The organism is Nocardia asiatica NBRC 100129 (assembly GCF_000308415.1).
Taxonomy (GTDB): Bacteria; Actinomycetota; Actinomycetes; order Mycobacteriales; family Mycobacteriaceae; genus Nocardia; species Nocardia asiatica.
This window is the reverse complement of the sequence record NZ_BAFS01000286.1, coordinates 1-45,349: the sequence shown is the minus strand read 5'-3', so window position 1 is coordinate 45,349 and position 45,349 is coordinate 1. Positions and strand designations below refer to the sequence as shown.

39 protein-coding genes are annotated in these 45,349 nt (G+C 69.9%); 21 read left to right on the top strand and 18 right to left on the bottom strand.

Annotated features, from left to right (window positions below; all coding sequences use genetic code 11):
* Positions 1-144: 144 nt before the first annotated feature.
* Positions 145-951 carry an ArsR/SmtB family transcription factor gene (locus ON27_RS28080; protein ID WP_043734180.1) on the top strand — a complete coding sequence of 269 codons (807 nt, stop codon included), beginning with the start codon at positions 145-147 and terminating at the stop codon, positions 949-951.
* A gap of 144 nt (positions 952-1,095) precedes the next feature.
* Positions 1,096-1,542: a nitroreductase family deazaflavin-dependent oxidoreductase gene (locus tag ON27_RS28075; protein WP_051047055.1), complete on the top strand. Its 447-nt coding sequence runs from the start codon at positions 1,096-1,098 to the stop codon at positions 1,540-1,542.
* A gap of 2 nt (positions 1,543-1,544) precedes the next feature.
* Here ON27_RS28075 and aroQ read toward each other — a convergent pair whose 3' ends face one another.
* Together aroQ and abmR are read right to left on the bottom strand one after the other, a co-directional pair.
* Positions 1,545-1,994 carry a type II 3-dehydroquinate dehydratase gene (aroQ, locus tag ON27_RS28070; protein ID WP_043734179.1) on the bottom strand — a complete coding sequence of 150 codons (450 nt, stop codon included), beginning with the start codon at positions 1,992-1,994 and terminating at the stop codon, positions 1,545-1,547.
* A gap of 40 nt (positions 1,995-2,034) precedes the next feature.
* A complete protein-coding gene (gene abmR, locus ON27_RS28065) occupies positions 2,035-2,631 on the bottom strand; it encodes an ATP-binding transcription factor AbmR (protein ID WP_043734178.1) in 597 nt (198 codons plus the stop codon).
* Positions 2,632-3,049: 418 nt separating this feature from the next.
* Here abmR and ON27_RS28060 point away from each other — a divergent pair, with 418 nt between their 5' ends.
* Positions 3,050-4,687, top strand: a complete 1,638-nt coding sequence (locus ON27_RS28060; RefSeq protein WP_043734176.1) for an NTF2-like N-terminal transpeptidase domain-containing protein — start codon at positions 3,050-3,052, stop codon at positions 4,685-4,687.
* On the opposite strand, the gene ON27_RS28055 is transcribed toward ON27_RS28060, so the two are convergent.
* The 3 genes from ON27_RS28055 to ON27_RS28045 are packed head-to-tail and all read right to left on the bottom strand — an operon-like array spanning position 4,688 to position 7,708.
* Positions 4,688-5,059, bottom strand: coding sequence for a DUF3054 domain-containing protein (locus ON27_RS28055; protein WP_043734201.1), 372 nt, complete (start codon positions 5,057-5,059; stop codon positions 4,688-4,690).
* 35 nt (positions 5,060-5,094) lie between these two features.
* Entirely contained in the window at positions 5,095-6,183 is a 1,089-nt protein-coding gene (locus ON27_RS28050; RefSeq protein WP_043734175.1) for a lysylphosphatidylglycerol synthase transmembrane domain-containing protein, read from the bottom strand.
* Positions 6,184-6,187: 4 nt separating this feature from the next.
* Positions 6,188-7,708 carry an adenylate/guanylate cyclase domain-containing protein gene (locus tag ON27_RS28045; RefSeq protein WP_174377891.1) on the bottom strand — a complete coding sequence of 507 codons (1,521 nt, stop codon included), beginning with the start codon at positions 7,706-7,708 and terminating at the stop codon, positions 6,188-6,190.
* Between the two features lie 206 nt (positions 7,709-7,914).
* On the opposite strand from ON27_RS28045, the gene ON27_RS28040 reads away from it, so the two are divergent.
* The 5 genes from ON27_RS28040 to ON27_RS28020 all read left to right on the top strand — a co-directional run bounded on the left by ON27_RS28040 (position 7,915) and on the right by ON27_RS28020 (position 12,287).
* Positions 7,915-9,132: an AI-2E family transporter gene (locus tag ON27_RS28040; RefSeq protein ID WP_043734199.1), complete on the top strand. Its 1,218-nt coding sequence runs from the start codon at positions 7,915-7,917 to the stop codon at positions 9,130-9,132.
* Positions 9,092-10,285, top strand: a complete 1,194-nt coding sequence (gene macS, locus ON27_RS28035; RefSeq protein ID WP_051047054.1) for a MacS family sensor histidine kinase — start codon at positions 9,092-9,094, stop codon at positions 10,283-10,285. The genes ON27_RS28040 and macS overlap by 41 nt, the downstream gene beginning before the upstream one ends.
* Positions 10,286-10,304: 19 nt before the next feature.
* On the top strand, positions 10,305-10,970 hold the full coding sequence (locus ON27_RS28030) for a response regulator (protein ID WP_043734174.1): 666 nt from the start codon (positions 10,305-10,307) through the stop codon (positions 10,968-10,970).
* 120 nt (positions 10,971-11,090) lie between these two features.
* On the top strand, positions 11,091-11,735 hold the full coding sequence (locus tag ON27_RS28025; protein ID WP_043734195.1) for a DUF1707 SHOCT-like domain-containing protein: 645 nt from the start codon (positions 11,091-11,093) through the stop codon (positions 11,733-11,735).
* A 183-nt stretch (positions 11,736-11,918) separates the two neighbouring features.
* Positions 11,919-12,287, top strand: coding sequence for a MerR family transcriptional regulator (locus tag ON27_RS28020; RefSeq protein WP_043734172.1), 369 nt, complete (start codon positions 11,919-11,921; stop codon positions 12,285-12,287).
* Here the strand turns inward: ON27_RS28020 and ON27_RS28015 are convergent.
* Positions 12,284-13,474 (bottom strand): helix-turn-helix domain-containing protein, encoded by a 1,191-nt coding sequence (locus ON27_RS28015; RefSeq protein WP_043734171.1) that lies wholly within the window; start codon positions 13,472-13,474, stop codon positions 12,284-12,286. The genes ON27_RS28020 and ON27_RS28015 overlap by 4 nt on opposite strands.
* 354 nt (positions 13,475-13,828) lie before the next feature.
* Between ON27_RS28015 and ON27_RS28010 the strand changes: the two genes are divergently transcribed.
* Entirely contained in the window at positions 13,829-14,296 is a 468-nt protein-coding gene (locus ON27_RS28010) for a hypothetical protein (protein ID WP_245560232.1), read from the top strand.
* Between the two features lie 140 nt (positions 14,297-14,436).
* On the top strand, positions 14,437-16,833 hold the full coding sequence (locus ON27_RS28005) for a DUF2339 domain-containing protein (RefSeq protein WP_245560230.1): 2,397 nt from the start codon (positions 14,437-14,439) through the stop codon (positions 16,831-16,833).
* 37 nt (positions 16,834-16,870) lie between these two features.
* Here the strand turns inward: ON27_RS28005 and ON27_RS28000 are convergent, their stop codons facing one another.
* Entirely contained in the window at positions 16,871-18,406 is a 1,536-nt protein-coding gene (locus ON27_RS28000; protein ID WP_043734169.1) for an FAD/NAD(P)-binding protein, read from the bottom strand.
* A 206-nt stretch (positions 18,407-18,612) separates the two neighbouring features.
* Between ON27_RS28000 and ON27_RS27995 the strand changes: the two genes are divergently transcribed.
* Positions 18,613-19,731, top strand: coding sequence for a LuxR C-terminal-related transcriptional regulator (locus ON27_RS27995; RefSeq protein ID WP_043734190.1), 1,119 nt, complete (start codon positions 18,613-18,615; stop codon positions 19,729-19,731).
* Between the two features lie 32 nt (positions 19,732-19,763).
* On the opposite strand, the gene ON27_RS27990 is transcribed toward ON27_RS27995, so the two are convergent.
* Genes ON27_RS27990 through ON27_RS27975 form a run of 4 tightly spaced genes read right to left on the bottom strand, consistent with a single transcriptional unit; the run spans position 19,764 to position 25,691 of the window.
* The gene (locus ON27_RS27990) at positions 19,764-22,748 is read right to left on the bottom strand and encodes an MMPL family transporter (protein WP_043734167.1); all 2,985 of its coding nucleotides are present in this window, start codon (positions 22,746-22,748) and stop codon (positions 19,764-19,766) included.
* On the bottom strand, positions 22,748-23,476 hold the full coding sequence (locus tag ON27_RS27985) for an NYN domain-containing protein (RefSeq protein WP_043734166.1): 729 nt from the start codon (positions 23,474-23,476) through the stop codon (positions 22,748-22,750). Before ON27_RS27985 ends, ON27_RS27990 begins: the two co-directional genes overlap by 1 nt.
* Entirely contained in the window at positions 23,473-24,285 is an 813-nt protein-coding gene (trmB, locus tag ON27_RS27980; protein ID WP_043734164.1) for a tRNA (guanosine(46)-N7)-methyltransferase TrmB, read from the bottom strand. Before trmB ends, ON27_RS27985 begins: the two co-directional genes overlap by 4 nt.
* Before the next feature lie 59 nt (positions 24,286-24,344).
* Positions 24,345-25,691 (bottom strand): lipase family protein, encoded by a 1,347-nt coding sequence (locus ON27_RS27975; RefSeq protein ID WP_051047057.1) that lies wholly within the window; start codon positions 25,689-25,691, stop codon positions 24,345-24,347.
* A 152-nt stretch (positions 25,692-25,843) separates the two neighbouring features.
* Here ON27_RS27975 and ON27_RS27970 point away from each other — a divergent pair, with 152 nt between their 5' ends.
* The 4 genes from ON27_RS27970 (at position 25,844) to ON27_RS27955 (ending at position 31,482) form a co-directional block, all read left to right on the top strand.
* The gene (locus ON27_RS27970) at positions 25,844-26,626 is read left to right on the top strand and encodes an SDR family oxidoreductase (protein WP_043734163.1); all 783 of its coding nucleotides are present in this window, start codon (positions 25,844-25,846) and stop codon (positions 26,624-26,626) included.
* Between the two features lie 66 nt (positions 26,627-26,692).
* Positions 26,693-27,826 carry an ERA-like protein 1 gene (locus ON27_RS27965; protein WP_043734162.1) on the top strand — a complete coding sequence of 378 codons (1,134 nt, stop codon included), beginning with the start codon at positions 26,693-26,695 and terminating at the stop codon, positions 27,824-27,826.
* Positions 27,813-29,432: a hypothetical protein gene (locus tag ON27_RS27960; protein WP_245560228.1), complete on the top strand. Its 1,620-nt coding sequence runs from the start codon at positions 27,813-27,815 to the stop codon at positions 29,430-29,432. Before ON27_RS27965 ends, ON27_RS27960 begins: the two co-directional genes overlap by 14 nt.
* A gap of 217 nt (positions 29,433-29,649) precedes the next feature.
* Positions 29,650-31,482, top strand: a complete 1,833-nt coding sequence (locus ON27_RS27955) for a phosphoenolpyruvate carboxykinase (GTP) (protein WP_043734161.1) — start codon at positions 29,650-29,652, stop codon at positions 31,480-31,482.
* 102 nt (positions 31,483-31,584) lie between these two features.
* Here ON27_RS27955 and ON27_RS27950 read toward each other — a convergent pair whose 3' ends face one another.
* Positions 31,585-32,337, bottom strand: a complete 753-nt coding sequence (locus ON27_RS27950; protein ID WP_043734159.1) for an HD domain-containing protein — start codon at positions 32,335-32,337, stop codon at positions 31,585-31,587.
* A 200-nt stretch (positions 32,338-32,537) separates the two neighbouring features.
* On the opposite strand from ON27_RS27950, the gene ON27_RS27945 reads away from it, so the two are divergent.
* Both ON27_RS27945 and ON27_RS27940 read left to right on the top strand, forming a co-directional pair.
* On the top strand, positions 32,538-33,488 hold the full coding sequence (locus tag ON27_RS27945) for a GlxA family transcriptional regulator (protein WP_043734157.1): 951 nt from the start codon (positions 32,538-32,540) through the stop codon (positions 33,486-33,488).
* A gap of 341 nt (positions 33,489-33,829) precedes the next feature.
* Positions 33,830-34,033, top strand: coding sequence for a hypothetical protein (locus ON27_RS27940; protein WP_043734156.1), 204 nt, complete (start codon positions 33,830-33,832; stop codon positions 34,031-34,033).
* Here the strand turns inward: ON27_RS27940 and ON27_RS27935 are convergent, their stop codons facing one another.
* A complete protein-coding gene (locus tag ON27_RS27935) occupies positions 34,034-35,479 on the bottom strand; it encodes an aldehyde dehydrogenase (protein WP_043734155.1) in 1,446 nt (481 codons plus the stop codon).
* 209 nt (positions 35,480-35,688) lie between these two features.
* Between ON27_RS27935 and ON27_RS27930 the strand changes: the two genes are divergently transcribed.
* Complete coding sequence (locus ON27_RS27930; protein WP_043734152.1) at positions 35,689-35,991, top strand: hypothetical protein; 303 nt, start codon at positions 35,689-35,691, stop codon at positions 35,989-35,991.
* 5 nt (positions 35,992-35,996) lie between these two features.
* Here ON27_RS27930 and ON27_RS27925 read toward each other — a convergent pair whose 3' ends face one another.
* Positions 35,997-36,782, bottom strand: coding sequence for a class I SAM-dependent methyltransferase (locus tag ON27_RS27925; RefSeq protein ID WP_051047052.1), 786 nt, complete (start codon positions 36,780-36,782; stop codon positions 35,997-35,999).
* Positions 36,783-36,898: 116 nt separating this feature from the next.
* Here ON27_RS27925 and ON27_RS27920 point away from each other — a divergent pair, with 116 nt between their 5' ends.
* Complete coding sequence (locus ON27_RS27920) at positions 36,899-38,071, top strand: glycosyltransferase family 4 protein (RefSeq protein ID WP_043734149.1); 1,173 nt, start codon at positions 36,899-36,901, stop codon at positions 38,069-38,071.
* A gap of 19 nt (positions 38,072-38,090) precedes the next feature.
* Here ON27_RS27920 and ON27_RS27915 read toward each other — a convergent pair whose 3' ends face one another.
* The gene (locus ON27_RS27915) at positions 38,091-39,995 is read right to left on the bottom strand and encodes an MmpA family trehalose lipid delivery protein (RefSeq protein ID WP_051047051.1); all 1,905 of its coding nucleotides are present in this window, start codon (positions 39,993-39,995) and stop codon (positions 38,091-38,093) included.
* Between the two features lie 398 nt (positions 39,996-40,393).
* Between ON27_RS27915 and ON27_RS27910 the strand changes: the two genes are divergently transcribed.
* Positions 40,394-41,566, top strand: a complete 1,173-nt coding sequence (locus tag ON27_RS27910) for a polysaccharide biosynthesis protein (protein WP_174377890.1) — start codon at positions 40,394-40,396, stop codon at positions 41,564-41,566.
* Between the two features lie 363 nt (positions 41,567-41,929).
* On the opposite strand, the gene pgfA is transcribed toward ON27_RS27910, so the two are convergent.
* Positions 41,930-43,090, bottom strand: coding sequence for a cell envelope lipid trafficking protein PgfA (pgfA, locus tag ON27_RS27905; protein ID WP_043734148.1), 1,161 nt, complete (start codon positions 43,088-43,090; stop codon positions 41,930-41,932).
* Between the two features lie 204 nt (positions 43,091-43,294).
* On the opposite strand from pgfA, the gene ON27_RS27900 reads away from it, so the two are divergent.
* Positions 43,295-44,479 carry an acyltransferase family protein gene (locus ON27_RS27900; protein WP_043734147.1) on the top strand — a complete coding sequence of 395 codons (1,185 nt, stop codon included), beginning with the start codon at positions 43,295-43,297 and terminating at the stop codon, positions 44,477-44,479.
* Positions 44,480-44,487: 8 nt separating this feature from the next.
* Here ON27_RS27900 and ON27_RS27895 read toward each other — a convergent pair whose 3' ends face one another.
* Complete coding sequence (locus tag ON27_RS27895; RefSeq protein ID WP_174377889.1) at positions 44,488-44,988, bottom strand: DinB family protein; 501 nt, start codon at positions 44,986-44,988, stop codon at positions 44,488-44,490.
* Between the two features lie 105 nt (positions 44,989-45,093).
* Positions 45,094-45,349, bottom strand: a 256-nt coding sequence (locus ON27_RS27890) for a hypothetical protein (protein WP_043734146.1), incomplete at its 5' end; no start/stop codon positions are given.

Genomic DNA, 45,349 nt, shown 5'->3' with positions numbered 1-45,349 from the left:
CCCCTGACCTCTGTTCCCTACCTCCGACCTCGCAAAGCAGCCGCTTTGCGAGGTCGTTTCGTTTTCCGGGCTTGATATGCAGCCACAAGGCTGCATATCCTTGAGAAAGGCAGCCGGAAGGCTGCGTGTTTCGAAAGGCGGGCGATGGACGAGGTGTTCCGAGCACTGGCTGACCCGAACAGGCGGCGGCTGCTGGACAGCCTGAATGTTCACAACGGGCAGACGCTGCGCGAGTTGTGCGCCGGACTGGCGATGGCTCGCCAGTCGGTGAGCAAGCATCTCGCGGTGCTGGAGGCGGCCAACCTCATCACCACGCGGCGCAGCGGCCGGCAAAAACTGCACTACCTCAATGCCGAGCCCATCAACGCCATCGCCGACCGCTGGATCAACCGGTACGACCGTGCGCGGGTGAACGCACTCGCCGACCTGAAGAGAGCGCTGGAGGAACAACCGATGGGCGACACCACTTTCGTCTACAAGACCTACATCAGGACCACCGCCGAGAAGCTGTGGCAGGCGCTGACCGATCCGGCGTTCACCAACCGCTACTGGGGTGCGAGCTTCGACACCGACTGGCGTCCGGGTTCGGAGATGATCTGGCGCCAGCAGGACTGGACCAGCAAGGACCCCGAACAGGTCGTGCTCGAGGCCGAGCCCTACTGCCGGCTCTCCTACACCTGGCACACCTTCGACCCTGCCTTCGCCGCCACCTTCGAGATGGACCCCGCAGACGTCGCGGCCTGGTCGCGCGAGCCGCGGTCGAAGGTGACCTTCGAGATCGAGCCGCACGGCGAGGTCGTCGAGTTGACGGTCGTGCACGACGGCTTCCAGCCCGGCAGCCGCGTGCTGGACGCGATCAGCGGCGGCTGGCCGAGCATCCTGTCCAACCTCAAGACGCTGTTGGAGACCGGCGAGACATTGCCCGACCAGGACGCTGCCGTGCAGTCGTGATCGACGGCGGAGAAGGGCGTCGACGGGGCTTCGGCCGCCGTGGCCACAGAGGCCGGTCGATAGAGAGCAGTGCTCTTGACTTGACCGCGCACTTCGTGGAACACTTCTCTCTATAGAGAGCAGTGCTCACAACAAGGAGTGGTCATGGACCTCAGCACCCGCTACATCGGCCCCGCTGGATTCGACGCGATCTTCAACCGGTTCGCCAATCTGCTGCCCAAGCTGGGCGTCAGCGTGATGGGGTCGCGACTGCTCGCGGTGCGCGGGCGCAAGAGCGGGGAATGGCGCACCACGATGGTCAACCTGATGGTGCGCGAGGATGGTGAGCGTTTCCTCGTCGCGCCGCGTGGCCACACGCAGTGGGTGCGCAACCTCCGCGCCGCCGGCGGTGGCGAGCTGCGGCTCGGACGCAAGGTGGAAGCGTTCACCGCCACCGAGGTGCCCGATGCGGACAAGGTGCCTCTGCTGCGCCTCTACCTGCGGAAATGGGGCTGGGAGGTCGGCAGGTTCTTCGAGGGCGTGACCAAGGACGCCACCGACGAGGAACTCGCCGCCATCGCGCCGGGTTTCCCGGTCTTCCAGCTGAAGTGAGGTCAGGCCGGGCGGGCCAGGAACTCGACGGCGGCGGCATAACCCTGAATGCCCATTCCCGCGACCACCGCCGTGGCGATCGAGGAGATGTAGGAATGGCGCCGGAACTCCTCACGCGCGTGCACATTGCTGATGTGCACCTCGACAATGGGGATTTCCGGGATCACCAGCGCGTCCCGTAGCGCCACCGAGGTATGGGTGAGTCCGCCGGGATTTATCACGATGCCCGACTCGGCGCCGCGCGCCTGGTGGATGCGATCGATGAGCGCACCCTCGGAATTGGACTGGAAGGCGACGACCTCCCGGCCGAACTTCGCCGCGGTCCGCTCGCACAACGCCACGACGTCGTCCAGCGTCGCCGGCCCGTACACCTCCGGCTGCCTGGTGCCGAGCATGTTGAGGTTCGGGCCGTTCAGAACCAGGATCGGGCCCGGCGTCGCGGTCGCAGCCATGCACAACAAATTACCGCGCCGCCGGACCGGGCCTGACCGCCTACAGTCCTTGCGGACCTTCCGAGCGCAGGTCGTCGACCTTGCGCATGGCCTCGCGCAGTTCCTCCAGCCACGTCTCGGCGTGCTTGCCCGCCAGCTTCACCGTCCATGCCAGGGCGTCGGCGCGGGAACGGGCGACGCCGGCGTCGACCAACGTGTCGAGAACCTTGCGTTCGGGCTGACGCAGACGGGTCATGACGGGGACGGCCAGGTGGGTGAACAGGATCTGTTCGCCGTCCACGGAGACGCCCCAGGCCACATTGCGCCGGTAGCGGTGCTGTGCTTCGTTCGCGATCTGCATCCGGGCGGGACGGGTGGACTCGCGGAATCGGGCCACCGCGCCCTCCTTGGTGGCGCGCGGCACTTCCTCGGTGGGGGCCTCCGCGTCGTCGGTGGCCGCCTTCTCCGGTTGCGGAATCGGCAACTCGCCGATGACGACGATCTCGTCGCGGTCCACCTCGATCACCGGCGGACCGGTGAACCAGTCATCCGGCAATCTTCCGGCGAACCAGTCGGGCACGTCCGAGGGGTCCGGCAGGTCGGCTTGCTGCCAGCCGCCGGTCCGGCCGAAGCCCCGGCCGCGGTGCGCGTTTCTCATGGCGAGTCACCTACTTACTGTGATGCGTTGCTTTCATTGATTACAAGATTACTTCGCAATATCGGTATGGTGGTTCCGCTCTGTGCGAACAGGGACCCGATTGCTTCGATCCGCGCCGTCCGGGGTATTTATTGATCTGAAACGTCTAGTGCGGTGGTAACCGCGCGGCTTTTCCTGAAGGCCGGTACGGTAGCGGCGCCGGTTGCCGCCGACCGGCTGGACGATGATCATGAAAGGCCACCCGAGATGCGAGATCTCGGGGCACAATTGGGATGCTGAGCATGGGTAACGTCCTCGCTACGGAGGCATCGCGGTCTGGTCTTAATCGGGTACGGTGGTCTTGTTACTGGAGTGACAAGAGTGAAGAGTGGGCGACATGGACGTGTGGGGATCCCGCCGCTTTCGTGTTCGCGGCGCAATGGCACTCATGGGGGTGGCGGCGCTCGCGCTCGGGATCGGGTCGTGCGGGATACACGAGAAGCAGAACGAAGCCGAAGCGGTCGTGGAGCGCTTCACGGATCTGCTCGATGATCAGGACTCTACGAAAGCGGCAGACCTGACGTCGTACCCCAGCGCGGCCTCGGCAACTCTCAAGCAAATGTTCAGCGGCCTGCAGGGCGGCAAGGTCGACTATCGCAAGACGCAGTTCATCGGCCTGGACGCGCAGTCGGCGATCTTCAGCATGGACGTCGAATGGAGCTTCGGCGAGAAGAAGAACTGGAACTACAGCGTGCAGGGCAATGTGCGCAAGCTGGCCATCGGCTGGCGGATCTCCTGGGAGCCCGCGGTCGTGATGCCGCAGCTCGCGCACAACCGGACGGTGCGCCTGGTGCGCACGTATCCGACGCCGGCGCCGCGGGTCAACGACATCGCCGGTGCGCCGTTGATGACCGAGCAGGTGATCAACGTGATCAAGCTCGACCCCGCCAAGATGCCCGATCCGGTCGCGTCGACCGACGCGCTGGCCAAGGCCATCGAGCCGGTCGCGCCGCTGATCACCGGGCCCGCCCTGATGCAGCAACTGGCCACCTCGCAGGGCAAGCCGATCGTCGCGGTGAATCTGCGCGAGGGCGACTTCGCGATCCTGGAACCGCGGATGGCGCCGATTCCCGGCGTGGTGATGGAGAAGCAGCCGCGGCTGATCTCCGCCGACCGCCGGGTCTGGTCGCCGATGCTGGACGCGCTGCGCAAGGTGCAGCAGGAGAGCCAGGAGGCGCATTCCGGATGGGGCGTCCAGTTGTTCGAGCAGGACGGCCGGTTCATCACCCAGCTCGCCGGTCAGCAAGGGCCGCCGGGACCGGACATCGCGGGCACGATGGACCAGCGCTTGCAGCGGGCCGCGGAGGACGCGGTGGTCAGCGTCGCCACGCAGGCCTCGATCGTGGCGATCCAGCCCTCCACCGGGGCAGTGGTCGCCACCGCGCAGAACAGTCAAGCCAGCGAGCACGGTTCGGTGGCGTTCACCGGGCTGTACCCGGTGGGCGGCACCATGGAGCTGTTCCGCGCCGTCGCGGCGTCGGCGAAAGGCAAGGCGCCGCAGGACGTCTCCGTGCAGGACGTGGCCGAGGCGGCGACCGCGCTCGGCGTCGGCATCGACTTCAAGGTGCCCGGCCTGGACGAGGTGACCGGCCGCCTGGCCACCGCGGGGCGCAGCGCCGAGCAGGTGCTCCAGGGCGGCGGCTCGGACGCCGTGCTGGCCAGCCCGTTCGGCATGGCCATCGCCGCGGCGACGATCGTGCGCGGTGCGGTGCCGCCGCCGATGATCGAGGCCGGACGCCCGAGCGCCACCGACGCCGAACTCGCCCCGCTGCCACCGCAGACCGCCGACCGGCTGCGCGGCATGCTGCGCGAAGCCACGAACGCCCCGGAGCTGGCGAGCGTGCGCCGCTACCGCGATGTCGACGCGTTCGCCGCGACGGCGGGCCCGGACGGGTGGCTGATCGGGTCGATGGGCGATCTGGTCTTCGCGATCCACATCAACGACGTGGACAGCAAGGACGCGACGGCGCGGATGGCGGCCAGGATGCTGCAGGCGCTGGCGACTCCGGACCCGTGATCACCGCACGGCTTTGTACACCGCGCGCCAGCCGAGCAGGAACAGGGCCAGTACCACCCCGGCGACCAGCACGAAGCTGACCGCTGTGCCCTGACCGCCGACCACGCGCAGCAGCATGCCCCCGACCAGGGTGCAGGCCCAGATCACGACCCCGGCGGGCCACAGGGCGGTGCTGTCGAACCGCGCGTCGCCCGCGGCGGCGCGCCGCCGGAGCGCCACGACGACGAGCCAGCCCAGTGCCAATCCGGTCGCGAACGGCCACACGGTGCGCAGCAGTCCGGCGAGCACCGCCTCGTCGTGACTGCGCCTGCCGATCGCGCAGAACACGACGACCAGCAGCGCATCGAGCAGCAACGGCAGCGGTTTCCTCACGCGGGCCAGCGTAACCGGGCCCGGAGGCGGCGGCGTCACAGCCGCCGCTGCTCGAACTCCTTCTCGAACTCCGCGTCGTCGGCCTGCGGTGTGCGGAACAGGAACAGGAACAGGATCCAGCCGACGATCGCCACCAGGATGAAGCTCACCATCCGATAGACGAACGCCGCGGCGACCGCCTGCGCGGCGGGCAGGCCCGCGGCGGCGGTGAGACCGTAGATCAGCGTCGCGTCGACGTAGACGATGCCGCCCGGCGCGAAGGGGATCGATCCGACCGCCTTGCCGACGGCGAACGCCAGCAGCAGGCCCGCGATGCGTGGATCGGCGCCGACCGCGTAACACGCCGCGCCGAGACAGGCCACGTCGGCGAAACGGTGCACCAGCGCCCACAGCGTGACCAGGACGCCGTCGCGCTTGCCGAGTTCCACCGACTCCAGTTGGGCGAGCACGTCGGCGATCTTGTTCACAGCGTGGTCGGGCGGGCGTTTGCGCAGCCGGTTGGCCAGCGCGAGCAGTTTGCGCAGTAACGCCTCGAGCGAACCGGGATTGCGCGAGACGTGATTGCCCGCCCACACCAGGGCGACGACGGCGGCCAGCGACAGGACCAGCTTCAGCGGGCCGATTCGCCCGCCCGCCAGCAGTGTGCCTCCGACGCCGAGCAGGGCCAGGCCCGCCGCGGCGACCACGCCGGAGAACACCAGCTGCCAGGAGGCGACGATGGGACTGGCGCCCCAGCGCCTGGTCTGCCGATAGGTGAACGCGGTGGAGAACACCTGGCCCGCGGGCAACGTCACCGACATCGCCGTCGCGCCGTAGACCACCGCGACGGACCTGCGCTGACTCACCGCGACGCCGCCCGCGCTGAGCAGTTGTTTCTGCACCCTGGCGAAGCCGCTCATCGACACCGCCTGCAGCCAGATCGCGCCCGCGAGCCAGCCCCAGTGGATCTCGGTGAGTTCGCGCCAGGATTCGTGCAGGCGCGGCCACAGATACACGCCCTCGGCGATCAGCACGGCCAGCAGGGCCGCGCCCAGCACCCATTTCAGCCAACGGAATCTGCCACGGCGGGAACCCGCCGTGGGCGGCGGCGCAGGATCTCCTGCCAATTCCCCGTCGGCCGTCACGCCGTCAGCCTAACGAACGCGCCGTTTCGACATCGGTATCGTCGGCCGCGTCGGCCCGTTCTCGTGGCCAGGCCAGCAGCGTTTTCCTGCGTCTGCCGCGCAGTTGCACCTCGTCGCCGGTCTCCCACTGCTCCTGCTCGCTTTCCTCGGCGAAATACAGCGCGCTGCCCGAGGCAAGCGTCCGTCCGGGACGTTCTTTGGCCAGTTCGGTGAGCCGGGACGCCTCGTTGACCGGATCTCCGATCACCGTGTACTCGAAGCGGTTGGCGGCGCCGATGTTTCCCGCGACGGCCAAGCCGGCGGAGACGCCGATGCCGATATCGAGGCCGGGCACCTCCCGGAGGGTCTCGCGCAGTTCGCGCGCGGCGGCGAGCGCGGCGGTCGGCGCGTCCGGCCGGTCCAGCGGGGCGCCGAAGATGGCCAGCGCCGCATCGCCGACGAACTTGTTCACGAAGCCGTGGTGCCGGTCGATCACGTCCACCACGATGCGGAAGAACTCGTTGAGCAGGCTCACCACCTCGGTGGGCGGCCGCTCCGCGGCGGTGGCGGTGGAGCCGACCATGTCGACGAACAGCACCGCGACGAAGCGGGTCTCACCGCCGAGTTCGGTGCCGTAGTCCAGCGCCCGCTGCGCGACCTCCTCGCCGACGTGCTGGCCGAACAACTCCTGCAGCTGGCGGCGCTTGGCCGCCTCCTCCATCATCCGGTTGAAGCCGACCTGCAGCAGGCCGATCTCGCTGCCGTCGAAGACCTCGACCTGCACGTCGCGCGCCCCGGCCTGCACCCGGTCGATGGCTTGACTGAGCTGGCGCACCGGGTCGGAGATGCTCGAGCCGGTGAGCATGGACAGCGCGAGCGCCTGCATGATCACCACGCCGCACAGCAGCAGGATGGAGATGGCCAGCGACTGCGCGGAGAATTTCACGTCCGAGGAGATCTGGGTGACGCACAGCAGCACGATGGCGATGGTGGGGGCGAAGGTGCCCATGCCCCAGGTCATCGCCATCCTGGTGCCGACGCCAGGGGTGAGGGTGTGGTCGAAGGTGCCCTCGGTGAGCGCCTGGGCCGCGACCGGCCGCAGGATGCGTTCGCCCAGCATGTAGGTGAAACCGAACACGATCGTCGCGGCCATGCATTCGGTGACGATGACCGCGCCGGCCAGCGCGGGCGTGTCCCTGATGATCAGCGCGGCCAGCACGGCACCGCCGATCAGCCACAGCGCCAGATGCAGGATCGCCTGGCGCAGCGGTGCGTGCAGCGCGGCCATCTGCTCCTGGCGGCTCGGCGGTCCGCCGCGCATCTGCCAGCGCATCACCGGGCGCAGCATCAGCGCGGACGCGGCCATGCTGAGCAAGCCGCCCGCCACGAACACCACGGCCGGGATCAGCAGGCCGGTGCGCCTGGCACCGGAGGGCTCGCCCTCGGGGACGGGTAGCCCGTACTGGATGAAGGCCCACACCAGAACCGCGCCGAAAGCGTTCGCCAGCAGCATCGATGTCAGGTACAGCGGCCAGCGCGTTCGCATGGTCTGTTTGACCGCTTCCAGAGGCGCCGACACGGGGTCCAATCTAGCGTTTCGATCATGTCGGCATGTCCGCGGCGCTGGCCGCCGGTCGCGCCGACGCTGATCGCGGACAGGGTTCGGCCGAGCCGGATAGGCTCACCGAGGTGACCGACCCGAAGTCAAGTCCAGAGCGGAGAATCACGCTGGCCCGGCCCGCCGCGGAGACGGTGCACCCGGTCGTCCGGGTGTCGGCGGAGTGGGGCTGGCGGCTGCTCGTGCTGTTCGCGCTGGCGATCGCGATCACCGCGATCGTGCAGAAGCTGGCGACCGTGGTCATTCCGCTCGCCATCGCGCTGCTGGCGGCGGCGCTGCTCGCACCGCTGGTGGATTGGATGCAGCGCTTGGGCGTGCCGCGCGCGGTGGGTGTCTTCGTGGCGCTGGTCGGGTCGATCGGCGTGGTCGCGGGCATCATGACGTTCGTCGTCGAACAGTTCGTCGCCGGTGTGCCGCAGTTGTCGAACAAGTTCACCGACAGCATCCATCAGATCCAGGACTGGCTGATCAACGGCAGGCTGCATCTGAGCAACGAGCAGATCCGCAATGCGGGCGATGCCATCGTCAAGGCGATCCAGTCCAATCAGGAGGGCTTGACCAGTGGAGCGCTCACCACGGCCACGGTGATCGGCGAACTGCTCACCGGCGCGTTCCTGACGCTGTTCATCCTGATCTTCTTCCTCTACGGCGGTGACCAGATCTGGGAGTTCGTCACCAGGATCGTGCCCACCGACCACCGGGAGCGGGTGCGCACCGCCGGGCGACTCGGGTTCGGCACGCTGGTCGGATTCGTCCGCGCGACCGTCGTGGTCGCCGCGGTGGACGCCATCGGCATCGGCGCCGGACTGGCCATTCTCGGGGTGCCCTTGGCGCTTCCGCTGGCTTCGCTGGTGTTCATCGGCGCGTTCATCCCGATCATCGGCGCCTTTCTCGCCGGGTTCATCGCGGTGTTCATCGCGCTGGTGACCAAAGGGCTGGTCACCGCGCTGATCGTGCTCGGCATCATCATCGCGGTCATGCAGCTCGAGGGCCACGTGCTGCAACCGCTGCTGCTCGGCCGGGCGGTGAGCATCCATCCGCTCGCCGTGGTGCTGGCCATCACGGCGGGCATCGTGATCGGCGGGATCGCGGGCGGTCTGCTCGCGGTGCCGTTCGTCGCGGTGATGAACACGGCGATCAGATCGCTGCTGGAGGCTCCGGAGGAGCTGTACGAAGAACTGCGGACCGGCGAGGAGCATCACGGGCTGTACGCGGCCGAACCCGATCGACCCGATCCCGGCCGGTTCGACGTGGCCGCGACCCTGATGGAGGCGACGCGGAAACGGGCGGCGCAGAAGAAGGCGGAACTCGATGACGAGGCGCGAGCCGACGACGGCACCGCGAAGGACTGAGCTGCGCGCGGCCGACGTGGCGACCACCCCGCTGTGGCGGGCCGCGCAGGCGCTGCGGCTGGTCACGCTGTTGTACGCGGTAGGTCAGCAGATCGCCTCGGTGCCGTACTACACGAACCAGCGGTTGAGCTGGGTGCTCATCGCGCTGATGGCGGTGTGGTCGGGCGCTTCGGCGATCATGCTGTCGCAGTGGCGTCTGCCCGAGGTGGCCCGGCTGCGCACCTGGGTGGTGATCGGCGACCACGTGGTCGTGATCGGGCTGATGGCCGCCACCCGGCTGGTCGCCGATTACGGCTGGTACCACGGCCATCAGACGCTGCCGACCACGCTGTGGGCCACCAACGCCGTGATCGGGGCGGCGATCCTGCGCGGACCGTTCGCGGGCGTGCTGTCCGGGGCGTTGATCGCCGCGGTGTCGTTGACCGTGCGCGATCAGTGGGGCGAGGACGTGTGGGCGGACGCGACGGTGCCGGTGCTCGTCTCGGTGGGCCTGGCGCTCGGGTTGGCCGCCAACACCGCTCGCCGCGCCCAGGACCAGCTCGAGCAAGCGGTGCGCCTGACCGCGGCGGCCGAAGAACGCGAACGGCTTTCCCGCGAGGTGCACGACGGGGTGTTGCAGGTGCTCAGCTACATCAAACGCCGTGGCAGCGAGATCGGCGGCCCCACCGAGGAACTGGCCCTGCGCGCCGGTGAGCAGGAGGTGGCGCTGCGCGTGCTGATCACCGAGCAGGCCGATCACCGGGACGCGGGCGGAGCCGAGGTCGATCTGCGGCCGCTGCTGACCGCGCAGTCCACTCCCACGGTGTCGGTGTCCACGCCGGGCGATCCGGTGCGCGTCGGCCGCTGGGTGGCCAACGAGATCGCCTCGGCCGTGGCCACGGCGCTGTCCAATGTGGCGCTGCACGCCGGGCCGGATGCGCGAGCATATGTGTTGTTGGAGGACACCGGCGACGAACTGGTGATCAGTGTGCGCGACGACGGCGTCGGCATCCCGCCGGGCCGGTTGGCCGAGGCGGAGGCCGAAGGACGGATGGGGGTATCCCGGTCCATCGTCGGGCGGATCGCGGCCCTGGGCGGCAGCGCGGACCTGCTCACCGAGATCGACGGCGGGGTCGGGTTCGGCACCGAATGGGAATTCCGGGTGCCGAGATGAGCGCAGACGGGAGGTGCGAATGACGGACAGAGCGGCCGAGTCCATTTCGGTGATGGTGGTGGACGACCACCCGATGTGGCGGGACGGCGTCTCCCGCGATCTCGCCGAGGCCGGATTCCAGGTGACGGCCACAGCCGACGGCGTCGGCTCGGCGGCCAGGCGCGCGGCGGCGGTGCGCCCGGACGTGGTGCTGATGGACATGCAACTGCCCGACGGCAACGGGGCCCAGGCCACCGCCGAGGTGCTGCGGGTGTCACCGCGGAGCCGGGTGCTGGTGCTGTCGGCGTCGGCCGAACGCGACGACGTGCTCGACGCGATCAAGGCGGGCGCCTCCGGATACCTGGTCAAGAGCGCGTCGGCGGCCGAGCTGATCGATGCCGTGCGCGCCACCGCCGCCGGTCAAGCCGTGTTCACGCCGGGGCTGGCGGGCTTGGTGCTCGGCGAGTACCGGCGGATGGCGACCGCGCCCGCGCGACCGGATGAGCCGCATCGGCCCGCGCTCACCGAGCGGGAGACGGAGGTTCTGCGGATGGTGGCGAAAGGGTTGTCGGCGAAACAGATCGCGGCGCGGCTGGGCCTGAGCCATCGCACGGTGGAGAACCATGTGCAGGCGACGCTGCGCAAATTGCAGCTGGCGAACCGGGTCGAATTGACCCGCTACGCCATCGAACAGGGGCTGGAGTAGCCCGCGCGAACACCCGCGAATCAGGGATCGCCCTGATGCGGCCGCGGTCGCGCGCTCGGTAACCTCGATCGTATGGGCGGCCCCGAATCGGTATCCAATGCGGTCGGCTCCGGCGGCGCGGTGGGCGACCGGGAACTGCGCGTGTCCGACGCGGAGCGCGAACACGTCGGTCAGCTGTTGCAGCGCGCGGTCGGCCTCGGCATGCTCTCGCTCGGCGAGTTCACCGAGCGGATGGACACCGCGCTGGCCGCCAAGACGCGGGGCGAACTGAACGCCGTGCTCATCGATCTGCCCGGCGTCCGCCTGGTCGGGCAGCCCGCCGCACCGCGGTCGGCGTTCGTGAACTCCGCGCCCACTTTCCCCGCGCGGCCCCATCCGGTTGCCGGTCCGAATCCCGCGGGCAACGTGATCCGTTCGCGCATGTCCGGGGTGAACCGCCGCGGGCCGTGGCAGGTGCCGCCCAGGCTGTATCTGAACAACTGGATGTCCGGGGTCACCCTGGACTTCACCGAGGCGATCATGTCGACCCAGGTGGTGGAGATCCGCGTCGACGACTTCTGCGGTTCGCTCACCCTCATCGTGCCCGCCGAGGCCACGGTGGACCTGAACGGGCTGGAGCTGATCGGCGCCGGCGTGAACAACAAGGTCCGCACCGGGCCACCGCTCGGCCCGCTGCACCTGGTGGTGCACGGCCGCATGCGATTCGGCTCGGTCACCGCCAAGCATCCGTTCATCGCGCAGTGGCGGCGCTTGATCGGGCGCTGAGCCGACGGCGTCGGTCCGCCGCGGCGAGCGTCGGTCACCGTACGTCGGCCCGCGACGGGCGCGTGGTGGTGGATGCGGCTAGGTCCGACCGGCCGGTTCGGCGTCTGCTCGGCGATGATCGGGCCGGTGCTCGCGCGCTGCGCGTAGTACGTTCGAGCCCGGACGGGAAAGGCCAGGTGGCACATGAGGATCGGAGAACTCGCCGAGCGCACCGGCGTGAGCGAGCGGTCGCTGCGCTACTACGAGCAGCAAGGCATGCTGGCCTCCGATCGCACACCCGGCGGTCATCGCGAGTATCCGGAGCGGGCGGTGGACCGGGTCATCCACATCCAGGAGCTGCTGGCGGCGGGGCTCACCAGCAAGAAGATCGCGCGGATCCTGCCCTGCATGCGGGACGCGGACGGCGGTCCCAACGAGTACGCCACCCCCGCCCTGGTCGATGAACTGCGGACCGAGCGGGAGCGGATCACCCGCACCATCGACGATCTCGTGCGCTCGCGCGACGTGCTGGACGAGGTGATCGAACGAGCAGGCGAACGGCGAGCGACCTAAGTGTTGACCCCGATCCGGCGGGCGAACGCGCGCAACGGAACCTTCCGGTCGTGGTCGAGCAGCTCGGTGACGATATGACGGGGCAGCGTCTGGTATTTCAGCCAGTCCGCGCCGCCCACCCGTTCCGCGGTCAGCAACGCGTCCAGCGCGCGCTGGTGGCGGCCGGTGCGGGTGAGCGCGACCGCCGTGTCGGCCAGGTGGCGTGCCCGCGAGGCTTGCGGGAGGCTGCCGTTGGCCGGCATTTCCTTGGCGGCGGCCAGCGCCTCCGGGTAGCGCTCGGAGGACACGTTGACGTCCACCGTCTGCATCACGACCTGGGAAGGGCCGAAATAGGTCTCGTAGTCCTGCCGATCCGTGCCGATCCGCAGCGCGACCTCGCTCGCCGTCTCGACCAGCGACATCGCGTCGTGCACGTCCTGTGCGCGGCCCGCCGCGGTCGCGCCTTGCAGCACCAGCGAGCCGTAGGCGGACAGGTGCGAGGGCGTGACGTCGCCGGTGGGCTCCAGGTTCGCGGCCGCGTTCAGCGCGACGCCGCGCGACTCGTCGTAGCGGCCCTGCACCAGCAACTGCCAGGCGACCGAGCCGCGGATGGTGGCCAGCAGTAGCGGGTCGTTGCCCAGCTCGGCGGCGGCGAGTGCCTCGCGGATCGCCAGGAACGCCGGGTCGGTCTGGCCGAGATGCACCAGCGTGCATCCGGTGACCCAGTACATCCTGGCCAGCAACTCGTTGGCGGGCGCGACCGAGCCGTTGCGCGCGGCGTGCACGGTGGCGCGCAGCTGCGTCAAGCCGGGTGGAAGGATCGAGGTCAGCAGTTCGTAGCGGCCCGACCAGTAGGCGCCCCAGGCGTATTCGACCGCGCGGCGACCGTCGTCGAGACTGACCGCTTCCTCTTCCTTGGTCTCGCCGAGCAGGTCGTCGACCGGCGTGAGGGCGCGGCGGATGGCCACGATGCCCGCGTCCGGATTGGCGGACGGCACGCCGTGGCGCTTGCCGATCAGATCGGCGATGTCCACGTCCAGGGCCCGCGCGATCTTCTGCAAGCTGGCGATGGAGGCGGTCTGACGGCCGCCCTGCTCGAGTTTGCGCACCAGATCCACACTGACCCCGGCTTGGTCGGCGAGCTGGCGCTGAGTCAGCGCCTTGCCGCGGAACTGGCGGATGCGCACTCCGATCGACGATTCGTCCATACCCAAGTCCTTTTGTTAAATCTGGGTTTCAGAGTACGACGCTATGTTATCCGGTACGAACGAAGTGGGACATTGCGTACGACTAGTTCGCTGCTGGTTGGAATACCGTTGCCTTTCTGCAACTTTGACTGCAAAGGGCGGCGGCGATGAAAATCATGCCGAATACCACCGTGCAGGCCCGGCGCGCCGATCGCGCGCGGCGGCCCGGCGCACAGAGCACGCGACCGGCGCGCCACAGCGCTCCTCGATCGCTACGCCAGGTCAGCGCTTTCCCCGCAAACACCAGAACACGGATGCGCGACCAGCGCGGGTTGCTACGCCGAAAGCTCGTTTCGACCGAATTCGGCTTCTGTGATGCGGGGTGACACGATGTTCGAGGGCTGTCACACTCCCCATGAAATAGCGCATCTACTGCGGCATACCTACGGGCTGCCGGTCCAGCTTCTCGCCGGACGCCCGAGCGTCACCACCGGTTCGATCATCGGGGCGATCGTCATGCCGCCGGAATTGGGCCGGAAGGTCCTGACCCACTTGGACCGCAACCACACCGCACCCGTGATCGCCGACCCCGGCGAACGCACGTGGACGTTTCTCGTCACACCCCCGAGTCCCGCTCGGCCGGTCGAGGTCGCGGTCCGGCGCTGCCTCGCGGCGCACGAGGTCACTGTGGTCCCCGGCGGTCGCATCGTCCTGCTGCCGAGCTCCGATTCGGCGCTCGGCTGGCACTGGGCGGGCGAGCCCGCGCCGGGCGTCCTGCGCATGCCGCCTCGTTCCGCGGTGATCGAGGCCGTCCACGAGGTCATCGGTTTGCGCGCCTACTGACCACCTGGCGCGACCGGCCCGCATCCGACTGCCCGGGTGCGGGTCGGTCGGGCGAGTCACCCGCACGCCGGGTAGAACTCGGCTGTCTACCGGGGGTAACTACTCATGCCCGCGCGGGTCGCGGAAATCAGCATGAAGTCATGACTACCTCCATCGATCCGGTGCTGCTCGCGCGGATCTCGGGCGAGTTCACCACCTTGGGGACGCAGCTGGGCGTGCTCGGGCGGGATCTGGAGCTGCTGCGCGAGCAGGTGGCCGCGGGTTCAACCGAAATACAGCGCGATCCCGGCCTCTCCGTTACTCGGGGTGCGCCCCTGCCCGGGGCAGGGCGCGCGTCCGGCGAACCGAGTGCTCCGGTTTCTGCGAGTCCGGTGCCCGGCGGCCAGCCGTTCGGTGCTCCGGGTGCTCCGGTGTCCGGGAGTTCGGTGTCGGAAGGGACCGGCGGCCGGTCGTCCGGTGTGCCAGGTGCTGACGTGCCGGGGAGTTCGGTGCCCAGTGGGACTGATGAGCAGCCACTCGGCGGGCCGAGTGCTCCGGAGCCGGGACGTTCGGTGCCCGGCGGCCAGACGTCCGGCGCACCAGGGGAGACCGGGTCCGGCACCAGCGGCGGTCCCGTCGCGGGGCCGTCCTCGGAGGCGACCGGTTCCTCCATGAGCGGCGGGTCGCGTTTCGAGCCCGCACCCTCCGGCGCGGTACCACCGGTGCCGCCTTGGCCCGGACATACGCCGACGGCCGGTATGCCGGTTCCCCCTCCGCAGCCCGTCTATGCTCCGCGTTTCACCCAGCCGCCGGGCGGCGCATGGGGAGGGGGAGCGCCGTGGCCGCAGAACGCGCAGGCACCGATGCGGGGCGCGGTGCCGCCTCGTCCGCCGGTCCCCCCGCGCGTGCGGCCACCCGTGCCGCACACCCCGTGGTGGCAGCGCGACGGGGTGATCAGCCGGATTCTGGCGCTCGCCGGTGTCGCGGTGACGCTGATCGGCGTCGCGATGCTGCTGGTATTGGCCGCGCAGGCGGGATTCTTCGGGCCGGTGCCGAGAGTGGTTGCCGGGGCGATCTTCTCGGTGGCGCTGGTGGGTGCGGGCGTGCGGGTCTTCGGCCGGACCGGTGGGCGGGTCGGCGGTATCGCATTGGCGGTTACCGGCATCGCTGGCGCTTATCTCGATGTGGTCGCGGTGACCGCCATATACCAATGGCTGCATCCGGTGCTGGGGCTCGCCGTCGCGTTCGGTGTGGCGGCCGCCGGTGTCGGGTTGGCGACGCAGTGGCGCTCCCAGCCGTTCGCTGTGCTGGTGGTGCTCGCCGCGGCGGCGTTGTCTCCGGTGCTGACCACGCGGCTGGTGCTGCTGGCGTTCTTGATCGTCCTGCAATTTGCCTGCGTGTCGGTGCAATTGACCCGGAACTGGCCGTATCTGCACGTGGCGCGGACCTTGCCCGCCGTGCTGGCGACGTTCGCGTTCGCCGCGGGGGCGATCCTCGGCACTCCCACGGCTCAGGAGCGCAGCTGGGTGCTGGTGGCCGCCGCGGCGGTCGCGGTGGTCGGAATCGCCGGGACCATCGTCGTCGTCCGGCGCCGGGCCGACGATGTCACCGCCTCCTTGACGATGGCGGCGGCGCTCGTGCCCATTCTCGTGGCTCCGGGGATGTACGAGCAACGGCTGGTCACGGTGTCGGTCGCGGCGGTCGCCGCCGCGGTGCTCCTGCTGGTGGCCGCGGTGAGCACAGTGCCGAAACTGAATGCCGCCGTGCGGGTGCCAGGCCACACCGCCCTCGTGGCCGCCGTCGCGGGCGCGATCGCCTTGTTGGAGGTGTGCGTCGGCGCGACCGAGACCCGGACGCTGCCCGCCGCCCTGTTCCTGGTCGCGATAGCCTTCCTCGGCGTGGCGGGCCAGCGGACCTCCCGTGCGGCGGCGGGCATCGGCGTCGCGTTCGCTGTGCTCGGCGGTCTCGCGTTGCTGAACGTCGCGAGCCCGGAGATCCTCGCCGCACAGCATCGCTCGGAGGCGAACCTGGGCGTGGCGACCGTGCTCGGCGCGGTGCTCGCGCTCGGGGTGGTCGCGGTCGCGCTGTGGTGCGCGCGACGACTGCCCGGCGCGTCCGCTGGCAGTGAATGGCAGTGGATCACCGCGAGCCTCGCGGGGCTCTACGCGGTGACCGCGACGACCGTCTCCATCGGTGTCGCGACCGGTACGCCGAACGGGTTCCTCGTCGGCCACAGCGCCGCCACCATCCTGTGGATGGCCGCCGGGACGGGCGCGCTCCTGTTCGGATTGCGCGAGCTCGCCGCCGCGCCCGCCGTCGCCAAACTGGCCTTGGGCTCGGGCCTGCTGGTGACGGCGGCCGCGCTGGCCAAACTCTTCCTCTTCGACTTGGCCACCCTCGACGGCCTGGTTCGCGTCGCCGCCTTCCTCGTGGTCGGCATCCTGCTGCTCTTGGCCGGAACCCGCTACGCCCGTGCCTTCGCCGACATCGGAACGCGGCGCGATCCCGCCGCGCCGTCCGACACGACGCGGCCGGAGAAGCCCGACGATGGTCGCTGAGCTGCGCTCGGACGCGAGATGTGATCGCCCTCGCGGATCACAAGGGGGTCGTGAGGTGGCTTGCGAGAATCGAGGCTTCGGCGGCGAGGCCGGGCGGGTTGGTGGCGATGAAAAGCGAGTCGGCGGCCAGGTTGCCGAGGACGTGCCAGGTGGGATCCGGGTGGTTGCCGACGAGGAGGCGGCGGGCGCCGGGTTCGGCGCGCAGCCCGCCGGTGGGCGCGAGTTCGGCCGCTCCGGTGGCGATCAGCGCGCTGAGCAGTGGTTCGGTCTCCTGCGGCGTGGTGTAGGCGGGAGGGTTGACCGCGTTGAAGACCACGTCGGCGGTCCATGCGGTGCCGTCGAACACCGTGAAACCGCCACCGGATCGCGCCTCCAGCTTCGTGACGCCCGGCCGCAGCCGCAACTGGCCCGAATCCAACAGGCGCAGCAGGATTCTCGCGTTGTGCGGCACCATCGGCGAACTCAGGCTGCTGATGGTGCGGAAATGCCGCTCGCGCAGCATCCTGCGATCGTGCTCGGCCAGCACGGGCCACAGGATCGGACCCATGGTCCGGATCGCCATGGTCAGCAGGCGGCGGCCCAGATGGGGAGAATCGACCGCGGCCAACTGGCGGCGCAAGCGGGCCGCCGGTTCCTCGGTCTCCGTCTCCAGGATTTCGGTGGCGAAGGAATCGAATTCCTGCCCCGCCTCCGCCAATTCGGCGCGCATGAGATCGACCAGCCGGGTGAAGGGAACCGTGCCCTGCGCGGCCGGTTCCAGCGCCCGGGACGGCGTGAGGTGCTTCGGCGCCAGCGGCAACGGGCGCTGCTGAACGTAGGGCAGCACGCCGCTGCGGGAGAGGAAGCTGATCGGCCCGCTGTGGCCGTTCGCCGTCAGCGCCGCGGCGATATCGACCGCGGTAAGTCCGCTGCCGATGACCGCGACGTGCGCGCCGGGCGCGATATCGGTCGATGTGGTCGCCAGCGGGTACGGCTCGTTCACGTATCCGGGTGCGCCGGCCAGCCCGTAATGGTCACGGGGACGGCCGCTGCCGACGCACAGGACGGCGCGGTCCACCGGATGACGGCCGCCGTCGTCGGTGCGCAGCACAGCGCTGCCCGCGCGGCTGAAGCCGGTGACCCGAGCGTTCACCACGCTCACCCGCCAGCCGTGGGCACGCAACCGCGAGATCGCGGCATGCGCGGTCTGCTCCAGATACTCGCCGTAGACACCACGCGGAACAAGGGGAACTCCCAGACCTTCATCGAAGTACCTTTCCAGGTCGTCGCCGCGCTGTAGCCGTTCGATGGCGCGGGCGGTGGACGGCGCGATCGGGTCGTCGCCATGGCCCGCGGCGGCACCGCGCTTGCCCAGCCAGCGCTCGTAGTGGCCGCGGTCGTCCGCGCGCGCCGACATCAGGGCAGGCGGCGCGTTCACCCGCACTGCCTCCAGGTCCGGCTGATACGGTCGGCCGCGCCAGACGGCGGGGGAGCCGTCGAACACGGTGATGCTGCCGGGCGCCCGATCGGTAGCGGCGATCGCGTCGAGCAACCCGACCGCTGCCGCGCCCGCGCCGATGATGCCGATATGCATGGTGTCTGCCTGCTTTCGTCCAGATGCGCGATGAGCACAGCCGCGGGGTGGCCTTGTTCCGACTGCCTTCGCTGTGCCCGACCAGACTCGCCCGGCTTCGGCTGATCCCGGCATCCCCCGATCAGGGGGAATTCCGGCGGGGGCAGACGGCTTATCCCTCATATGCGGGATGGCGGGTGAACGGGCTGGACAGCAGGATGGCGAAGATGACCACGCCTACTCGGCGCGCTCTCGACGCGCTGTGCACCGGCATCGCGCAGGCGCCCGACGCGCACGCCCTGTTCGCCGAAACCTCGGCCCGGTTGCGGCGGATCGCGCCGTTCGACGCCGCCGTGTGGGTGGCCACCGATCCGATCAACGGGCTGACCACCGCGCCGGTGCGGGTGGAGAACCTGCACGAGGGCGGCTGCGGAACCTACTGGGAATCGGAACTTTTCGCCGAACATGTCAACCTCTTCCGTGATCTGGCGCGTGCCCCGGTGCCGGTAGCGGGGTTGCGTGAGGTGACCGGCGACCAACCCTCCCTGAGCCCGCTGTACCGAAACTTCATGTGCCCCCGCGGATTCGAGGACGAACTGCGCGCCGTGCTGCGCGTCGACGGGCAGCCGTGGGGGCAGCTGAGCCTGTTCCGTGAGCGCGGCCGCAAGCCGTTCCGCGCCGCCGACATCGAGTTGGTCAACGCGCTGTCGACACCGATGGCCCGACGGCTGCGCAGCTTCGCGCAGCCGTCGCAGCCGTCGGCGGCGCACCTCGCCGACGCGCCCGGCATGCTGCTGTTCGACCAGACCGGCGGTCTGGTGTCGCTGGATGACGAGGCTCGTCACCTGCTCGCCCAGATGCCGCCCGGGCCGACGAAGCCGACCGCCACCGGTATCGAATTACCGCTGCCCGTCTGGATTCTCAGCACCGCGGGCCGTGCCAGATTGACCGGGGAGAGTTCGCGCATCCGCATACGGTCCGGCACCGGCCGTTGGCTGGTCTGCCACGCCTCCTGCCTGCGCGATGCCGACGGGCGTCCGGGGATGACCGCGATGGTGATCGAACCCGCCAAACCCTCGGAGGTCATGTCCCTGGTGGTCGCCGCCTACGAATTGACCACTCGCGAATGGGAAGTCACCGAACTGATCGCCCGTGGCTTGTCCACCGGCGATATCGCTGCCCAGCTCTTCCTATCCGCGCACACCGTCCGCGACCACGTGAAGGCGGTCTTCGACAAGGTCGGCGTCACCAGCCGCGGCGAACTCGTCGCCAAACTCTTCACCGACCACTACGAACCCCTCGCCGCCCGCAACACCGTGCGGGTGCTGGACGGCGAGGCGAGCTAGGCGCGGCTACCGCGCGGGCCGGCTGCGACCGCTCACTCGCGGTCGCGGCGGCGCAGCAGTTCGTTCACGCTCACCGTGCGGCCGTCGCCGCCGTGGTGCCTGCCTTCCTCGGGCCTGCCGATGTGGCGGCGGGAGGAGCGCAGTTCGGCCATCCAGTTCTCGATACTGCTGCGGTTGGTGGTGTCCGGTCCGTTGTTCGGCTCGGCGGGCGCCTCGGGTTCGGGCGCGCGATGCGCGGGAGCGGCCGGTGCTTCCGGCGGCAGGGGCCGAGGCGCACGAGGCGTGCCGGGCTGCTGGGCGAGGTCGACCGTAGGGTCTTGCGTGACGCCGAACAGCGAAGCGCCTTCGGACGCGTGGGAAGGCGGCGCGGGCGGCGTAATCGACGAGACGACGGGTCGCGGGTTCCGATCGGGGAGAACCACCGACGGGACACGCGGGTGCGCCGCGTCCTGGTCCTGGGGCAGACCCGGGGACGTCGCCGGTCGTGGTCGTGCGAGGTCTTGCGGGCTTCCGGGCGGCGACGGTGGTTGATACTCCGCTTGGTCCTGGACACGACGCGGCGCGTTCGGCGCCCGGCGCGGGCGAATCGGCTCACCCTGCGGCAGCGCGGAATCCTGCGGTGTCTCCGGGCGCTGCCGGGTCGGATCGAGCGGTGGCGGCGCAGGCGTCGCCGGCGGGGCGGGCGCGGGCGGGACCCGGTCCAGCCGCCTGGTCGGCGCCTCGGCCTCGATCTCGGCGACGGTGCGCGGCTTGCGCCTCGGCACCTTGTTCGCCGCGGCGACGGCGGGTATCTGCATGGTCACCGGGTCGGTGATCGGCGTCGTCTTGACCAGATCGACCACGTCGCCGCCGCCGGGGCGTTCGTCGTCGAGGATGGGCTCGCCGAGCCCGATCTTCTGCTGGATCTTCTTCATCCATGCGGGCGCCCACCAGCAGTCGTCGCCGAGCAGTTTCATGGTGGCGGGCACCAGCAGCATGCGCAGGATGGTCGCGTCGATGAACAACGCCGCGATGAGGCCGTAGGCGATGTACTGCATCATCACCAGATCCGAGAACGCGAACGCGCCGACCACGACGAGCAGGATGAGCGCGGCCGCGGTGATGATCCGGCCGGTGTGAGCGGTACCGGCGCGCACTGCCTCGGTGGTGGAGGCGCCCATGGTGCGTGCCTCGACCATGCGGGAAAGCAGGAAGACCTCGTAGTCGGTGGACAGGCCGTAGATCACGGCGATGATCAAGACCAGCACCGGTGACATGATCGGCTGTGGCGTGAAGTTCAGCAGCCCCGCGCCATGGCCGTCGACGAAGATCCACGTCAAGATGCCGAGCGTGGACCCGAGGCCGAGCGCGCTCATCAGCGCGGCCTTGATCGGCAAGACCAGCGAGCCGAAGGTGAGGAACATCAGCAGCGTCGTCACCAACATGACCAGCGCGATCATCAAAGGCATGCGTTCGAGCAGCGCGTCGATGCTGTCCTTCTGGATCGTCGGCTGGCCGCCGACGTAGAGCTGAACGTTGTCGGGGACGTCGATCGAGCGTAGATATTCGATCGTGGGATCCGCGTTTTCGGAATCCTCGAGGGTCGCGCTCGTCCGATAGACGTTCGGTTCGCGGGGGGAACGGCTCGGCACGTCGAAGCCGGTGTGGCCGGGAGCCGCTTTGGCTTCCCGGTATACCTTGCCGACCGCGGTGCTGTCGTCGGAGACCATGACGATCTGGACGGGGTCGGTTTTCTTGAGTGGGAAGACCTCGTAGAAGTTCTCCAGAGCCACGCGGGTCTTGTTGTCCGGCGGCAGGTATCGCTCGTTGATGCCACCGAAAGCCAGGTTCTTCACCGGAATGATGAGCAGCAGCAAGATGATGCAGATGGGCACGGCGATCTTGAGCGGGTGCTTCATCACCCACTGCGTGATCTTGCCCCAGAAGCCGTTCTCGACTTCCTCCGCGGTCTTGGTCTTGCGGAACCTCTTCAGGCCGAGCATGTCCACGCGCGGGCCGAGGACACCGAGCATCGCGGGCAGGATCGTGATAGCGGTGAGCGCCGCCAGCGAGACCGTGGCGATCGTGCCGTAGGCCACTGATTTGAGGAAGCCCTGGGGAAACAGCAGCATGCCGCCGAGGCTGGCGATGATCATGGTCGCCGAGAAGACCACGGTGCGCCCCGCGGTTATCACCGAACGCCGTACCGCCGCGCGGGTGTCGTAGCCTTCGGCCAGCTCCTCGCGGAAGCGACTGACGATGAACAAGCCGTAGTCGATGGCGAGGCCGAGCCCGATCATCGAGACGACGCCGGAGACGAACGAGTTGACTTCGGTGAACCTGGTCAGGAACATGATGATGCCGTTGGCGCCGATGACCGTGAGACCACCGACGACCAGCGGCAAGCCCGCGGCGATCAGCCCACCGAAGATGAAGAACAGCAGCACCGCGACGGCCGGGATCGCGAGGATCTCCATGCGCTTCTGGTCGGCCGCCATGGTGTCGTTGAGCGTGCCCGCCACGGCTTGCAGACCGGTGACCTGGACATCGACGCCCGGAATGTAGAAGGCGTCTTTCACTTTCCGGAAGTTGCGCACCATCTCGGTGTCGCTGTCACCGACGATGGCGATCGAGGCGAAGGTGTACTTCTTGTCCTTCGAACCGAAGGTCGCCGGGAAGCCCGGGCCGGTCTCGGTCTGCCAGTAGGCCCCGTTGACTCCGGCGATCTCGTTCGGATGCTCCTTGGGCAGCCGGTTGAGGCTGTCGACGATCTTCTGCCGGAACTGCGGGTCTTCGATCGTCTTGCCCTCGGGCGGGGTGTAGAGGACGATGACGTCGCTGTTGTGATCGCGCCCGAACGCCGAGTCGGCGATTCGCGCCGCCTGTGCCGACTCCGACGTCGGATCGTCCCAACCGCTGGAGCTGAGATGCTGCTCCAAGCCGAGGCCGTACCCGCCCAGAGCCAAGAGGGCGGCCGCGACGATGCCGATGACGGCGAAACGCAGCCGGTAAACCAGATCGCCCCAGCGTGTGAACACTAAGCGACTCCTTGGGCGGGGCGAGAGGTGAGCAGTGCCGACAGCGGCCGGAACGGCTGCAGCCAGGCACCCTCGTCGGGCAGCGAGTCGAGGCTCACTCGGGGCAGCGGTTCACGGAACACGCCCGGAATGTCCTCGAGGTCGATGAATTCGAGAGTATCGGATGTGACGGCCCAACTCGCGTGCTCGCGGAACCCGAGCACCTGGACCGGCACGCCCTTGGCGGCCAGTTCCTCCAGCGGTTCGCGGAACGCCTGACCGTCGGCGGAGGCGACCATGATGCCCGCCAGGCCCGCGCCGCGACTGCGCAGGGCGATGTGCGCCAGCATGTCGGCGTCGACGTCGGAGTCCTCGTCGATCTTGGGTTTGGCGAAGACCGCGTAGCCGACGTTGCGCAGCGCCTCCACCCACGGCCGCACGACGTCGGCGGTGCCCGGCGCGATGTTGGTGAAGACGGTGGCCTCGGGTTCCACGCGGTGCACCGCGCCCACCGACAATTCGGCGGTCCGGGCCAGCAGCCAGCGGCCGAGCGCGTCGAACCGGGGGCGGTAGGCCGCGGTGGGGCGACCGCCCAGGATGGCGCCGAGACCCATGTCGAGATTCGGGGCGTCCCACACCAGAAGGACGCGGCGCACGTCCGGCGCCGAGCCGCCCAGACCTTCTGCTCCGCCCCCGTGCACCTCCCCGGCAACATCGACCACTTCGTGGGCCATCTCACTGACGCTCATCGGTCGATCTTCCCCCATATGAGCTCCGTGATGGCGCTACCGGCGCGATGTGCCTTGCCTTCGAATTTCGTGACGGGACGTTCGAAACCGATGGGGGCCGTGGCGCGATGCTCCGCGCTGACTCCGCCCGTGCTCTCGTTCCATCCCTCGAGCAGGGGTTCCGCCATGCCGACCTGGTGGATGTGCTCGGCGTAACCGGCATGGTCGGTGGCGACGTGCAGCACACCGCCCGGCTTCAACCGGCTGGCGATCAACGCGACCGTCGCGGGCTGCAGCAGCCGCCGCTTGTGGTGGCGCGCCTTCGGCCAAGGGTCGGGGAAGAAGACGCGGACACCTGTCAGCGACTCCTTGGCAATCATGTTCTCCAGCACGTCGACCGCGTCTCCGCGCAGCAGGCGGATATTGCCGATTCCTTCGCGTTCGATGCGCTGCACCAACTGCGCGAGGCCGGGCTGGTAGACCTCGATGCCGATCAGGTTCAGGTGCGGTTCGGCCTGCGCCATGGCGGCCGTCGCGGTGCCTGTGCCGCAGCCGATCTCGATGACCAGCGGCGCGTCGCGGCCGAACCAGGCGGCCGCGTCCAGTGGCTCGTCGGCGACCTCGCGGCCGATCGAGGGCCACATCCGGTCCCAGGATTGCTGCTGGGTCGCGGTCAGCGCGCCCCTGCGCGACCGGAAGCTGGTGACTCGTGGGTACAGGCGGGAGCCGGTCTTGCGTCCGGGCCCGCCCTCGGCCGGAGCCGGAGCTGTGGACGGCGGGCCCGGAACTGACTCGGCAGTATGGTTCGCGGCGTCGTTCACGACGTCCATTGTCCAGCATCCGGCGATCCGTGCGGCAAGCGGTTGTGCACGGGCCGCTGAGCAGGAGGTCAGGCGGCGCGCGCAGGGGCGATTCTGGCCGCGGTCGGCTGCTGCTGACGCAGTGGACGGCCCAGCGCGACCTTGGCCGCGGTCACGGCCATCTCCAGCAGGCCGCGGACGCCCGAGGGCGAGGCGGCGACCGACCAGACGGTGGTGTCGCCCACGTCGCTCACCGGTTGCCCGGCGATCCGGTCGGCCAGCCAGTCCAGGCTGATGGGCGTGGACAGCGGCAACAGCGAGAAGTGCTCGCTGAGCCGGTCGCGGACGTAGGTCACCGCGGCGCCGCCGCGGCGGTAGCGCGCCACCTGATCGTCGATGCCGTCCATATGGATGATCTGGTCGTGGATGGGTTGCACCACCAGCAGCGGGCAGGTGGGCGTGGCGTTGCCCAGCCGCAGATCGTCGAACATCGCCCGCAGTTCCGGGGTGTCGAGCACCTCGGCGAGCGGACGGCTGAGGAAATCGTCCATCTTCTTGCCCGCGAGTCCGAGGATCGCGCCCAGCGGCGTCGCGTTCTCCGCGTGGACGACGAACCGGTGGCCGTCGAAGTCGAGTTCGTCATCGATCACCGAACTCAAGGCGGGGTACAGCCTGCGCAGGGCGGCGATCACGATGGCGGGCAGGCCCGCGAAGGGAGTGCCGTTCAGCCGGTCGAACACCTGGCCGGGGTCGCCGACCGGGGCGCCGAGCACCGCGCCGACGATGTGCAGTTCCGGGGCATAGGTCGGCGCCATCTCCACCGTCCAGGAGCTGGCCATGCCGCCGCCGGAGTAGCCCCACACCGCGACGCGGGTTTCGGGGCCGAGCCCGAGCGGCCCGAAGCGCAGCGCGGCGCGGACACCGTCGAGCGCGCGGTAGCCGGGCTCCCGCGGCGCGCCGAAGTTTCCGTGCGGACCTTCGTGGTCGGCGATGCTGACCGCCCAGCCGCGCCGCAGCGCGTTCGCGACCAGCAGCCATTCCAACTGGGTGACCGACCCGAGCGCCCGCGCGCCGTAGCGCAGGGCGTAGGACGGGAAGCATTTATCGGCCACCGCGTCCATCGCGCTCTGGAAGGCCAGCAGCGGACGATCCTCGTCCGGCTCCGCGCCGAGCGGCAGCAGGACCGTGGTGATCGCCGCTTCCGGGGCTCCGTGCAGGTCGCAGCTGCGATACAGGAGCTGCCAGGCCGACACCTGCTGCGGGATGAGGCCGAACAGCGCCACCTCGATCTTCCTGCTGCGCAGGATGGTGCCCGGCGCCTTGGCCGCGAACCCCGGCGGCGGTCGATGGAACGGGTCCGTGCTGGGCAGCAAAGGCTTGCGGTCCGCGGGAGAGCCGGATTCCAGGTCGGCAGCGCCGATGACATCCGCGGTCATCGCAACCTCCTCATCGTCGAGGTCGGTTGCCGCATGCGAAAGGTGAAGCTGCGCACCGGTTGTGGTGCCGACCACTTCAGCAGGGTAAGTGACCGACCGGGCGTCTGGGAACCCCGGAGTACATGACGTCCGCGGCACTAGACTCCCCGGGCATGAGCAGACCGACAGTGTTCATCACCGGCGCGGCGGCCGGTATCGGGCGAGCCACGGCCTTGCTTTTCGCTGCGCAGGGATACCACGTCGGGGCTTACGACATCGACGAAGTGGGCCTGACCAGGCTCTCTGGTGATATCGCCGGCAAGGGCGGACACGTGCACACAGGCGTGCTGGATGTGACGAACGACACGCAGTGGGCGGAGCGGCTGGCCGAGTTCCACGCCGCGACCGGGCGGCTGGACATCCTGGTCAACAACGCGGGCATCCTGCGCTCGGGGGCGTTCGAGTCGATCGAGCTGTCCGCCCATCGGGCGATCGTCGAGGTCAACTTGGTCGGAGTGCTCGCCGGAACGCACAGCGCGTTCCGCTATCTGCGCGACACCCCGGGCGCCCAGGTGGTCAACCTCTGCTCGGCCTCGGCGATCTACGGACAAGCCGAACTCGCGACCTACGGCGCGACGAAGTCGGCGGTCAAGAGCTTCACCGAGGCGCTGGACCTCGAATGGGAGCGCTACGACATCCGGGTGCTGGCGATCTGGCCGATGTTCGTGGCCACGGCCATGGTGGAAGGTGTGACCACCGGGACGACGAAGTCGCTGGGCGTGCGGCTGTCGGCGGAGGACGTCGCGGCCGGTATCTGGGAGGCCACGCGCAAGCGCGCCCGGCTGCCGAAGGTGCACTACGAGATCGGCACCCAGGCCAAGGTGCTGGCGACCGTGGCGAAATACGCGCCGAACTGGGCGGTGCGCACCGCGAACAAGTACTTCAGCGGCAGCTGAGCGGTCGAGCCTGTCCGGCGCCTGGACTTCTGACAGAATTGCGCACCGTAAAAGGGGGTGTGCAGCATGCCGACAGCCACTGATTCCGACGGGCCGTTGCGGGAGCGCGGTGTTCCCACGTCCGATCACGATCAGCTCGGCAAGCTGCTCGCCGAGTTGCGCTTCGGGACCGGGCGCGATCCCCAGATCGGGTACGCCGCGGCAGCGGCCGTCAGCGCTTGGCGGAAACCGCCGCGCATCCAGGTGACCGGGCGTGCGCACGCGGGACGGACCACGGTGCTGCACGCGCTCGCGCTGATGTCGGCGGTGGAGACCGATCCGGTGGACCAGCCGGGGGCGCCCGATCCGGAACTGGACGCCGACATCGTCGTCTACGTCTTGTCGGCCGCGCCGTCGCCCGCCGATCGCCGGATGCTGGCCACGCTGCCGCCGCAGCGCGCGATCGCGGTGTTGAACAAGGCCGACGCGATCGGCTCCCGCTGGGCCGACGCGGTGGCCGCGGCCGAACAGTACAGCAGCCAATTGCGGATTCCGGTGGTCCCGGTGGTCGCGTCGCTGGCCACGCGCACCAGGGCGGGCGCGCTGACCGAGGCCGACCTGGACTTGCTGCGCAAGCTGGCCGGCGAAGCCGACCCGGCGCTGACGCTGTCCCCGGATCTGTTCGTCGCGCCCGGTCCGGACGCCGCCGAGCGCGAGCAACTGCTGCGCCGCTGGGACCTGTACGGCGTGGCCTGCGCGTGCGTGGCCCTGCGCCACGACCCGCACCTCAGCCCGCAGTCGCTGTTGCAGGTCCTGCACGCGGCCAGCGGCATCGACGCGCTGCACCGGCTGCTGCAGCGCCGCTACGAGCAGGTGTCCGCGCTGCGCGGCGGCGAATTGCTCGACGAGTTGGCCCGGCTGGCGGCCCGCGCGGTCCCGGAGGAGGGCGGCCGGGCACGCGACCTCCTGGAGTCCTATCTGTGCAGCGACGACGCTCTCTGGCTGGGGCTCTGCGCGGGGCTCGCGGGGCCGGAAGTGGCCCATCTCGCGGCTGGATATGCCGCGCCTGCGCCGGCCGACGCCGACGACGCGCTGACCCGAGCCGCCCGCTGGCGCGCCGTCGTCACCAGCGATATGCCCCCGGCCGCCCGCCGTGCGGCCTTGCGTGTGCACAACGGGTACGTCCGACTATGGGAACGGATGAGCAGTGCCGGTCTCTGAACCCCCGGAAGCGCGGACGGCGGTCACGTCTGCCGGGGCGGAGCCGGTCTCGCCCGGCGGGCCCGAGGCGCCGCTCCGAGCTGTCGAGGGCGAATCCGATCGCCCGGCCCTGGCGACGGCGGTCGCCGGCTCGCCCGAACTCGCGGCCGTGGTGGAGCGCTGGAATCCGCAGGGTATGGCGCTGTTGCGCGCGGTGCGCGGATCGGGCGCGACGGGCGCGGTCACGGTGATCGGCCCCGCCGACGTCAACACGACCCTGCTGCGCACCGAACTGGCCCGGTTCGAACCGCGCGTCACCCTGTCCGAACCGGTCGCCGACGCGAACGCGGCGGAGACCGCTGGGGCGACTGCGTCCGCGGTAACGCTGATCCTGCTCGACGCGGGCACCACCATCGGCGCGGAGCTGCTGGGCGTGATCCACCGGTTACGCGCGGAGGGCACCCACCTGCTGCTCGCTATGAACGGCATCCACGCCTACCAGGACTGGCGCACAGTGCAGGCGCGCAACCTGGAACTGCTCGCCGAGCAGGGCGTCGCCGACCTGGAGATCGTGCCGGTCTCGGCGCGGCTGGCGGCCGCCGCGCGCACCGCGGGCGACGCCGGACTGCTCGATCGCTCGGGTCTGGGCGCCCTGCACGCCCGGCTCACCGCGGCGGCCGCCGCAGGGGGCGACCGGCCGGGCGCGGTCACCGCGCGGGTCTTGGCCGACACGCGCCAGCGGGTGGTCGAACAGGTGGCCGCGCTGCGCTCCGGCGCCGATTCGGCGCGCCTGCGTGAGGAGCGCGCGGTGCTGCTGGCCGGCCGCGACGGCGGACGAGCCACCGCGATGTCCGCGCTCAGGGGGCAGTTGCACCTGGCCAGGGTGGACTTGATGACCGACATCGGCGCGCGAGTCCGGGCGCTGCACGCCGCCTCCCGCGCCGAGCTGGATCGGCTGCGCGTCGCCGATATCGGCGGCTATCCCGCCCGGCTACAGCGAGCCGTCACCGAACTGACCGGCGGTGTCGATCACCTCATCGACCAGCGCCTCGCCGAACTCAGCGCCCGGATCGCGGGCACCGATCGGGATATACCGCCGCGACGGCGCGACCCGGCGCCGCGAGTGGGACCGGATCCCGAGCCCCGGCACCGGGGTGTCGAAGATCACCTTATGATCGCGCTCGGCGCGTCGGCGGGTGTCGGCCTCGGTCGCCTGCTGGTTGCTCCGTTCTCGCTCGTTCCCGCCCTCGACGTCGCGAGCGTGCCGGTCACCTTGCTGCTCGGCGGCGGTGCGGCAGCGTGGGTGGTCCGCGCCCGCGGTCAGTTGGCGGAGCGAGCGCACATCCGGCAATGGGTGGCCGACGCGCTGGTCAACGTAAAAGCCCAGCTCGAGCAGCGGGTGGCGACCGCGCTCGTGGAAGCTGAGACCGTTTTGGCCGACCATGTGGTCCAGGCAAGCACCGCGCGAATGGTCGAGACCGATCGCCGGGTGGCCCGGATGGAGGCCGAATTGCGCCGGATCGCGGCCGCGCAGCCCGGTCAGCTCGCCGCATGCGAGCGCGATATCCGGGTAATCGATCGCTGGCTTCCACCTGTTGAAACGAACGACCGATTGGGTACACAGTGAGGAACCCGATACCGTACCGGCCGTCACATCGCGTTAACCTCTATTCAGGAACTTGGGCGTCCGCTAAGTCCTGATCTGCCGCCCTCCTGGGTGCGCGTTCGACCGGTCGGAGCGGGCGCCTTCCCGCCAACGGTGGCGCTCGGTGCATTCGCGCTGGTCATGGGCCTAGGGCCAGGCGGCGAGGCAGCGAGTAGTCGCCCATCTCAGGAGAGTTTTCATGACGTCAGCGACCATTCCTGGTCTTCGTGGATCCGACGGCAAGGCGCCGACCGAGCACAGCGAACTACTCGCCTGGGTACAAGAAGTCGCCGAACTCACCCAGCCGGATCGAGTGGTGTGGGCGGACGGCTCCGACGAGGAATGGGAGCGGCTCACCGAGCAGCTCGTGGCGGCGGGGACGTTCCAGCGCCTGGACGAGAAGAAGAAGCCGAACTCCTTCCTCGCCCTGTCCGATCCCTCCGACGTGGCGCGGGTGGAATCCCGCACGTTCATCTGCTCGAAGTCCGAGGCCGACGCCGGTCCGACCAACAACTGGGTCGACCCGGCCGAGATGCGCGCCACGATGACCGAGCTGTACCGCGGCTCGATGAAGGGCCGCACCATGTACGTGGTGCCGTTCTGCATGGGTCCGCTCGGCGCCGAGGACCCCAAGCTGGGCGTCGAGATCACCGACTCCGAGTACGTCGTGGTGTCGATGCGCGTGATGACCCGCATGGGCGCAGCCGCCCTGGAGAAGCTGGGCGCCGACCGCCCGTTCGTGAAGGCGCTGCACTCCGTGGGCGCGCCGCTGGCCGATGGCCAGGCCGACGTGCCGTGGCCGTGCAACGACACCAAGTACATCACCCACTTCCCCGAGGACCGGGAGATCTGGAGCTACGGCTCCGGATACGGCGGCAACGCGCTGCTCGGCAAGAAGTGTTACTCGCTGCGGATCGCCTCGGCGATGGCCCACGACGAGGGCTGGCTGGCCGAGCACATGCTGATCCTCAAGCTGATCTCCCCGGAGAACAAGGCGTACTACATCGCCGCCGCGTTCCCGAGCGCCTGCGGCAAGACCAACCTCGCGATGATCCAGCCGACCGTGCCGGGCTGGCGCGCCGAGACCCTGGGCGACGACATCGCCTGGATGCGCTTCGGCAAGGACGGCCGCCTCTACGCGGTGAACCCGGAGTACGGCTTCTTCGGCGTCGCGCCGGGCACCAACCGCAGCTCCAACCCGAACGCCATGGCCACCATGGAAGCGGGCAACACGGTCTACACCAACGTCGCGCTGACCGACAACGGCGACGTGTGGTGGGAGGGCCTGGAGGGCGAGCCCGACCACCTGATCGACTGGAAGGGCAACGACTGGTACCTGCGGGAGACCGAGACGCTGGCCGCCCACCCGAACTCGCGCTACTGCACGCCGATGGCGCAGTGCCCGATCCTGGCGCCGGAGTGGGACGACCCGCAGGGTGTGCCGATCTCGGCGATCCTGTTCGGCGGCCGCCGCAAGACCACGGTCCCGCTGGTCACCGAGTCCTTCGACTGGCAGCACGGCGTGTTCATGGGCGCGACGCTGTCCTCCGAGCAGACCGCGGCCGCCGAGGGCAAGGTGGGCACCGTGCGCCGCGACCCGATGGCCATGCTGCCGTTCCTGGGCTACCACGTCGGTGACTACCTGGGGCACTGGATCAACCTGGGCAAGAACGCCGACGCCGGCAAGCTGCCCAAGATCTTCTACGTCAACTGGTTCCGCCGCGGTGACGACGGCCGCTTCCTGTGGCCCGGCTTCGGCGAGAACTCCCGCGTGCTGGAGTGGATCGTCGGCCGCATCGAAGGTTCCGCCGAGGCCGAGGCCACCGCTATCGGCAACGTGCCGACTGCCACGCAGCTCGACCTGGACGGGCTGGACGTCGACCCCAAGGATGTCGACGAGGCGCTCGCCGTGAACGCCGAGGAGTGGCGCAAGGAGATCCCGCTGATCGAAGAGTGGTTCGAGTTCGTCGGTGACAAGCTGCCTTCCGGCGTGCGCGACGAGTTCGAGGCGCTCAAGCAGCGTCTGGGCTGACACTCCACCCAAAGTAGCACTCGCCCGCACCATCCGACGGATGGTGCGGGCGATTTGTTCTGCGCGACAAAAGTTTTGCGTGCTCGCGCGGTGATCGCGGCGCTATTCGCCGAACGGTGACAAGCGGATCATGGCCAGGAACCCCGAGCGGTTGAGGAAATGGATCCGGCCCCTGGGCATCGACTTCGCTTCCGCTCGGAAGGCCGCGATCACGTGCCGCTTGAAATCCAGCCGAGGGTGACGTCGCAGCAGTTCATCGACCCATGCGGGGTCCAACTGCGCCAGCCGTGTGCCGAGCACGTCCACCGAAGCTCCCGCCGAGACGAAGCCGCCCGGGTCGCCGAGGTCGTCGGCGACCCCCGGGGTGATGTGGGCGGCGATGGCCGCGCCGATCGCCTCTGCCCGCTCCGGTGGCGCGCCCGCGCCGAGTGCGACGGCAGCGGCCCGCTCCCCGCCTGCCACCGCGAAACACCTTCCGGGCGTGGGGTGTTCGAGCTGTAGATCGTGCAGCAGGCAGGAGACGTAGACGAGCTCGTCGTCATAAGCGACGCCGTCGGAATCGGCCAAGACCCGACCGAAGTAGTAGGTACGCAGCGAGTGGTTGAGCACCGGCGGTGAAAGCGCCTCACGTGCCTCGGTCTCCGCCGCGACGGCGAGCTCGGAATCGGGCAGCCGCAAACCCGCCAACTCCAGCTTCCCGCGCCCCCGCCGCCCCAGCGCGAGCCGGACCCGGTTGGGCGCCATGGCGGGCAGCGTCCGAGCGGTCGCGACGGCCAATCGGATCTGTTGCCCCTTCGTCAACGCGCCCCCGGTACGGGTGGCCCATGCCCAATCGAGGCCCGTCGCTACGGCCACTGTGCCCTCCTTCTCGTCGCAACTCGGCGTGCAGTTGAAGTCAAGTGTGCGCGGCGCCGGACCACGAGTGGCGCAAGCGCCACCAATGCTCGGATTCGTGTCAAAGTGCAGGTGACGGCGGTAGTCGAAGGGCGGCCGACGGGCGCGTGACGAGTGGCAGGGATGGCAGTGGTGCTCGGGTTCGTGCCAAGCTGAGGGTGATGAAGCGAGTGGTGGCGCTGGCGTTGGACGGCGTTATGGCGTTCGACCTGGCCTGTGCTGTTCAGGCGTTCCGGCACGGGCCGGGTAAGACCGGGGAGCCTTCGGGCTTCGAGATGCGGACTTGTGGCTTGCGTCCGGGGCCGGTGTGGACGCCCAATGGCTTCGAGTTGCGGGTGGAGCACGGGCTGGAGGCGCTGCGGGAGGCGGATGTCGTCGTCGTGCCGGGAATCGGCATTCCGACGCTGCCCACGCCGCGGGAGGCGTTGATCGCCCTGCGCAGCGCGGCGGCACGGGGCGCGACCATGGTGAGTATCTGCGTCGGCGCGTTCATCCTGGCCGAGGCCGGGCTACTGGACGGACGTCCGGCGACCACGCACTGGGCCTACTGCGGCGAGTTCGCCGAGCTGTATCCGGCGGTGCGACTGGACCCGACCGCGTTGTACGTGGACGACGGCGATGTACTGACCTCGGCCGGGCTGTCGGCGGGCCTCGATCTGTGCCTGCACATCGTGCGCGCGGAACTGGGTGCGCACGCGGCCGCGGAGCTGGCGAGATGGAACGTCACCGCGCCGCATCGGGAGGGCGGTCAGGCGCAGTACGTTCCGTACCGGCCGGGCGTCTCGGCCGCCGACGGCGGTCTCGCCGCCACCCTGGCTTGGGCGGTCGCCGAACCGACTGCGGCGGTGGATGTCTCGGCGCTGGCCGCGCACGCGCTGATGAGCAAGCGTACCTTCATCCGCCGCTTCAAGGCGGAGGTGGGCACCACGCCGCGGCGGTGGCTGGATGCCCAGCGCACCGCGCGTGCCCGCGAACTGCTGGAAACTACGCGTTTGCCAGTGGAAGTCGTCGCGGCCAGAGCGGGATTCGGCAGCGTCACCGCGCTGCGAGTGCACCTGCGCGCGGCGACCGGCGTCACACCTGCGGCGTATCGCCGAGCGCTGGGCGGATGAGCACCGCTGGGCAGTGTTCGTCGGCGAAATGACATTGTGCGGCAGGAGATTCGATTGCCCTGCGAATGGTGCTCGCAGAAGGCTGCACGGGAAAGTGCCGACGAAGGCCGTCGGTCCGCGAAATTCGTACGGCTCGACGGGTTTAACCGCGTACGGAACGGGGTAATGATCTTGTTGAGAGATTTCGTGTACTCGTGATCTATGCTTGGCGTGTTCTACCTTCCCCATCACACAGTCGGATTACCAACGGTTAACTGATCGACTGAACGACTTCCTACCGACAGCGGACCCGCGATGCCCGCGGCGTACGGCGAGATCGACGCGCGAGAGGTGGTTGGAGCATGGCCGATCTGGAGACGGCGACGTCCCTTGCCCCCATGGTTGCCGAATTCGAGTCGGCGCAGGCGAGCACGCCGCTGCGCCGGGCCGCGGGGCGGCTGCTCGCGGTACTGCCGCCCGGATGGCGCGTCGAGATCGTCGACGCGCCGCCCCGGCGCTACGGCAACCGTGCGCCGATGCTGCGGGTGGTCATGCCGCCCGACTGATCACCCGGTCCAGCCGAGCGGCATGAGCAGCGACTTCTGCTCGCAGAACGCGTCGAGACCCTCCGGGCCGTTCTCGCGTCCGAGCCCGGAGGACTTGTAGCCGCCGAACGGCGAACTCGGGTCGAACGCATACCAATTGATCGCGTAGGTGCCGGTACGCACCCGCGCCGCGATCTCGGCGCCGTGTTCGACGTCGGCCGTCCACACCGAGCCGGCGAGGCCGTAGACCGAGTCGTTGGCGATGGCCACGGCCTCGTCCTCGGTCTCGTACGGGATGACCGACAGCACCGGCCCGAAGATCTCCTCCTGGGCGATGGTCGACTTGTTGTCCACGTCGGCGAAGATCGTCGGCTCGACGAACCAGCCACGGTCCAGGCCCGCCGGACGGCCGCCGCCGAGCACGAGTCGCGCCCCCTCGGCCTTGCCCTTGGCGATGTAGCCCTCGACCCGCTCGCGCTGGCGCTCGGAGATCAGCGGACCCAGCTGCACGCTCGGGTCGGTCGGGTCGCCCACCTTCATCGTCTTGACGTGTTCGACCAGCGCGTCGAGGATCTCGTCGTACCGGCTGCGCGGGGCGAGGACGCGGGTCTGCGCGACACAGCCCTGACCGCTGTTCATCAGGCCGGAGAACGCGAGCACCGGGATACCTGCCGCGACGTCCATGTCGGGCAGCAGGATCGCCGCGGACTTGCCGCCGAGTTCGAGCGAGACGCTCTTGAGCAGACCGGTGGCGATGGCGCCGATCTTGCGGCCGACCGCGGTGCTTCCGGTGAAGGTCACCTTGTCCACGCCGGGATGCGAGACGAGGTACTCGGCCGCGTCGGGCTCGGCGGGCAGTACCGAGAGCACCCCTTCGGGCAATCCGGCCTCGGTGAAGATGTCGGCGACCATGTTGGCCGTGATCGGCGTCAGCGGCGCGGGCTTGAGCACCACGGTGCAACCGGCCAGCAGCGCGGGGGCGAGCTTGTTGACCGCGAGGAACAGCGGGACGTTCCAGGCGGTGACCGCCGCGACGACGCCGCGCGGCTCGCGGGTGACCCGCGTGGTGCCGAACGCGCCCACCCGGGTCTCCCGCCACGGGAAGGTCTCGGCCAGGGTCGCGTACGCGTCGAGCGCGGCGACCGCGGGAATCTGGTTGAGCGTCATCGCCATCATCTGCGGTACGCCGACCTCGGCGGTCAGCGCGGCGAGCAGGTCCGCGGAGCGCTGTTCGATCAGTCGGGCCGCGCGGCTGAGCACCGCGGCGCGCTCCTTCGGCGGGGTGGCAGGCCACGGACCGTGGTCGAAGGCGTGCCTGGCCGCGGTGACCGCGGCGTCCACGTCGGCCCGGCTCACCGCGGGGACGCTGCCCACCGGCTCGACCGTGGCCGGCGAGATGACCTGGATGCGCTCGGCGGTGGCTGGCGCGGTCCAGCGGCCGCCGATGAACAAGCTGTCGTAATGCATGAGAACACGTTACAGTTTTGCCCGCCGCCTGTCTGTAACCCGTTTCAGTTTTGCGCCCCGGCGAGGCTCTGGCCGGTGTGAATCCCGACCTCTCGGTTCGCTTTTCGCAGAACGCACTATTGCGTTCTGTTGCTGGAAAGGGGATGCTGTAGCGACATATCAGCTCGCTCCATTCCCGAACCGTTACCGCAAACTGGGGAGTCCGAGTCATGGCGGTGCAAGTGATCGGCCGGTCGCTGATGACCAGTGATCAAACTCAGCATCAGGCGAAGTGTGTCGGCAGCGGCGGGTGGGTGGTCTCGTTCCTACCCGGCCGTACCTTGACGCTCGAGCAGGCGACCGCGGCTATGCAGGCCGCGGAGGCGGTCGCTGCCGTCGGGATGTGGGCCGACCTGGTCGGCCTGACCACGCTCGAGACCGTCGGGTTGGCTATGCGGGAATCGCCGTGGAGCGAGCCGGTGCACGCGCCGTGCGGGAAGCGGCACTGGCGTCGCGGATGGCTCGAGCCTTAGCTCGGCTAACTTTTAGTAGCCACGACGACCAGATTGCTCACCAGTAACTCACGTACCACGGGTACCCGGGTCAACCACCACGCCCAGCGCGGGTGATAGCGCGGGAAGACGGTGTGCACCTCGGCCGGAGTGCCTGCCGCCCACCGCAACCCATCCGCTGCCCGCACCGCGAACAGCGAGGTGCCGAACCTGTTCTTGGGTTCGCGTCCGTGCTTGCGCCGATACCGGCGCGCGGCGTACTCGCCGCCGAGGTAATGCCACGGCCCGGTCTCGTGGCCGCCGAACGGACCGTGCCAGACCGTGTAGGAGAGCACGATCAACCCGCCCGGCCTGGTCACCCGCACCATCTCGTCGGCCATCGCCCACGGCTTCGAGACGTGTTCGGCGACGTTCGACGAGAAACAGATGTCGAGCGCGTCGTCGCGGAACGGCAGCGCCATCCCGGACCCGCGGACCGCTCCGGCCACCGAGAGACCGGCGGCGTGCATCTCCGAAGGGTCGGGCTCCACCGGGATGTAGCGCGCGCCGGAGCGGGCGAACTCGTCGGCGAAATACCCCGGTCCGCCGCCGACGTCGAGAACCGTCGCACCGTCCAGCGACCGGCCGGTGAGGTCGGCGTAGAAATCCGCGATCATCGCCGCGCTGTCGGCGGCCAGACCGCCGTAGAACCGCGCCGGATCGGTCTGCTCGAACCGGAAACTACCGAGCAGTCGCAGCGACCGGCGCAGGGTCGCCCGGCGGGCGAACCGGGGCGAGCCGCCGCGGGCAGGCGTCGTTTCGGCTTTGAGCACGGCGCCGAGTCTCGCACAACCCCGATGCTGGGCATCGCGGGCGGGTGCTCGGGTTAGGGTGTACCGCGACATCCGACGTTCCCCACCGGGACCTACCGACCGAGAGAAGCTCCACCGTGCGCGAAGTCCTCCTGCTCTGCTGGCGTGACACCGGGCACCCGCAGGGCGGCGGCAGCGAGCGGTACCTCGAGCAGGTCGGCGCGCACCTTGCGGCCCGCGGGGTCAAGGTCACCCTGCGCACCGCCCGCTATCCCGGGTCGCCGCGGCGGGAGCGCATCGACGGCATCGATATCAGCAGGGCGGGCGGCCGCTACACCGTGTATCCGCGGGCGCTCGCCGCGATCCTGCTCGGGAAGATCGGCCTCGGCCCGTTGCGCGGGGTGCGCCCGGACGCGGTGATCGACACCCAGAACGGCATCCCGTTCTTCGCCACCGCCGTCACCAAGGCGCCGTCGGTGGTGCTGGTGCACCACGGGCATCGTGAGCAGTGGCCGGTGGCGGGCCGGTTGATCGGTCGCGTCGGCTGGTGGATCGAGTCGCGGGTGTCGCCCCGTGTGCACCGGCGTAACCAATATCTGACCGTCTCGCTGCCGTCGGCGGAGGAATTGGCCGCGCTCGGTGTGGACCGCTCGCGAATCGCGGTGGTGCGCAACGGAGCCGAACCGGTTCCAGTCGACGCGCCCACCGGCGCCGCGGAGACCCGTACTTCCGCGCCCACCGTCGTGGTCCTGTCCCGCCTGGTGCCGCACAAGCAGATCGAGGACGCGCTCGCGGCGGTGGCCCGGTTGCGCGACCGCATCCCCGAACTGCGCCTGGACGTGGTCGGCGGCGGCTGGTGGGCCGACAACCTGCGCGACAACGCCCGCGAACTCGGCATCGCCGACGCCGTCACCTTCCACGGGCACGTGGACGAGCGCCGCAAGCACGAACTGCTCGCCCGCGCGTGGGTGCACGTACTGCCGTCCCGCAAAGAGGGATGGGGGCTGGCGGTGATCGAGGCCGCCCAGCACGGCGTGCCGACGGTCGGCTACCGCAGTTCGCGCGGGCTCACCGATTCCATCGTCGACGGCGCGACCGGCATCCTGGTCGACGACGTCGCCCAGTTGGCCGATGCCGTCGGCGATCTGCTGGACGATCCGGGCGCGCGCACCGTCATGGGCGAGAAGGCGCGCGCCCGAGCGCGCGAATTCTCTTGGGAGCAAACCGGTATCGGCGTCTACGAGGTGCTGGCCGCAGCCGCCCGTGGCGAGCAGGTCACCGGCTTGATCGCGCCCCGGACAGTCGACTGAATCATCGCGTCGCCGGGTATCAGCGCCGGGTTCTCGTACGGGATCGTGCCCGGATACAGAGGACGACCAGCGGACTCACGATGAGCAACGCGCCCCAGACTCCGTGGGCTGCGGCGATCACGGAGCGCTGCGCCGTCGTCGGTCCGGGGCGCTCGTCCACACCCGGCACCCGATAAAGCGCGAGGTCGGCGTCCTCGTAGCTGCGCTCGAGCTGGGCCAGCGTCGTCGCCGCCGCGCCGAGCGGGCCAGGTGTGGTTCGCTCCACGAGCACCCAGCCGACGCCGCGGCGCGCCAGTTCGGGAGCCGAACCACCTTGCAGGAGGAGGGCTTCCACTTCTCGGGCGCGTGCGCCCTCGCCGGACACCGTGCGCCCGCGCACCGGGAGCTCGCCGGTCTGTAGGACGTCGTTGGGCAGCATGCGCGGCGCGGGGTCGAGCACCGGCGCAGGGCCGCTGTAGCGGAATTTGCGGAACATGCCGCCCGGCAGCACGGCGACGTCGCCGGGACCGTCGATCCGTGCGGCGACCTGCTGCCAGCCGGCGGGGTAGCGCACCGCACGGACGGCTCCACCGGCGCCCCAGGCGAGGTCGTAGAGCGGCAGCACGAGAAGCGCCACGAATACCGCCGCGATCGTGGACGTCACCGCCGGGTGCGCCGTGGCGGGCCGGTCCGACGGCGGGGACGAGAGACGCCGGGCGGTCGCCGCGCAGCCCGCCGCCGCGCACAGCGCGTAGGCGGGCACGGCCAAGGCCGCGTACTTCTGCGTGTCCCGCAGCAAGCCCGCACCGGGCACGTGCGCTACCAGCCACTCCAGTGCCTGCATGCCCCATGCCGTCGCGCCGAGCGCGGGAAACAGCAGCGCGACCGCCGCGAGCAGCAGCAGTGCGCGGCGGACATGGCGGTTGTCCGGATCGGCGCCGCCGGTGGCGACGGCACGCACACCCAGTGCCACGATCGCCAGCAGGGCCGAGGTCGCGATCACGGCCAGCGGCGTGGTCCGGGAAAGCGGAACCGCCTCCGCGTTCCAGATGCCGCCGAGCCCGGCGACGCTGCCGAGGGTGCCGAGGCCGGGCTCGGCACGTGCGGCGAAGGCCGCGATGCCCGCGGGGTCGGACGGCTCGGCGCCCGCACCCGACAGCGCGGTCGCGGCGAGCCACGGCGCGGAGGCGGCGATCCAGACGAGGAGCGTCGGAAGCAGGTGGCGGCGCGGCACCGAAGCGAACGCGGTCACGCCCGCCAGCAGCGCTCCGGTCGGTGTGAGTCCCGCGGCGGCGAGCGACCCGGCCAGGGCCGCCCAGGCGGCTGCCGTCCGCATTGGTGTGGTTCGCTGCCGAGCTTCGGTGGCGTCTGTCGGTGGGCTGGTCTCGCCGGGTGCGGAGGCCGGCGGTGCGGATGGCCCGAGCAGGCCGTTTCCGGGCTGGTCGGACGTGTTCGACAGAATCCGCCGACGCTGTTTCGCAGTCGCGGAGGTTCTGAGACGGTAGGCGGCGAGCGCTGTCCATGGCAGCGCGGCGTATCCCGCCAGCAGGCTCCAGTGCCCCTGCAACAGCCGTTCGGCGACGTACGGATTCCACAGCGCGACCGTCGCGGCGACCAACTGCGGCCCGAGCGACGCACGCAGCAGATCGCGCGCCAGCAGCGCCGCCCCGTACCCCGCGGCCCACAGCGCGACGACCAGAATCGCCTTGACCAGCAGCCCGCCGTCGACGAACGCCGACAGCACGGCCAGCAGCGCATCCTGCGGCACCGCCCGCGGCGCCGCGTCCCCCAGACCGAGCGCGGAGTCGGTCGGATAACTGCGCGGCGTGCTCACCGCGTCCCGCAAGAGCAGGTACCCCGGCGCCAGCAAGGGAGCGGTCACCAGCAGTGCCCCGGCCGCGCTGTATCCCGCAGCCACCGCTCGGTCCCGACCGCTCCCACTCACGCCTGAGCACTGTACGTCCCGATCTCCGTCACCGTGGAGCCGAGCGCGACCGGGGATTCCGGTTCGGGTGGTCAGGGACGACGACCCACGCCCAGCTCGAGCCGGTCTACCAGGACGCCGACGTCAGGCGGTATCGTGTGCCGGGCGTCATCGGTGGATGGTTCGACGACAATGCAGCCGGCCGCCCTCGCGCCGGGAGCGGCTTGCGAGAACACGGCAACTGCTTTCGTGAGCACATGGGTGACCCACCCGGTACGTGCGGAACATGAGCGAACCCCGACGCAGGACCTTGTGTCGCCCGGCTGGTACGGCCTGAAGACCCGGAGAGGCGGGGGAGCGTGTCTGCTGTCCGTCGGTTACCTGTGGTGGCGGATCTGTCGTGGGTGACGGCGGGCGCGATGACCGCCAACGTCGCCGGGTACCTGCTGCAACTGCTGGCCGGGCGCTGGCTGGGCGTCACCGGATACAGCGAATTCGCGAGTCTGCTCGCGGTGCAACTGCTGTGCGCGGTGCCCGCCCTGGCGCTGCAGAACGTGGTCGCGCGGGAACTGGTGCGCGGCGCGGGGGCGGCGGCGCTGCGCGGGTTGCAGTGGCGGTGCGCGGTGATCGTGGCCGCGGTGGCGGCGGTGCTGGTGCCGCTGGTCGCGGTCGCTCTGCACGTCGGGGTGGCCGCCACGGCGGCGGCGCTGGGCGCGGCGCCCGCGCTGGTGCTGTTGTCCGGCGAGCAAGGCGTGTTGCAGGGCAGCAAGCGGTTCCGCGCGTTAGGGGTGGTGCTCGGCGCGGCGGGAATCGCACGGGTCACGCCCGCGCTGGTGGTTCTCGCGCTGGGCGGCGGAGCGACGCTCGCGCTGTGGGCGGCGGCCGCCGGAATCGCGGCGGCGGCGCTGCTGGCCAGGATCGTCGCCGGTGCGCCGTCCGCGCCCGCCCGCGCCGATACCGAACCGGGCGAGATCGCCGCCCCGGGCGTGCTGCCGGTGCTGCGGGCCGCGCAGGTGCAAGCGGCGCTGATGGCCCTGTCGTCGGCGGATCTGATCGTGGTCCGGATCGTGCTGGACGACGTGGACGCCAGCCGCTACGCCCTCGGCACCATCGCCGCCAAGATCGCCTTCTGGCTGCCCCAAGCGGTCGGTGTGGTGCTCTACCCGCGGATGGCCCAGCCGACGCAGTCGGCGAGCGCGATCCGCGCGGCGCTGGCGGTGCTCAGCGGTATCGGCCTCATCGCGGTGCTCGGGGCCGCGCTCGCCGCGCCGGTCGCTCCGCTGCTGGCCGGCGAGGACTACGCGCCGATCCAGGGGCTGCTGTGGGTTTTCGCGCTGCACGGCGCGCTGCTGGCGGTGCTGCAGGGCGCGGTGCTCTCGGCCATCGCCGTCGACCGCACGTCCCTGGCGCTGGTCACCTGGCTCGGGCTGGCCGTCGAAGTCACGCTGATGCTGTCGCTGGCCCGCTCGATCCCGGCGCTGATCACCACGGCCGTGGCGGTCGCGGCCACCACCACCGTCCTGGTGGCCGTCATCGTCCTGCGGGCGGCCGACCACTCGACGCGACCCGAACCGTTGCGCCCGGTCGGCTGACACTCGAGCTGGCCCGAGCCGTTGCGCCCGGTTGGCTGACCTCTTGACGTGGTTCGAGCTGTCGCGCCGGGTTGGCTGACCACTCGAGCTGGCCCGAGCCGTTGCCTCCGGTCGGCTGACTACTTGACGTGGCCCGAGCCGTTGCGCCCGGTCGGCTCACCCGCATTGGCTGGAATCGTCATATGGGCACCGATGCGCACCCTGGTCAACGCGGACGATTTCGACGCGGCCCGAGGGTCCTTCCGCGCCGACCGAACCTCCACGCAGCCGACTATCCGGCGAGTGCCGACGAGTAAGGACCGCACAACGAATTCGGCTCCCCAGCCGGAGGGCGGGGAGCCGAATTCGAGGGCGTTCAGCCGGTCAGGGCTGCTTGTTGATCCGAATCTGTTCGGTGGGAGCGTCGTCGGCGCCGCGGGTGCCGCGCGGGGCCGCTCCGGACGGAGCCGGGCCGCTCGGACGCTGGCCCGGAGTGCCGCCCGCACGCGCGGGCGTCGGAGCCGAGCCGCCCCGGATACCGAGGACCACACCGGCGATCAGCGCGATCACGCCCAGGACGCCGAGGATGATCGGCATGACCCGGCCGTACAGCGACAGCTTGTCGATGTTCTCCTTGGCGACCGCGAGCTGCGACTCGATCGTGTTCTCGTCGAACACCAGGTGCGATTTCAGCGCGGTGACCTCGGGCTTGTCGGCCGTGCGCGAGTAGTAGAGGTGCAGCGCCTCGCCACCCTTGACCACCGTGCCGGTCTCCGGCTCCACCCACAGGTCACGGGTGTTGGTGTAGTAGCGGGTCATGGTCACCGGGGCCTCGCCGCCTTCGACGCCCCACTTGGCGGCGGGCAGGCTCAGCCGGTTGGTCGGCGCCTGCACGACGTCCCACAGGCTGGTGGCCGGGACCGACATCTGGAAGTGGTAGACCTTCGTGTTGTTGATCTCGGTCTCCTCGACGAAGTTGGCGTCGAAGGACTTGCGGACGTTGAGATCGAAGTAGGGGTAGGTCTTCTTCTCGGTGCCGATCGGGAACCGGTACTGCAGACCGGTGTGCTGCACCGGTTCGGCGATGCTCTGTCCCTCCAGGGTCGCCGACACCGCGATGGAGCCGTTGGGCTCGGTCGAGACGGGATCGCCGGTCACCCGGTCGATGGTCACCCGGTCGATGCTCGCGGTGAGCAGGCCGGTGTCACCCTGCTTGTCGATGCGCCGCAGCGTCTGGCCCGCCTGCACCGTCATCTGCTCGGCGTCGGCCGGGTCTTCGACGGTGAGGAAGCGCTGGGAGACCAGGGGGACATTGGTGTCGACCTTGGCCGAGCCCTCCGGCGCGGTCAGGGACTTGGAGTCGAGCACGAGGCTGTCCTCACCCTGCACGTTCGTCGCGATCGTGGTGATTTCCAGATCGAGGGGAGTTTTCGCCAGCTTGTCGACGGTGTAGGTCGGGATCATGATTGCGGCGACGATCAGCAACGCGCCGAGACCCACGAGCAGGCAGGCCACCGTCCTTCTGGTACCGGCACTCAGTGCCATGCAAACTCTCCTCGTCGTAGAACACAGGTCGCTTCCGCTGAGCACTGCGGGCGGGCCGCGGCACTCGTGAGCCCCGACACTAACAGTCCGATCACGTACCATGCGGCGTCGAGGCCGTAAACGGCCGAGAAATCGCCCGAGTCTAACGCGAAATCTGAAACGTCGGGTTATCAACTGTGGATTCGCACGGCAGACTGGAGTCCGATGACCGCCACCCTGCCCGCCGCCGCGCCCGCGACCGAACGGGTGCGCCCGCGCGCGTTCGTGCCCGCGCTGGAAGGCATGCGCGGGATGGCCGCGCTCGGCGTGCTGCTCACCCATGTCGCCTTCCAGACCGGCGCCTCGGGCACGCCGGTCATCGGCCGGATCTGGGGGCGGTTCGACATGGCGGTGGCGGTGTTCTTCGCCCTGTCCGGGTTCTTGCTCTGGCGCCCGCACGCCGCTGCCGCGCGCGGCCTCGACTCCGCCCCGCCCGTGGGCTACTACCTGCGGCATCGCGCGGCTCGGATCCTGCCCGCCTACTGGGTGGTGGTGTGCGCGGTCCTGGTGCTGCTGCCCAGCGCCGCCGGGACCGCGGGCCTGCGGGTATGGGTGTCGAACCTGGCGCTGTTGCAGGTGTTCGTGCCGCTGACGCTCACCGACGGCCTCACCCAGATGTGGAGCCTCTCGGTGGAGGTGGCCTTCTATCTCGTGCTGCCGTTGCTGGCGTTCGCGCTGGTGCGCCTGCGCGGCCCGGCGGCGCGCCTGCGGGTGCCGGTGCTGCTCGCGGTGGCCGTCGTCAGTCTGGGCTGGAATCTCGTTCCGGTGCCGACCCCCGACGCGATCCACGCGGACAACTGGCTGCCGGGCTACCTGCCCTGGTTCGCCGCGGGCATGCTCCTGGCGGAGCTCGCCGAACATAGCGTCCGGCTATCACGCTGGTGGAAGATCGGCGCGAACCAGCCTCTGATGTGGACCGTCGCCACCACCGCGTTCCTGCTCGCGGCGACCGATCTCGCCGGACCCGCCGGGCTCACCCGGGCCGAGCCCTGGCAGTACGTGGTGAAGATGGCCCTGGGCGCGGTCATCGGGTTCGCGTTGCTCGCGCCGCTGGTGCTGCGTGATCCGGCGGCGCGCGGGCACCGCTGGCTGGAGTCCCCGGTGGCCGCGACGCTCGGCCGCTGGTCCTACGGCATTTTCATCTGGCACCTCGCGGTGCTCTCGATCGTGTTCCCGGTGTTCGGCATCCTGCCCTTCCAAGGGGACTTCGGTTACGTCCTGGTTCTCACGACCGCCATCACCCTCCCGGTCGCCGCCGCCAGCTACGCCTTGGTGGAGGAGCCGGTGCGGCGCTGGGTCCGCGGCCGGGACCGGGTGCGGCGAACCGCCGAACCCGAGCCCGCGCCCTGATCGCGCGGTCAGCCGTCGAGTTGCCGGTGCATGTCCAGCAAGTGGTGGCGCAGCTCGTGCAGGGTGTGCACCGCGAGCCAGCGCAGGGAGCGATCCGCCGGCTCGGGATAAGGGAAGCCGAGGGTCCGCTCCCAATCGTCGTCGCCGAGGCGTTCCAGCACGTTCGCGAACAGCAGGGCGGCGTCGCGGATCTGCCTGGCCACGTCCGCGGGGTTCTGCTGGGCGTAGCCGTCGTGCTCGACTCGCTCGTCCCGGCCCATCGCGGTAGCGGGCGGGTTGTCCGAACGGCGGGCCGCCAGGACGCGTTCGCGCTGGGCCAGCAGTACGTCTCGCACGTGGCAGGCGTATTCCAGCGGCGACCACACGTCGGGCTTGCCGCGCTGTCGTAACTTGCCGCTGTCGGCGCCGAGCAGGTCGGCGTATTCCACTGCGTGCTCCCGCGCCAGCGACGGCACGTCGGCCGCCGAAGCCAAGTCGTAGACGAAACTGCATTCGGCACAGGTGTTCACGCGTGGTCACGTTAGCAACGAGTGCCATTGCGGCGCACGACGAATCGGGGTCTTGTCGCGCGCCGAGCCCGCCGGCCCGATGCCGTCGGCCGGTGCGGGGTGCGGTCAGTGTTCGACTGCCGTGGTGTCCGGGTCGTCGGTCCGGTTCCCGCGCGGCTGTTCGGCGCGCTGCGGCAGCACCGCGATGCCCACCGCGATGATCGCGAGCAGCGCGGGCAGCTGCACCAGCACGGACCCGCCCATATAACCCTCGGCCGAGCGCCATGGGCCCGTGGACAGCGCGGCGGCGGAGAGCATGGTTCCCACGCCCGCCACGACGACCAGCGCGCGAGCGGTGAGGTACGGCGTGAAACGGGCTGCC

Excerpts from the sequence above, each read along its gene's own strand:
- ON27_RS28000 (WP_043734169.1), bottom strand. The coding sequence starts at position 18,406 with ATGCATATCGGCATCATCGGCGCGGGCGCGGCAGCGGTCGGGTTGCTC.
- aroQ (WP_043734179.1), bottom strand. The coding sequence starts at position 1,994 with ATGGCTGCGACCGCGACGCCGGGCCCGATCCTGGTTCTGAACGGCCCG.
- ON27_RS28080 (WP_043734180.1), top strand. The coding sequence starts at position 145 with ATGGACGAGGTGTTCCGAGCACTGGCTGACCCGAACAGGCGGCGGCTG.
- ON27_RS27975 (WP_051047057.1), bottom strand. The coding sequence starts at position 25,691 with ATGACCGCGGATGTCATCGGCGCTGCCGACCTGGAATCCGGCTCTCCC.
- ON27_RS28045 (WP_174377891.1), bottom strand. The coding sequence starts at position 7,708 with ATGCGAACGCGCTGGCCGCTGTACCTGACATCGATGCTGCTGGCGAAC.
- trmB (WP_043734164.1), bottom strand. The coding sequence starts at position 24,285 with ATGGACGTCGTGAACGACGCCGCGAACCATACTGCCGAGTCAGTTCCG.
- ON27_RS28005 (WP_245560230.1), top strand. The coding sequence starts at position 14,437 with ATGACTACCTCCATCGATCCGGTGCTGCTCGCGCGGATCTCGGGCGAG.
- ON27_RS27940 (WP_043734156.1), top strand. The coding sequence starts at position 33,830 with ATGGCCGATCTGGAGACGGCGACGTCCCTTGCCCCCATGGTTGCCGAA.
- ON27_RS27900 (WP_043734147.1), top strand. The coding sequence starts at position 43,295 with ATGACCGCCACCCTGCCCGCCGCCGCGCCCGCGACCGAACGGGTGCGC.
- ON27_RS28030 (WP_043734174.1), top strand. The coding sequence starts at position 10,305 with ATGACGGACAGAGCGGCCGAGTCCATTTCGGTGATGGTGGTGGACGAC.
- ON27_RS27945 (WP_043734157.1), top strand. The coding sequence starts at position 32,538 with ATGAAGCGAGTGGTGGCGCTGGCGTTGGACGGCGTTATGGCGTTCGAC.
- ON27_RS28010 (WP_245560232.1), top strand. The coding sequence starts at position 13,829 with ATGCGGGGTGACACGATGTTCGAGGGCTGTCACACTCCCCATGAAATA.
- ON27_RS27955 (WP_043734161.1), top strand. The coding sequence starts at position 29,650 with ATGACGTCAGCGACCATTCCTGGTCTTCGTGGATCCGACGGCAAGGCG.
- ON27_RS27995 (WP_043734190.1), top strand. The coding sequence starts at position 18,613 with ATGACCACGCCTACTCGGCGCGCTCTCGACGCGCTGTGCACCGGCATC.
- ON27_RS28015 (WP_043734171.1), bottom strand. The coding sequence starts at position 13,474 with ATGGACGAATCGTCGATCGGAGTGCGCATCCGCCAGTTCCGCGGCAAG.
- pgfA (WP_043734148.1), bottom strand. The coding sequence starts at position 43,090 with ATGGCACTGAGTGCCGGTACCAGAAGGACGGTGGCCTGCCTGCTCGTG.
- ON27_RS27985 (WP_043734166.1), bottom strand. The coding sequence starts at position 23,476 with ATGAGCGTCAGTGAGATGGCCCACGAAGTGGTCGATGTTGCCGGGGAG.
- ON27_RS27970 (WP_043734163.1), top strand. The coding sequence starts at position 25,844 with ATGAGCAGACCGACAGTGTTCATCACCGGCGCGGCGGCCGGTATCGGG.
- ON27_RS28020 (WP_043734172.1), top strand. The coding sequence starts at position 11,919 with ATGAGGATCGGAGAACTCGCCGAGCGCACCGGCGTGAGCGAGCGGTCG.
- ON27_RS27935 (WP_043734155.1), bottom strand. The coding sequence starts at position 35,479 with ATGCATTACGACAGCTTGTTCATCGGCGGCCGCTGGACCGCGCCAGCC.
- ON27_RS27965 (WP_043734162.1), top strand. The coding sequence starts at position 26,693 with ATGCCGACAGCCACTGATTCCGACGGGCCGTTGCGGGAGCGCGGTGTT.
- ON27_RS27930 (WP_043734152.1), top strand. The coding sequence starts at position 35,689 with ATGGCGGTGCAAGTGATCGGCCGGTCGCTGATGACCAGTGATCAAACT.
- macS (WP_051047054.1), top strand. The coding sequence starts at position 9,092 with ATGACGAGGCGCGAGCCGACGACGGCACCGCGAAGGACTGAGCTGCGC.
- ON27_RS28075 (WP_051047055.1), top strand. The coding sequence starts at position 1,096 with ATGGACCTCAGCACCCGCTACATCGGCCCCGCTGGATTCGACGCGATC.
- ON27_RS27910 (WP_174377890.1), top strand. The coding sequence starts at position 40,394 with ATGACCGCCAACGTCGCCGGGTACCTGCTGCAACTGCTGGCCGGGCGC.
- ON27_RS28060 (WP_043734176.1), top strand. The coding sequence starts at position 3,050 with ATGGCACTCATGGGGGTGGCGGCGCTCGCGCTCGGGATCGGGTCGTGC.
- abmR (WP_043734178.1), bottom strand. The coding sequence starts at position 2,631 with ATGAGAAACGCGCACCGCGGCCGGGGCTTCGGCCGGACCGGCGGCTGG.